This window comes from Microbacterium sp. P5_B6 (assembly GCF_056400345.1).
On sequence record NZ_JBFULL010000017.1, the window covers coordinates 1 to 41,323 of the forward strand.

37 protein-coding genes and 1 pseudogene are annotated in these 41,323 nt (G+C 67.8%); 13 read left to right on the forward strand and 25 right to left on the reverse strand.

Features of this window, described 5'->3' with window-relative positions; all coding sequences use genetic code 11:
* Positions 1–32: 32 nt before the first annotated feature.
* The 5 genes from AC1DP3_RS16115 to AC1DP3_RS16135 are packed head-to-tail and all read right to left on the reverse strand — an operon-like array spanning position 33 to position 8,077.
* Positions 33–1,403 carry an MFS transporter gene (locus AC1DP3_RS16115; RefSeq protein WP_477295025.1) on the reverse strand — a complete coding sequence of 457 codons (1,371 nt, stop codon included), beginning with the start codon at positions 1,401–1,403 and terminating at the stop codon, positions 33–35.
* 54 nt (positions 1,404–1,457) lie between these two features.
* Positions 1,458–3,251 carry a beta-glucuronidase gene (gene uidA / locus AC1DP3_RS16120; protein WP_477295027.1) on the reverse strand — a complete coding sequence of 598 codons (1,794 nt, stop codon included), beginning with the start codon at positions 3,249–3,251 and terminating at the stop codon, positions 1,458–1,460.
* 26 nt (positions 3,252–3,277) lie between these two features.
* Positions 3,278–4,099 (reverse strand): SDR family NAD(P)-dependent oxidoreductase, encoded by an 822-nt coding sequence (locus AC1DP3_RS16125; protein ID WP_477295029.1) that lies wholly within the window; start codon positions 4,097–4,099, stop codon positions 3,278–3,280.
* Positions 4,096–5,340 carry a glycoside hydrolase family 1 protein gene (locus AC1DP3_RS16130; protein WP_477295031.1) on the reverse strand — a complete coding sequence of 415 codons (1,245 nt, stop codon included), beginning with the start codon at positions 5,338–5,340 and terminating at the stop codon, positions 4,096–4,098. Before AC1DP3_RS16130 ends, AC1DP3_RS16125 begins: the two co-directional genes overlap by 4 nt.
* A 55-nt stretch (positions 5,341–5,395) precedes the next feature.
* Positions 5,396–8,077, reverse strand: a complete 2,682-nt coding sequence (locus AC1DP3_RS16135) for a family 78 glycoside hydrolase catalytic domain (RefSeq protein WP_477295032.1) — start codon at positions 8,075–8,077, stop codon at positions 5,396–5,398.
* 187 nt (positions 8,078–8,264) lie between these two features.
* Between AC1DP3_RS16135 and AC1DP3_RS16140 the strand changes: the two genes are divergently transcribed.
* Entirely contained in the window at positions 8,265–8,894 is a 630-nt protein-coding gene (locus AC1DP3_RS16140) for a TetR/AcrR family transcriptional regulator (protein WP_477295034.1), read from the forward strand.
* Between the two features lie 48 nt (positions 8,895–8,942).
* Here the strand turns inward: AC1DP3_RS16140 and AC1DP3_RS16145 are convergent, their stop codons facing one another.
* Entirely contained in the window at positions 8,943–9,587 is a 645-nt protein-coding gene (locus AC1DP3_RS16145; protein WP_477295036.1) for a response regulator transcription factor, read from the reverse strand.
* Positions 9,588–9,745: 158 nt separating this feature from the next.
* On the opposite strand from AC1DP3_RS16145, the gene AC1DP3_RS16150 reads away from it, so the two are divergent.
* Positions 9,746–10,072 carry a DUF7882 family protein gene (locus AC1DP3_RS16150; protein WP_477295038.1) on the forward strand — a complete coding sequence of 109 codons (327 nt, stop codon included), beginning with the start codon at positions 9,746–9,748 and terminating at the stop codon, positions 10,070–10,072.
* Between the two features lie 7 nt (positions 10,073–10,079).
* On the opposite strand, the gene uidA (AC1DP3_RS16155) is transcribed toward AC1DP3_RS16150, so the two are convergent.
* From uidA (AC1DP3_RS16155) to AC1DP3_RS16170, 4 genes are all read right to left on the reverse strand, one after another.
* Complete coding sequence (uidA, locus tag AC1DP3_RS16155; RefSeq protein ID WP_477295039.1) at positions 10,080–11,852, reverse strand: beta-glucuronidase; 1,773 nt, start codon at positions 11,850–11,852, stop codon at positions 10,080–10,082.
* Between the two features lie 118 nt (positions 11,853–11,970).
* A complete protein-coding gene (locus AC1DP3_RS16160; protein WP_477295041.1) occupies positions 11,971–12,249 on the reverse strand; it encodes a hypothetical protein in 279 nt (92 codons plus the stop codon).
* Between the two features lie 130 nt (positions 12,250–12,379).
* Positions 12,380–12,949, reverse strand: a complete 570-nt coding sequence (locus AC1DP3_RS16165) for an alpha-ketoglutarate-dependent dioxygenase AlkB (protein ID WP_477295042.1) — start codon at positions 12,947–12,949, stop codon at positions 12,380–12,382.
* Between the two features lie 26 nt (positions 12,950–12,975).
* Positions 12,976–13,446, reverse strand: coding sequence for a DUF4383 domain-containing protein (locus AC1DP3_RS16170; protein WP_477295044.1), 471 nt, complete (start codon positions 13,444–13,446; stop codon positions 12,976–12,978).
* 173 nt (positions 13,447–13,619) lie between these two features.
* Here AC1DP3_RS16170 and AC1DP3_RS16175 point away from each other — a divergent pair, with 173 nt between their 5' ends.
* On the forward strand, positions 13,620–14,372 hold the full coding sequence (locus AC1DP3_RS16175) for a GNAT family N-acetyltransferase (protein ID WP_477295046.1): 753 nt from the start codon (positions 13,620–13,622) through the stop codon (positions 14,370–14,372).
* A gap of 72 nt (positions 14,373–14,444) precedes the next feature.
* Here the strand turns inward: AC1DP3_RS16175 and AC1DP3_RS16180 are convergent, their stop codons facing one another.
* Positions 14,445–15,080 (reverse strand): TetR/AcrR family transcriptional regulator, encoded by a 636-nt coding sequence (locus AC1DP3_RS16180; RefSeq protein WP_477295048.1) that lies wholly within the window; start codon positions 15,078–15,080, stop codon positions 14,445–14,447.
* Positions 15,081–15,283: 203 nt separating this feature from the next.
* On the opposite strand from AC1DP3_RS16180, the gene AC1DP3_RS16185 reads away from it, so the two are divergent.
* From AC1DP3_RS16185 to AC1DP3_RS16210, 6 genes are all read left to right on the forward strand, one after another.
* Positions 15,284–16,933 (forward strand): ABC transporter substrate-binding protein, encoded by a 1,650-nt coding sequence (locus AC1DP3_RS16185; RefSeq protein ID WP_477295050.1) that lies wholly within the window; start codon positions 15,284–15,286, stop codon positions 16,931–16,933.
* A gap of 75 nt (positions 16,934–17,008) precedes the next feature.
* Positions 17,009–17,833, forward strand: coding sequence for an ABC transporter ATP-binding protein (locus AC1DP3_RS16190; protein WP_477295052.1), 825 nt, complete (start codon positions 17,009–17,011; stop codon positions 17,831–17,833).
* The gene (locus tag AC1DP3_RS16195; protein WP_477295054.1) at positions 17,830–18,639 is read left to right on the forward strand and encodes an ABC transporter ATP-binding protein; all 810 of its coding nucleotides are present in this window, start codon (positions 17,830–17,832) and stop codon (positions 18,637–18,639) included. The genes AC1DP3_RS16190 and AC1DP3_RS16195 overlap by 4 nt, the downstream gene beginning before the upstream one ends.
* Positions 18,636–19,715, forward strand: a complete 1,080-nt coding sequence (locus tag AC1DP3_RS16200) for an ABC transporter permease (RefSeq protein WP_477295055.1) — start codon at positions 18,636–18,638, stop codon at positions 19,713–19,715. Before AC1DP3_RS16195 ends, AC1DP3_RS16200 begins: the two co-directional genes overlap by 4 nt.
* Positions 19,716–19,717: 2 nt before the next feature.
* Complete coding sequence (locus AC1DP3_RS16205) at positions 19,718–20,773, forward strand: ABC transporter permease (RefSeq protein ID WP_477295057.1); 1,056 nt, start codon at positions 19,718–19,720, stop codon at positions 20,771–20,773.
* Entirely contained in the window at positions 20,770–23,109 is a 2,340-nt protein-coding gene (locus tag AC1DP3_RS16210; RefSeq protein WP_477295058.1) for an exo-beta-d-1,3/1,6-glucosidase, read from the forward strand. The genes AC1DP3_RS16205 and AC1DP3_RS16210 overlap by 4 nt, the downstream gene beginning before the upstream one ends.
* Before the next feature lie 124 nt (positions 23,110–23,233).
* On the opposite strand, the gene AC1DP3_RS16215 is transcribed toward AC1DP3_RS16210, so the two are convergent.
* The 10 genes from AC1DP3_RS16215 to AC1DP3_RS16260 form a co-directional block, all read right to left on the reverse strand.
* Positions 23,234–24,307, reverse strand: a complete 1,074-nt coding sequence (locus tag AC1DP3_RS16215) for an alpha/beta hydrolase (protein ID WP_477295060.1) — start codon at positions 24,305–24,307, stop codon at positions 23,234–23,236.
* Positions 24,304–25,380, reverse strand: a complete 1,077-nt coding sequence (locus tag AC1DP3_RS16220; protein ID WP_477295062.1) for a hypothetical protein — start codon at positions 25,378–25,380, stop codon at positions 24,304–24,306. Before AC1DP3_RS16220 ends, AC1DP3_RS16215 begins: the two co-directional genes overlap by 4 nt.
* Positions 25,377–26,477, reverse strand: a complete 1,101-nt coding sequence (locus AC1DP3_RS16225; RefSeq protein ID WP_477295064.1) for a hypothetical protein — start codon at positions 26,475–26,477, stop codon at positions 25,377–25,379. The genes AC1DP3_RS16220 and AC1DP3_RS16225 overlap by 4 nt, the downstream gene beginning before the upstream one ends.
* The gene (locus tag AC1DP3_RS16230) at positions 26,462–27,241 is read right to left on the reverse strand and encodes a hypothetical protein (protein ID WP_477295065.1); all 780 of its coding nucleotides are present in this window, start codon (positions 27,239–27,241) and stop codon (positions 26,462–26,464) included. Before AC1DP3_RS16230 ends, AC1DP3_RS16225 begins: the two co-directional genes overlap by 16 nt.
* Positions 27,241–28,872, reverse strand: a complete 1,632-nt coding sequence (locus AC1DP3_RS16235; RefSeq protein WP_477295067.1) for a phenylacetate--CoA ligase family protein — start codon at positions 28,870–28,872, stop codon at positions 27,241–27,243. The genes AC1DP3_RS16230 and AC1DP3_RS16235 overlap by 1 nt, the downstream gene beginning before the upstream one ends.
* A gap of 308 nt (positions 28,873–29,180) precedes the next feature.
* On the reverse strand, positions 29,181–29,936 hold the full coding sequence (locus AC1DP3_RS16240) for an SDR family oxidoreductase (RefSeq protein ID WP_477295069.1): 756 nt from the start codon (positions 29,934–29,936) through the stop codon (positions 29,181–29,183).
* A 93-nt stretch (positions 29,937–30,029) separates the two neighbouring features.
* A complete protein-coding gene (locus AC1DP3_RS16245; protein ID WP_477295071.1) occupies positions 30,030–30,458 on the reverse strand; it encodes a sigma-70 family RNA polymerase sigma factor family protein in 429 nt (142 codons plus the stop codon).
* Positions 30,455–31,348: an RNA polymerase sigma-70 factor gene (locus tag AC1DP3_RS16250; protein WP_477295073.1), complete on the reverse strand. Its 894-nt coding sequence runs from the start codon at positions 31,346–31,348 to the stop codon at positions 30,455–30,457. Before AC1DP3_RS16250 ends, AC1DP3_RS16245 begins: the two co-directional genes overlap by 4 nt.
* A gap of 109 nt (positions 31,349–31,457) precedes the next feature.
* Positions 31,458–31,919 carry a MarR family winged helix-turn-helix transcriptional regulator gene (locus AC1DP3_RS16255; RefSeq protein WP_477295075.1) on the reverse strand — a complete coding sequence of 154 codons (462 nt, stop codon included), beginning with the start codon at positions 31,917–31,919 and terminating at the stop codon, positions 31,458–31,460.
* Between the two features lie 61 nt (positions 31,920–31,980).
* Positions 31,981–32,910, reverse strand: a complete 930-nt coding sequence (locus tag AC1DP3_RS16260; RefSeq protein ID WP_477295076.1) for a sigma factor — start codon at positions 32,908–32,910, stop codon at positions 31,981–31,983.
* A 209-nt stretch (positions 32,911–33,119) separates the two neighbouring features.
* Here AC1DP3_RS16260 and AC1DP3_RS16265 point away from each other — a divergent pair.
* The 4 genes and pseudogenes from AC1DP3_RS16265 (at position 33,120) to AC1DP3_RS16280 (ending at position 36,772) form a co-directional block, all read left to right on the forward strand.
* A pseudogene (locus tag AC1DP3_RS16265) lies at positions 33,120–34,108 on the forward strand (alpha/beta hydrolase).
* Between the two features lie 40 nt (positions 34,109–34,148).
* Positions 34,149–34,892: an alpha/beta fold hydrolase gene (locus AC1DP3_RS16270; RefSeq protein ID WP_477295078.1), complete on the forward strand. Its 744-nt coding sequence runs from the start codon at positions 34,149–34,151 to the stop codon at positions 34,890–34,892.
* 74 nt (positions 34,893–34,966) lie between these two features.
* A complete protein-coding gene (locus tag AC1DP3_RS16275) occupies positions 34,967–35,893 on the forward strand; it encodes an alpha/beta fold hydrolase (RefSeq protein ID WP_477295080.1) in 927 nt (308 codons plus the stop codon).
* Between the two features lie 123 nt (positions 35,894–36,016).
* The gene (locus tag AC1DP3_RS16280; protein WP_477295082.1) at positions 36,017–36,772 is read left to right on the forward strand and encodes an SDR family oxidoreductase; all 756 of its coding nucleotides are present in this window, start codon (positions 36,017–36,019) and stop codon (positions 36,770–36,772) included.
* Here the strand turns inward: AC1DP3_RS16280 and AC1DP3_RS16285 are convergent.
* From AC1DP3_RS16285 to AC1DP3_RS16300, 4 genes are all read right to left on the reverse strand, one after another.
* Complete coding sequence (locus AC1DP3_RS16285; RefSeq protein ID WP_477295084.1) at positions 36,769–37,269, reverse strand: PaaI family thioesterase; 501 nt, start codon at positions 37,267–37,269, stop codon at positions 36,769–36,771. The genes AC1DP3_RS16280 and AC1DP3_RS16285 overlap by 4 nt on opposite strands.
* Before the next feature lie 140 nt (positions 37,270–37,409).
* Positions 37,410–39,161, reverse strand: a complete 1,752-nt coding sequence (locus AC1DP3_RS16290) for an adenylyl cyclase (protein ID WP_477295086.1) — start codon at positions 39,159–39,161, stop codon at positions 37,410–37,412.
* 132 nt (positions 39,162–39,293) lie between these two features.
* Positions 39,294–40,274 carry a fumarylacetoacetate hydrolase family protein gene (locus AC1DP3_RS16295; RefSeq protein WP_477295088.1) on the reverse strand — a complete coding sequence of 327 codons (981 nt, stop codon included), beginning with the start codon at positions 40,272–40,274 and terminating at the stop codon, positions 39,294–39,296.
* Positions 40,275–40,337: 63 nt separating this feature from the next.
* The gene (locus tag AC1DP3_RS16300; RefSeq protein WP_477295090.1) at positions 40,338–41,279 is read right to left on the reverse strand and encodes a C-terminal binding protein; all 942 of its coding nucleotides are present in this window, start codon (positions 41,277–41,279) and stop codon (positions 40,338–40,340) included.
* Between the last annotated feature and the right edge of the window lie 44 nt (positions 41,280–41,323).

Below are 41,323 nucleotides of genomic sequence, written 5' to 3' on the forward strand. Positions count from 1 at the left end.
GGTGGCGGACGATCCCGCCACCCGACCCGGAGTCAGCGAACCGACTTGACCTTGACCATGATCAGCGCCGCACCCACGAGGGCCAGGGCGCCGCCGATGAGGTACAGCAGCGTGTAGTTCTTGACCCCGTCTGCCGCGCCGATCGTGATGACGGCCGCGGCCAGGATGGGAGCGAACGCGCTCGGAATCTTCTGCGCGAACTGGACGACCGCCATGTAGCGCCCGGCTTCGGAACGGTCAGGCAGGATGGCCATCACGATCGCCTGGTCGACGGCGCCGAAGGCGGCGAGCGCGAGGTTCATGAGCACCGCACCGACGACGAGGTTGGGAATCGAGTAGGCGGTCGCCTCGACCACGGCGCCGACGGCGAACAGTGCGGCGCCGATCCCGACGAAGAGCTTGCGGCGGCCGAGCTTGTCGGAGAGCCATCCTCCGCCGATCGCGCCGACGACCGCCGCGACGATGCCGAGGAGTCCGATGATCGCGACGAGGCCGGCGATCTCGGAGATCGGGAGCCCGAGTCGCTGCGAGTAGAAGAACGTACCGAACGCGGTGTTGAAGTAGAGCCCGACGAAGAAGATGAACCGGCCCAGCCAGTTCCAGCCGAACTCGGGGTACTTCCGGGGGTTGAACACGAAGGCGCCGAAGACCTTCTTGAGCGAGATCTTGTCGCTCGGCAGGTCCATGTGGCGGGAATCGGCATCCTTCCCGAAGAACACGAAGAACAGCGCCAGGATCGTGCCGACGATGCCGGGCAGCACGAAGACCAGGAACTGGCTGACATTGACGACGGCGTAGACCACGCCGATGCCCATGATGGCGGCGACCTGCGCGGCGACACCGGTCAGGGCCGACACCTTGCCGCGCTGCGCGTCCGGCAGCTGGTCGGCCTGGATGAACAGCACCGTTGCGGCGGCGTTCGCCCAGCCGAGCATGCCGATCGTCCAGCCGAGGATCATGACGGGAACGTTCGGGGAGACGCCGATGATGGCGAGCCCGATCATGCCGACCACGATCCCGCCGATGATGAAGGGCTTGCGTCGTCCGAGGCGACTGCGGGTGCGGTCGCTCCAGATGCCGATCAGCGGCGACGAGAGGATGAAGACCGTCTGGGCGATGCCGGTCGCGTATCCGAGGATCTCCTCGTGGCCCGGCGCGAGCTGCTGGATGCGCAGCGCGAGCGAGTACGTCAGCGGAACGATGAAGGCCATCGCGGCGCCGAAGTTCAGCAGGACGAGCCACAGGATGAAKCGCTTGGTCACGGGCTCGGTGGGACCGTCGACGGTCGCGACCGTCGTGGTCAGGGGACCGGCCGCGGGGCCGGCCGTCATAGGCCTGCCGGTCGCGGCAGCGAGGGTGATGCGTTCCGCCTCATCCGCGGTCAGGTCGTCATCGGTGTTCATTGTGGACTCCTTCGTCAATTGTGATGGTCGGATACTCGTCGTGCGGGGGTGTTGTCAGTCGGTGGTGCCGGGCTTGCGTCCCTCGAGCCCGCGCCACCGCTCCCGGAGGGCGTGGGCTGCGGCCTTGGGCTTGCGATCCCGGGTGAAGACGCCCTTCTTGTTGCCTTCGACGCGGTGGATGCCGTTCGAGGTGGCGAAGTCGGCGAAGTTCCAGACCTGCTCGCCGACGAACTGGGGGAAGCGGTCGAAGACCCGGTGGTTCATCGCGAGGTAGTCGCGCTGATACTCCTCGGTCCAGGCGGCATCCCAGATGGAGTGCACGCCCGGCTGGGTGTCGGCGCCGTACTCGGTCATCATGATCGGCTTGCCGGTGCGTTCGATCCATCCCTGGATGTCGCCCTGGAGGTACAGCTCGGCAAGGGCGAGGTCAGCCGTGGCGATGTACCAGCCGTAGTAGCGGTTCATGCTCACCACGTCGAACAGGTCGATCAGCTTGTCGTTCTGGAAGGTGGCGAACATCACGAGCGAGTAGGTGACGGGCCGCGTCGGGTCGAGCTCCCGGGTGAGCCGGACGAGCGGCTCGAAGTACTCGAAGGCTCCGTCTTCGTTGGAGGCGGGCTCGTTCGCGATACACCACATGACGACACAGGGGTGGTTCTTGTCGCGGGCGATCAGCTCGCGCAGATGCTGGGAGTGCGCGGCCTGGGTGTTGGCATTGGCGTACTGGTCGGAGAAGGTCGGAAAGGGCGGGGTGCCCGACATCCCGCCGACGACCCCCATGTTCAGCCCCACGGCCGCCGTCTCGTCGATCACCACGATGCCGTGACGATCCGCGAACTCGAGGACCTCCTCGGCGTAGGGATAGTGCGAGGTGCGGAAGGAGTTGGCGCCGATCCAGTCCATGAGCTGGAAGTCGTGGACCATGAACGCGTCGTCATGGCCCTTTCCGCGCACAGGGGCGTCTTCGTGCTTGCCGAAGCCGGTGAAGTAGAACGGCTCTCCGTTGATGAGGAACTCGTGGCCGCGCACCTCGACGGTGCGAACGCCGACCGGGATCGAATAGCTGTCGACGACCTCGTCGCCCGCGACGAGGTCGACCGTCATGTCGTAGAGGTAAGCGGCACCCGGACGCCACAGGACGACGTCGGCCACGCTCACGCTGCCCGACGCACCCGTGGCCTCGGTGACGAGGGTGCCGGACGCATCGGTCAGCCGCACCCGCACCTCACTCGCACCCGAGCTGGCCACCTCGTACTGGATGCGCCCCGTTGATCCCTCGAAGTCGGTGACCACCGTCACGTCGGTCACGTGCAGCTTCGGGGTGCTGTAGAGCCACACCGAGCGGGCGAGGCCGGCGTAGTTGTAGAAGTCGTGGAAATAGGTCTGCCGACGGCGCCCGTCCATGCCGACCTCGATCTTGCCGGGAGGGACCGTCTCGTTCGTGAGGTCGCCGCTCACGGCCACCGTCAGGCGGAAGGACTCTCCCGCCGCGACGAGGTCGGTGAGGTCCACATCGAAGGGGGTGTAGCCGCCGACGTGCTCGCCGACGAGGCGATCGTCGACGTACACGCGCGCCGCGTGGGTCGCCGCGTCGAACCTCAGCAGKACGCGGTCGGCCCCCCACCCCCGCGGCACGCGCACCTCGCGTTGGTAGTACACCCAGCCGACATGATCACGCACCTCGGGGTCGGCGAAGAGGTCGTTGTAACTGGCGGGCACGGCCGCCTCGAGCGGCGTCTCGAGACGCGCCAGCCACGGCTGTTCGGGCAGCCGGGTGTCGATCGCGAATCGCCACACGCCATCGAGGTTGACGAGTTCGCGGGTAGGGGTGGATCTGGGCTTCAGCATCGGTGTCTCCGGGCGTCTTCAGTGGGCTAGATGGTCTGTCCGGCGTCGGCGAGGAGCACGCTGCCGGTCATGATCATCGACATGTCGCTGGCGCAGAACAGCACGACCCGGGCGATGTCGTCCGGGGTGCCGAGGCGGCCGATCAGGCTCTGGTTCATGACCGGGAGCGCGGCAGGATCGACTCCGGCGGCATCCATCGCGGCCGCCGCGGCGGCCATGTTGCCTTCGGTGGGCACGAACGTCGGGGCGACGCCGAGGACCCGGATGCCGAGCGGGGCGAATTCGAGCGCCATCTGCTTCGTCATGCCGCGGACCGCATGCTTCGAGCCGACGTAGGCCGAGAGCCCCGGCGCGGTCCCCGCGAACCCGGCGGTGGAGACGATGTTGACGATGACCCCGGAGCCGGATTCCGCCATCCGGCGCGCAGCCTCGCGGGACCCGTTGAAGACTCCCCGGGTGTTGACGGCGAAGACCTGCTCCCACGCGTCGTCTGCGGTGTCGAGCACCGGGATGCTGGGGAAGACGCCGGCGTTGTTCACCCAGATGTCGAGGCCGCCCAGGTCTTCGACGACCGCGTCGGTGGCAGCCCGGACGGATGCGGCATCCGTGACGTCCATGCGCACACCGACCACTCGGCCTCCGACACGATCCGCGATTTCGGATGCCGCCCGGAGGACGAGCGCCTCATCGATGTCGGCGACGGCGACCGAGGCGCCGGCTTCCGCCAGCCGGGAGGCGATCGCCTTCCCCAGCCCGCGGCCACCCCCGGTGACGAGTGCGCGACGCCCTGCGAGTGAGAGGAGGTCGCGGACGGGTGCGGCGGAGAGATCCGCGAAGGGGTAGCTCACGCCGGCACCCCCGCGGGGAGGGCGTTGTGCTGCGCGACCTGGCCGAGCCACGCGAGGCTCGGCTTGGGGGTGCGCTGGAACGTTTCGCGGTCAATGGCGATGAGGCCGAAGGTCGGCTCCCAGTGGCCCCACTCGAAGTTGTCCAGCAGCGACCAGTGGAGATAGCCGCGCACGTCGATGCCGTCGGCGATCGTGCCGAGCAGGCCCTGCAGGGCTTCGTCCGTGTAGCGGATGCGCTGCGTGTCGTCGGCGGTGGCGATGCCGTTCTCGGTGATGAGGATCGGAACGCCCTGGGTCACCTCGGTCGCGTGCCGCACCGCCATCGCGAGCGAGTCGGGCCGGAAGGTGGTGCCGACCAGCGTGTTGTCGGGAAGCTGCGGGTGCGGGACGAGCCCGTTCGCGTCGACCTGCTGGCTCGAGTACGCCTGGACGCCGGCCCAGTCGTCGCCGCGGCTGCCTTCCCAGAAGATGTCCTCCTTGCCGTAGCGGATCTCGAGGAGCTTCTCCTCGCCGCCGGGAGCTGCGGTCAGGGCACCGGCGGCGATCGTCCAGCCGACCTTCGCGTCGGTGTGCTTTCGCACGATGTCTCGCGCGGCGTGGTGGATCTCGACGAAGGCACGGCTGATTGCGGGATCGGCGTAGGCCAGGAAGTTGTTGCGGGCCGCCTGCGCCCGCTCTTCGTCGCTGACGTACTCGCCCTCGACGGTGGGGCTCTGCCACTGCCCGCCGGACTGCTCCATCCGCGCCATCGCGGTCATGATCGCCGCCTGCATGTTCGGCTCGTTCATCGTGGCGACCCACTCGACGCCGTCGAGGATCGTGCAGGCCTGCTCGACGTACCGCGAGAAGAGCTCCTTCGCGTCGGCTCCCGACCATCCGCCTGCCTCGGCGAACCACTGCGGCGTCGTGAAGTGCTGCAGGGTGACGACGGGCGTGACTCCGCGATCGAGGCACGCGTCGATGACCCGGCGGTAGTGCGCGAGCTCGGCGCGGGAGAACCGCCCGCGGATGGGCTCGATGCGCGCCCACTCCAGGCTGAATCGATAGGCGGTGAGGCCGGCATCCGCCAGCAGCTGGATGTCCTCGGCATAGCGGTGGTAGCTGTCGCAGGCGTCGCCGGAGAGTTCCATCCCGGGCATGAGCTGCTCGCGGGCCCACCAGTCGCTGTTGACGTTGTTGCCCTCGATCTGGTGCCCGGCGGTCGCCGCGCCCCACAGGAAGTGCTCGGGGAAAGTGGTCATCTTCGGTCCTTTCGGTGGAATTGGTCTGTCGGGGTGGCTGCGGAACGGCCGGTGGTCAGATGGCTGGCGCGAACGCAGGCGCCGACGTCGGCAGCGGTCGCCGCCCGTGGAAGGTGCCGGGGCCGGCGGTGAGCGCCGTTCCGTCGGGAAAGACGATGCGGGCGGATGTCGCTGCCGGCAGCTCCGCGGAGATGAGAAGCTCGCCGTCCTGCACGCGCCACTCCACGCGGATGGTCCCCTGCGGGCTCTCGTGGAAGCCGCGGGCCCAGTTGAGGGACGCACCCGGGACCGGTTGGATCACCACGGATTCCCACGCCACCGAACCCGGCTGCTGCCGGAGACCCAGCGTGTGGGTGTGCAGGAAGCGGATGACCGCCCCCTTGCTGTAGTGGTTGAGCGACTCGTGGGCGAGACCGAACTCGTCGATGCCCTCCCAGTCCTCCCAGATCGTCGTCGCGCCGCGATCGATCATGTTGAGCCATGAGGGCGCGGTGCGCTGGAAGAGGAGCTCGTAGGCGACGTCGGCGTGGCCGGTGTCGGCGAGCACGGGCAGAAGGTCGCCGGTGGAGAGGAAGCCCGTCCGCAGGTGGGTGTCGGCGGACCGGATCAATTCGACGAGGCGCCTGGCGGCGGCATCCCGCAGCTGTTCCGGCACCAGGCCGAACGACAGCGCGCGGACGTACGCGGCCTGCGTGTCGGCGACCGTGGTTCCGTCGGCGTGCAGGTAGGCGGCCTGCCACGCGGCCCGGATCTGCTCCGCGATGCCCGCATACCTGCTGGCGTCATCGTCGTGGCCCAGGACCGAGGCGATCCGCGAGAGCGTCTCGGTCGAGCGGTAGAGGAAGGCGGTGCCCACCTCGCCCTTGTCGGCCATGAACCACGCCATCGGATTGTGTTTGATGGGATCGATCGGCGAGCCGTCTGCGGCTCGCTCCTTCGGCTCGGTCCACTCCCCCCAGTGGAAGGTGCCGTCCCAGAGGTACTGCTCGAAGGGCTCCGGCCGCGGGCTGCGCGCGGCACGCCCGTGATGGCGCTCGCTGCGCGCCTTCTCGAGGGCCCACTCGACCCACCGGACCATTGCCTGCCAGTTCTCGGCGAGGATCTGCGTGTCGCCGTAGGACTCGTAGAGCTCCCACGGCACGGCCACGATCGCGTCGCCCCAGCCCGCGGACCCGGTCATCATCGCGAACTGGTCGTCCAGGTGGTGCTTGATGCGCCGGCCGTCGGGAGAGAAGTTGGCGATGCGCCCGTCGTCGAGCTGATCGTCGCGGACGGACCGCAGCCACTTCCGGCTGAAGCCAAGCACGTCGTAGAGCCGGGTCGCCGTCGGCGCGAAGATCTGGTAATCGCCGGTCCAGGCCAGACGCTCCCGCGTGGGGCAGTCGGTGGGGACGTCGACGGCGTTGCCGCGGAAGCTCCACTCGGCGATCGCGTGCAGCCGGTTCAGGTCGTCGTCGCTGCACGCGAAGGCCCCCGTGCGGGGCAGGTCGGTGTGGACGATCTGCATCGTGACGCCGGAGGGGTCGAGCGGGGCATCCTGGCGGGTGACCCGCGCGTACTGGAAGCCGTGGATCGTGTGGCGCGGCTCGAAGACCTCACCGAGAGGACCCGCGACGACCTCGTCGTGCTGCACGAAGACGACCGGCGGTTGGCCCGCACGCTCGGCGTCCAGATGAGACGTGGTGAGGTCCCCGTCGGCGCCGACGTGCTCGCCGTAGTCGATCGTGGTGCGCGTCCCCTCCGGGCCGAGGTCGGCGAGCCGAAGCCACCCCGAGGCGTTCTGCCCGAAATCGAGCACCCAGACACCCTCGTCGACTTCGCGGATCGACTGCGCGGCCCGGGTCTCGATGACCCGGACGGGCGGCGAGGGCGACCAGTCGGCGTCCGGAGCGTCGACCGCGCCGACGAGCACGGGCATCCTGTCGGTGGCAGCGGGACGGAAGTCGACCGTCTGGCCGTCCATCAGGTCGGCGCGCACGGTCGTGGATCGTCCGCTCGTCCAGTTCTCGCCGCTGCGGATGATCCGGCGAGTGCCGTCGGCGTTCTCGACGTGCAGCTCCGCGCGGACGCCGAGGGTCGCGCCCCAGGCTGCAGGCATGCGGAACGCGCCCACCTGCCCGCGGTACCAGCCGTCGGACAGCTCGAACTCCAGCCGGTTCATCCCCGGATGGAGCAGCTCGGTGACGTCACACGCCTGCGTGTAGAGCGTGCGGTCGTAGGAGGTCGACCCGGGCGTCAGTTCGACGGTTCCGACGCGCTCGCCGTTGACGGCTGCCGTGTAGACGCCGAGCGCGGTGGCGTAGAGCCGCGCCGAACGGGCACCCTCGGGCAGCTCGAATTCTGTGGCGAGGAGGTGTGCGGGTCGTCGGCCGTGCCCGGCGTCGGCCGGCTCGACGGGCGAGACCCAGGATGCCGTCCAGTCCTCGGCGAGCAGACCGGCCTCGAAAGAGGCCCAGTCCGACCAGTCGGACCTCGCCTCGCCGGCGAGGGTGCGGACACGCCACTGCACCCGCTGCCCGCTGTGCAGTTCTGCCCACGGCCACGCGACGAAGCGGTGGCTCGTCGAGAGTCGGGGCAGCGGAGCCGCCGGGAGCCCGTCGATGCGCGCCTCGATCTCGTGCCGGACCTCGCCCTGCGCCTCCGGTGAGAACTTCCACGACAGCCGCGGTGCTGCGCCGGTGACGGTGAACTGGTCGCCGCCGTGGTCGACGGTCAAAGCGAAGGGACTCTTCAGCACCGTGACTCCTTCATCGTGGGGGGCGGCATCCGGGGCGAGCCCAGAATCCTGGCCTGCGACCGCAGGATCAAAAGTGACCACCATGGTTACGTTTGTCCTACTGTAACCACAGTGGTTACACTTGGCAAGCCGAGATGCACGTTGCTGTACCGTCAGCTAGACCGCACGAGGAGAGACAGGACCGACCGTGACCGCAGCCACCGCGAACCTCCCGCAGAGCCCGGCCGCCTCGCGCCGGACGCGGGGACCGTCCGCGTCGACACCGGCTCGGCGAGCTGAGATCATCCGCGCCGCGTCGGCGAGCATCGCCGAGCACGGCTACGAGCGTGCGTCGCTCCGCGACATCGCGGCGCGCGCGAATGTCACGCACGCGGCCCTGCTCCGCCACTTCGCGAGCAAGGACGCCTTGCTCCTTGCCGCTCTCGCTCAGCGCGATGAAGACGACGAGGAGCTCGCGCGCCGGATCATCAGCTCGAAAGTGCCCTCGGAGCAGGTGCTCAGCACCGTGCTGCGGGAAGAGTTCACCCACCCCGAGCAGCAGCGCAACTGGCTCGCGATCGCGGTGGCCGCCACCAACCCGGAGCATCCGGCCCACGACTTCTTCATCGGACGCCGCAAGCGCCTACGCGCGTATCTCTCGAGCGGACGGCTGGGGACGGCTCACGACAGTGAGGAGCTCACCGCGGACGAGAAGGTCACCATGGTCATGGCGATGGTTGACGGCCTGCGAATCCAGGCGCTGCTCGACCCGTCCCTCGAGACGCTCCCACTGCTCGAGACCTTCATGCGGCTCATCGCCACGCCCGGCGAGTCCTGACTGAGGTCCTCTGCAGCGGGACTTCGGCGAGACGAGCGCGGCAGGAACTCAGGGCCCTCCCTGCCAGTGCTCGATGCGATGCGTGTCGGGGGCGAAGCCATGGCTGATGCCGTAGAGCACCGCCTCGACGCGGTTCGACGCGTCGATCTTGCCGTAGACCGAACGGATATAGGACTTGACGGTGTTCGGGCTGAGGTGCGTCAGCCCGGCGATGTCGGCGTTACTCTTGCCCTGCGTGATCAGGGCGAGGATCTCTGACTCCCGGTCGGTGATCCCCTCCTGCCGCCCGGGCCAATCCAGCCCCAGAGCGCTGGCCGCGCGGCCCCGAGACGGGCTGATCACGATCTCGCCGGCGTTCACCGCTTCGATCGCCGCGACGAGCTCCGCAGCGGGGAGGGTCTTCGACAGGTAGCCGTGCACGCCGAGCCGGCGAGCGGCGTCGATGAGCTCCGGCTGCAGGTTCCAGGTGTACACGACGACGTGGCGGGCGCGCGGGCTCCGCAGCAGCTCCGCGATCTGGTCCTGGTCGGATTCCGGCTGCGCGAACGTGTCATAGAGGACGACGTCGACGACGTCCTTCACATCGGTGTTCGCGTCGATCTCGGCGACCACCACGCGATCCCGGTATTCATCGAACAGGTGCGCCACACCCTTGAGCACGACGTCATAGTCGTCGACCAACGCCACGGTCACCGGACGGCCTGACGCTGATGTCATCACGCTTCAGCTTTTCACCCTCAGGGGTGTGCCGCCACACCCTGAGGGGTGGTTCATTGGTCAAATCGCATCGCACAACGGTGTGCGGTGCGCCAGATCCCGACAGCGCGGTACCGACACAGCAGGAGGCCCCGGTGGGCAAGTTCATCTACGGTACAGGCGTCGCCAACTCGTTCGAGGTCGACGACCGGACACTGGCCCACCTGCGTGTGGTCATCATGAACAAGCTCCGACGCTCGGAGTCGTTCATGTTCAACCTCGCCATGGGTGACGCGAGCGGACAGCGCAGCTTCTGGCTGAGCCCCGCCGTGCCGATCCAGTTCCACTTCTTCGGCGGTCGGGCTCCCCGACTCAACCGCGACTGGGTCGAGGAGCTGATGTCGGCCGCGAACGGGCCCAACGGACTCGACATCGTCCCCGAGCCCGCCGAGCGGGCGATCCAGATGGCGTCAGCCTCCTAGCCGGCCGTCACCCCTCGGCACCCTTCCACCGCGCACGGAGCGTGTGGGCGGCAGCCTTGGGGCGACGATCACGGGTGAAGACGCCCTTCTTGTTGCCGTCCACCCGGATGATCCCGGCCGAGGTCTGAAAGTCGGCGAAGTTCCAGACGTGCTCCCCCACGACCGCATCGATGCTGTCGAAGACGGCGTGATAGGCATCCAGGAAGTCGCTCTGGTATTCCTCGCTCCAGGGCTGGGCCAGCACGGAGTGCAAGCCCGAGACCGTGTCGGCGCCGTACTCGGTCATGATGATCGGCTTGTCGTAGGTGCGAGCCCAGTCGCGCAGCTCCTCTTCGAGGGAACGGGCGGCTGACTTCAGATCGCCGGTATTCGTGTACCAGCCGTAGTAGCGATTCAGGCTCAGAACGTCGAAGAGGTCGGCGATGCGGTCCTTCGCGACCGTCGCCCGCATCTCGTTCGCGTAGGTCAGCGGGCGGCTGGGATCCAGTTCGCGCGCGAGCCGCACGAGCGGCTCGACGTACGGCCGGCTGCCCTCTTCGGTCGAGTCAGGCTCGTTCAGGAGACACCACATGACGACGGACGGATGATTCCTGTCACGGGCGATGAGCTCCCGGATGGACTGGGCGTGGGCTTCTCGCGTGCGGTCGTTGAACATCTCGGGAGTGAAGGACAGCTGTCCCCCGCCGCCGAAGACTCCTCCGCCCAGCCCGAGGTTCATGCCGACCGCGGGAGTCTCGTCGATGACGACGATGCCGTGGCGGTCCGCGTACTCGAGGACCTCCTCGGCATACGGATAGTGCGCGGTGCGGAACGAGTTGGCGCCGATCCACTTCATGAGCGCGAAGTCGTGGACCATGAGGGCGTTGTCGTGGCCCTTGCCGCGAATCGCCGAGTCCTCGTGCTTTCCGAATCCCCGGAACGAGAACGGCTCGCCGTTGATGAGGAACTTCGCACCTTCGACCCGCACCGAGCGGATCCCGACGGGCAGCTCGTAGCGATCCAGCAGCGCACCGTCATCGTCCACGAGGTCGACGCGGAGAGTGTGGAGGTAGCCCTGGCCGGGGCGCCACAGCTGCGCCTCGGGCACCTCAAGCCGTGCCGCAGCGCCCTGAGCGGATGCGACGGTCGTCCCGGCCGCATCCAGGAGCGTCAATCGCACGGCACCTCCGGTCGCCACGACCCGGATATCCGCGATGCCGGTCCTGCCGTCGACATCGGTGACGACAGTGATGTCCTGTACATGCGTCTTCGGCGTCGAGGCGAGCCAGACCGATCGGGCGAGCCCGGCGTAGTTGTAGAAGTCATGTCGATAGGTCTGTCGACGGATGCCGTCGGCCCCGGTCACCACGGTGCCCGGCGGAACGGTCTCGTTCGTGAGCTCGTTGTTCACGCCGATGGTGATGAGCACCTCGGCGCCGGCCTCGGCGATGTCTGAGATGTCGGCCTCGAACGGCAGGTATCCGCCGACGTGGTGGGCCACCTGCGTTCCGTTCACATACGCGACGCCCTCGTGCGTGGCCGCGTCGACGCGGAGGACGATCCGCTCGCCGGCCCATCCCCGCGGCACTCGAGCGGTGCGCTGATACCAGACCCATCCCACGTGGTCGTGCACCTGCTGGTCGGCAAGAACATCGTTGTAGCTGGACGGCACCGGGATCTCCGCCGACGTAGGCAGCGGCCCCGACCATGGCTCGTGGAGTTCCTCACGGTCGAGGCAGAAGTTCCAAAGCCCGTCGAGGCTCATGAGTTCACGGGTTTCGCTGGGGCGGGGTTTCAGCATGTGCGTCCGTCCAATCGCTTCGGTCTGGCCGACATTGGCAACCGATTGCCACCCAGCATAGCGGACGACGCTTGGCCGTGCGCCTGGACGGGATCGTCCACCGGCGCTGCCGCCGAGCTCAGCTGAGCGATTCGTTCAGCGCACTGTAGGCCTCGCGCAGCGATCCGAATGTCGAGAGGGGACGACGCGTGTGGATCCACATCACCTCGACACGATCGTCGACGCACTTGACATAGGCGATGACGCACCGAGCGTCATCGGCGGGGACGCGCGTGTCGCGTGCACACCAGGCGCCATTGCCCAACCACGTGAGTTCCGCCCTGTGTTCGCGTGAGCGCTGGGCGGGTTTGGTCATCTTGGGGGTAGGGCCTGCCGGACGGGGAATGAGAGAAGTCATGGTGCCGAACTCTGCTGTGCTGGGTCTCAGGGGTGCATGGCGGCGAGGCGATCTCAGGGTGCACGCTCGCCCGCGGAAACGGTGAGGGGCTTGACAGCGAAAAGACAGCATCCCGAAGAGTGAAGAAGGCTCAACCGCGGCCCGAGGCCAGCTGGCGGAAAGTCACCGACCACCGGTCGGCGGGGACGCCGGGTATCGAATGCTGCCACGCCCACCGAGCGGCGCCCGTGAGCGCGTAGGCCGACCGCGGCGCAAGCGGCTGCTCGAAGACGCGCCGATCGCCCTGAGCCGCGGTGCGCTGAAACCGCATCACGCACGCGGAACCGAGGGAGATGCCGACGACAACCGGACCGAAGGCGAGCAGTTCCTTGTGCCAGCTGATCGTCGCCCCGGACGGGTAGAAGGAGACGAGCGCCTCGACGAAGCTGTCCGGCTCGACGTTGCTGAACCCGGCTGCCAGCGATCGGAGTCCGAACAGGTAGTCCGGTATGGGCTCGACCTCGACCGTGCTGCGAGTGTCGAAGTCGTAGCCGATACCGAAATGACGGGTGAGCCGGCGCGACGGCATCCCGTGCATGACGAGCGGCGTCACCTCGATTGCCGCGAACCTCTCGAGGAGTCGGGTCTCATCGGCGACCGTGATCAGGTCTTCGCAATACGAAAGACCCGGCGGCCGCTCGATGAGACCCCGCATCGCCATGGGCGGGCGACGTTCTCCTCGCGAGCCTACGAAGCTCGGTCGCTGGCGGTTGTGCGCGCGACTCGGTCGCGGTCCACGAGCAGACCCAGCGCGATCATGCCGATTCCCAGCACGAGGTGCAGCCAGTTGTCGGCGCTGTTCACGGGCACGAAGTTCGCGTCCGGAGCGTTCACCGCGAAGAGCCCGAAGATGAAGAGGAGCAGGTAGACCACGCCTCCCCAGATCAGGTACTGGCGCGATGCTCGAGCACGGGCCGCGACGGCCACGCCCGCGAGTCCGAACAGGAGGTGGACGATGTTGTGCAGGATCGAGACCTGGAACACGCCGAACAGCATGGCCTGGGAGTCCGCTCCTGCGGCATCCATCTCCTCCATCGGATGCGTGATCCCGGGGATGAAGCCGGCGATCCCGACGATCAGGAAGACGATGCCGACGATGAGAGCCGTCTTCTGGATGGCGGTCTCGGCGTATCGGGACGTGCGGGTGGTGTCAGTCACGGTGAATCCTTTCGACGTCGTGGACCGCGACGGTAACGACTGGCGAGTGGATCGTCGGAGGGGCTTGACAGCCGGCGCAGTGGTCTTGGTGAGACATGCGACGCGGTTCCGGACGGAATCGGTTCGTGCGAATATCGAATGCCGATGACGCCACCTCGAGGGAGTGCACTGACATGTGGATCGAGTGCTTCGAGAACGACGGACGCTTCGAGGGCGACGACAGGGAGCCGCTCGTAGAGAAGCTGCTCACACACGTGCGAGCGGCACACGACGTGCCGTATCCCGACGAAGAGCTTCGGCTGTGGGCGCAGAACTTCGCGGATGCCTCGGTGCGCGAGGACGGCCCGCTCGAGCGGCTTCCGTCGATCGGATCGGTCGAAGTGCACCCGGTCACGGAGGAGCGCATCGAGGACTGGCTGCGGTTCTTCGACCGTGACGCCTTCCCCGACAACCCCGATTGGGGATCCTGCTACTGCCTGCATCCTCATACCGGCGACGCTCCCGAGCGGCCATGGCGGGATGTGCGCGCAGAGATGGTCGAGCGGCTTCGAGCAGGAGCGACCCTCGGCTACCTCGCCTACGTCGACGGCCGCCCGGCGGGCTGGGTCAACGCGTCACTCCGATCGACGTACGGCAAGTACAGCGACGTCGATCCCGACGGTCCCGCGCCTGACACGGTCGTGGGGGTGTCCTGCTTCATCATCGCCCCGCCTTACCGGCGGCACGGCGTGTCATCGGCGCTCCTCGATCGCGTCGTCGACGACGCCGCGGCGCGAGGGGTGCAATTCGTCGAGGGATACCCGCGCCGAGAGGATTCCCGCGAGGACGCCCCGTCGTTCCTCGGACCTCGGCCGATGTTCGATGCCCGCGGCTTCACACCCGCTGAGGAGCACGACCGCTACACGGTCGTCCGGCGTTCCGTCTGATCGGAGACATTCCTCAGGAGCCGTCCGCGTAACCAGCCACCGGGGCGCAGGCGCACCTCAAGGAATGTCCACTCACTCCGCAAGCTGTGACGGCCGCGGGTCCAGTACCGACGAGACGATCGCCTCGATTCCGAACTCGGTCGCACCCGCCAGATCGACAGCCTTCGGTTCGAGAAGCCACTGCACCTGGAGGCCGTCCATCAGGGCGAGGATGCTGGCCGAGGCGTCGGCGATGGTCGCCGGGGCGCTCACACCCCGCTCTTCGCACACCACCTGGAACGCGTGGGCGATCTCGGCGCGGAGCTGTCGGTAGCGCGCCTCGAAGAACGCCCGAGCAGGATGGTTGTCGGTGACGGACTCGGCCGAGAGCACGACGAACGTCTGCACGATGCCGGCGCGCTGCGCGTTGAGGATCGCTGTCCGCACCAGGTGCCGGAACAGCGGCATCCCGTCGGGGATGTGCTGCTCCTCGAGATCGGCGACATCCGTCTCGTCGCGGTAGCGGAGCACCTCCAGGAGGAGCTGATCCTTCGACCCGAAGTGGTGGAGGATGCCGGCGTGAGTCATCCCGACCTGGTCGGCGATGTCGACGAGGGTGCCGTTCGCGTAGCCCTTGCTCCCGAAGATCTCCACCGCCGCATCGAGGATCTCGCGCCGCCGGGCGAGGGTTTCTGGCCGCGAACGCGGCTGCCGACGCAGAGTCGCCATCGGTGGCATCCCTCCTGATTAATGCTGACGATCGGGCCTTGCCGACAGCGAGTGAGAGTCTACGCACGGCCGGGCCGCATCCTGTTCACCGGGTCGGTTGCGTAGTTACTAACTTGATTGTAAGTTAATCCAGCAATCACCACTCGACGCCGTCGTCGACCACGCGGAACACGATGTCGTGCATCCACCATCAAGGAGAAGCAATGAGGCTCAGAACAACCCTCGCCGCCGCCGGCATCGCCGCGGCGCTGGTGCTCACCGGCTGTGCCGGCGGGGGCGCCGACGACTCGTCCGGAAGCGCGGCGCTCACGATCGCGAAGCCTGACGGCGCGATCACGACCGAGTCGAACAACCCCTATCTGGGCGACTCGTCTGCAGCGAAATACGCGTACCGCATGGTCATCTTCGAATCGCTCGCCCTCGTCAACCCGACCGGCGACCTGGGCACCACGCCCTGGCTGGCCGAGTCCGTGGAGTGGAACGACGACTACACGCAGCTCACCGCCGTCGCCCGGAGCGGCGTGAAGTGGAGCGACGGCGAAGACTTCACCGCCGACGACATCGCGTTCTCGTTCAACCAGGTCCTGGACGGCAAGCTCAACGACACGAACGCGCTCGACCTCAAGAGCGTCATGGTCGACGGCGACACCGTCACGATCGACTTCAACAGCTCCAAGTTCACCCAGCAGGCTCGGGTGCTGCACTTCCAGATCGTGCCCGAGCACATCTGGAAGGACATCGAAGACCCGAACACCGACCCGCTGACCGGCGAGGGCCAGGTCGTGGGCACGGGCCCGTACGTGCTGGACTCGTGGACGACCGAATCGGTCACCCTCACGGCGAACCCGGACTACTGGGGTGGCGAGCTGTCGGTGCCCGAACTGAACTACGTGTCGTACGGCGACAACGCCGCCCTCACCACCGCTCTCGTCTCAGGCGAGGCGGACTGGGCGCAGGCGTTCATCCCGCAGATCGAAGACAGCTACCTGGCGGCCGACGAGGACAACCACTTCCTCGCCTCCCCCACGGCCGGCGCGGGGACGCTGTTCATGAACCTGCAGACGAAGCCCTTCAACGACCCGGCTCTGCGGCAGGCGCTGGCCTGGACGATCGACCGCCAGGCCTACGTCGACATCGCCCGCGAAGGCGCGAGCGAGGCGATCTGGAACGTCACAGGTCTCGGCGCGCTGCTCCAGGACGAGATCATTCCCGAGTATGCCGATCAGAGCTACTCCGTCGACGTCGAGAAGGCTCGCCAGATCCTCACCGACGCCGGTTACACCTGGAAGGACGACAAGCTCGTCGACCCCGACGGCGAGGCCGTTTCGTTCTCGATCTCGGTCCCCGCAGGCTGGAGCGACTGGAACACCGAGCAGGCGCTGATCGCCGAGGAGCTCAAGGAGGGCCTCGGCATCGAGGTCAAGGTCGACCAGCCCGACTGGGGCGGCTGGGATGCCGCACGTCAGGAGGGCACCTTCCAGGCGATCATCCACTGGCTCGAGGACACCGGCAACGCCTATGGCCTGTACACCTCCACCATGGACCCGAAGTGGATCGTCGACGACAAGGCGCAGTTCGACTTCGGACGCTTCGACGACCCGGCGGTCACGGCGGCACTGAACACCTACGCGAACGCATCGTCGGACGCCGACCGTGCGTCGGCCATCGCCGTGATCGAGAAGGCGTTCGTCGACAACGTGCCCGCCATCCCGCTCGGAGCTCACCCGCTCCTCGGCGAGTTCAACACCCGCAACTACGTCGGGTGGCCGTCGGAATCAGACCAGTACGCCTCGGCCGATCCGACGCAGCCGGCGATCGTGCAGATCCTCACCAAGCTGCAGCCCGCCGAATAATGCACCGCTGACGGGGCGGATGCCGCGCATCCGCCCCGTCAGCATGCCACCCTCCACGAAAGCGAACCAGCAACGATGCACGATCCGCTGCTCTCCGTCCACGACTTCTCGATCGTCTACGACGTCGATCCCCCGGTGCGAGCGGTCAAGAACGTCACCCTGGAAATCCAGCGCGGCGAGATCCTCGGGCTCGCCGGCGAGAGCGGGTGCGGCAAGACCACGCTCGCGTACGGCCTGCAGCGACTGCTCAAGCCGCCGGCCGTCATCACGAGCGGCTCCGTCGTCTTCCACGATGCGAGCGGCGAAAACGTCGACATCAGCGGCCTCGACGCCGAGGAGATGCGCCGCTTCCGCTGGGACAAGATCTCGATGGTCTTCCAGGGGGCGATGAACTCGCTCAACCCGGTCGCCACGGTCGGGTCGCAGCTGGACGACGTCTTCGAGGTGCATCGCCCCGAGCTCAGTCGTTCACAGCGACGCGAAGCGGTCGACGAGCTGCTGGAGACCGTCAAGGTCGGTGCGCAGCGCTACCGCTCATACCCCCACGAGCTGTCCGGCGGCATGCGTCAGCGTGTGATGATCGCGATGGCGCTCGCACTGCGTCCGCAGCTCATGGTGATGGACGAGCCCACGACCGCCCTCGACGTGCTCGTTCAGCGCGAGATCCTGCGTCAGATCTCCCATCTGCGCCACGAGTTCGGCTTCTCGGTGATCTTCATCACCCACGACCTGCCGCTCCTGCTCGAGATCAGCGACCGCATCGCCATCATGCGCGAGGGCGAGATCGTCGAACTCGACACGGCGGAGCGCATCTGGACCGATCCGCAGGACCACTACACCCGGACGCTGCTCGCGTCGTTCCCACGACTCACCGGAGAGAGAGGGGTGGTCCTGCGATGACCGTCCTCGAATTCGACGCCGTCACCAAGGTCTACTCGGTCCGCGGCGCCGGCCAGAYCAAAGCCCTCGACGACGTGAGCTTCACGCTCCACTCGGGCCAGACGATCGGCCTCGTGGGCCAGTCCGGCAGCGGCAAGTCGACCATCGCGAAGATCCTCACCCAGCTGGAGTGGCCCACGAGCGGCGAGGTCCGTCTCGGCGGGGAGCCGATCCCCCGTCGGGGAAAGGGTCTGCGCGCCTACCGGCAGCAGCTGCGCATGGTCTTCCAGGACCCCTTCGCATCGCTCAATCCCTATCACTCCATCCGCTACGCCATCCAGCGGCCGCTTCAGCTCGACAAGGTGGTGCCGAAGGACCAGCTGGATGACGAGGTCTACCGTCTCCTCGACAGGGTGCGTCTGGACGCCGACAGCGTCATCGACCGCCGACCGCACGAGCTGTCGGGCGGCCAGCGTCAGCGCGTCGCGATCGCCCGCGCGCTCGCGTCCCGCCCCGCCATCCTCGTCGCCGACGAGCCTGTCTCGATGCTGGACGTGTCGATCCGGCTGGGGGTGCTCAACCTGCTGGCGGAGCTGCAGCGCGAAGAGGGGCTCGGTGTGCTCTACATCACCCACGACCTGGCGACTGCGCGTCACTTCAGCGACGAGATCCTTGTGCTCAATCAGGGTCGTGTCGTGGAGCGCGGCCCCGCAGACGACGTGATCCTGCGTCCGCAGAACCCGTACACGCAGGAGCTGCGCGCAGCATCCCCCGATCCCGATTCCTTCTTCGCCCACGCAGGCGGCATCCTCGGAGGTGGAAAGTGAGCGCGGTCGCGCCCCAGATCCCCGCGCCCGACTTCGACGCGATCGAGGCCGGAACGACGGCGACCAGAGCCGTCAAAGGCCACTCGCGGATCCCATGGCGCTTCATCGGCGGACGGGCGCTCTTCTACCTGTTCACGCTGTGGGCGGCGATCACGATCAACTTCTTCCTCCCGCGCATGATGAAGGGCGACGCCGTCAGCGCGTACCTCGCCCGCAACCGCAATGTCACCCCGGAGGCGGCCGAGGCGCTGCGCGCTCTGCTCGGCCTCGACACCGATACGTCGCTCTGGCAGCAGTACCTCGACTACTKGGCCATGCTCCTGCGGGGCAACCTGGGCATCTCGCTGCTCCACGGCATGCGGCCCGTGACGGAGGTCGTCGGCCAGTCGCTGATCTGGACGGTGGCGCTCGTGGGCTTCGCCACGCTCGTCGCGTTCGCGATCGGCACCATCGGCGGCGCCATCGTCGGCTGGCGTCGCGGCAGCCGGCTCGACGCGCTCATCCCTATCACGACGTTCCTCAGCACCATCCCCTATTTCTGGCTCGGACTGCTCGCCATCTCGGTCTTCTCGGTTCTCCTCGGCTGGTTCCCGATCGGCAAGGCGTATGGGGTCGGGGTGAAGCCCGAATGGTCAGCGGAGTTCATCGGCGACGTCCTCCATCACGGTTTCCTCCCTGCCGCGACCATCGTGCTGGCATCGATCGGCGGCTGGATGCTGGGCATGCGCAACATGATGCTCACGGTGCTCGATGAGGACTACGTGACGGTCGCGCATGCCAAGGGCATGCCGAACCAGCGTGTGCTCTGGCGGTACGCGGCGCGCAACGCCGTCCTGCCCCAGATCCAGAGCTTCGCGCTGGCCCTCGGATTCATCGTCGGCGGCACGATCGTGATGGAGGTGGTGTTCAGCTACCCCGGCGTCGGCAAGCTGCTGCTCGATGCCACGAACGCGAAGGACTACGCCCTCATGCAGGGGGTCTTCCTCGTACTCACGATCTCAGTGCTCGTCGCGAACCTCATGGCGGATGTCGCCTACGGATTCCTCGACCCGCGCACGCGCCAGACGGAGGCCTGAGCATGGACACCATGGTCAACGACAACACGACCAAGGGCGCCGCGAACGCCCCCGCGACCGCGAACGTGCGGACCGCCTCCCCCGGCAGCGCATCCCCGCGCAAGAAGCCGACGTACTGGTCCCGGCTCGGCTCCGCCTTCGCGATGTTCAGCAACGGCAAATCGATCGCGGGACTGTCGATCCTCGGGTTCTTCGTGCTCGTCGCGATCTTCGCCGACGTCCTCGCCCCGTACTCGCCGACCAAGGTGGACAACACGGCGCGGTTCCAGCCGCCCTCGGGCGCGCACTGGCTCGGCACGACCCACATCGGCGAGGACGTGCTGAGCCAGGTCATCTACGGCACGCGCGGGGTGATCGTGGTCGGCTTCCTCGCCGCCATCATCGCCACCGTCATCGCGATCGTCGTCGGCGTGACGTCGGGCTATGTCCGCGGGTGGCGCAGCGAGGGCCTGTCGGCGCTCACCAACGTCTTCCTGGTGATCCCCGGCATCCCGCTCATCATCATCGTCTCCACCATGTTCGAAGACCCGCCGCTGTGGGTCATCGCGACGGTGCTGGGTCTCATCGGCTGGGCGTGGGGCGCCCGGGTGCTGCGCGCCCAGACCATGTCGCTGCGCAGCCGCGACTTCGTGCTGGCCGCCCGCGCCAACGGAGAGCCGCTGCGCCGCATCATCACCGTCGAGATGCTCCCCAACCTCATGGCGCTCATCGCCGCGAGCTTCGTTGGCACGGTGACCGCGGCGATCATCGCCCTCACGACGCTGTCCTACATCGGGATCATCCCGGTGACGACCTACAACTGGGGCACGATCCTCAACTGGGCCAGCGCGCAGGGCGCCTTCCGTCAGGGCCAGTGGTGGTGGTTCCTCCCTCCGGGCCTGTGCATCGCCGCCATCGGCGTCGCGCTTTCGCTCATCAACTTCGGCATCGACGAGTACGTCAACCCGCGCCTGCGTTCGGCGGGTGAGCGTGCTCGCGCGATGAAGAAGAAGGGCATGAACGTCAACGACACCGTCACCGTCGTGCGCCCCGACACGACGACCCAGGAGAACTCGTGACCACGACGCTGCCCTTCCGCGATCCGGCGCTTCCCGTCGACCAGAGGATCTCCGATCTGCTCGGCCGGATGACCCTCGAGGAGAAGGTCGGCCAGATGATGCAGCTCGACGCGCGCGACGACCTCGAGAACGAGGTGCTGCACATGCACTCCGGGTCGATCCTGCACGCCTCGCCCGAGCGCGTGCTCCGTGCGCGCGAGCTGACCGGCCGCACGCGTCTCGGCATCCCGCTCCTGGTCGGCGAGGACTGCATCCACGGCCACTCGTTCTGGGAGGGATCGACGATCTTCCCGACTCAGCTCGGCATGGCCTCCTCCTGGGATGCTGAGCTCGTCGAGCGGGTCGCGCGGGCCACCGCCGTCGAGGTGTCCGCCACCGGCATCCACTGGACGTTCTCCCCCGTGCTCTGCATCGCGCGCGACCTCCGCTGGGGACGGGTGAACGAGACGTTCGGCGAGGACCCGTTCCTCATCGGCGAGCTCGCCTCGGCGATGGTGCGCGGCTATCAGGGCGGCGGCCTCGACGACCCGACTGCGATCCTCGCCACCGCGAAGCACTTCGCGGGCTACTCCGAGACACAGGGCGGGCGCGACGCCAGCGAGGCCGATATCTCGCACCGCAAGCTCCGGTCGTGGTTCCTGCCCCCGTTCGAGCGGGTGGCGAAGGAGGGATGCCGCACCTTCATGCTCGGCTACCAGAGCACCGACGGCGTGCCGATCACCGTGAACGACTGGCTGCTCAACGATGTGCTCCGCGGAGAGTGGGGCTACACCGGCACCCTCATCACGGACTGGGACAACGTCGGCCGGATGGTGTGGGAGCAGCGCATCCAGCCCGACTACGCCCACGCCGCAGCGGCGGCCGTCAATGCCGGCAACGACATGGTGATGACGACTCCGGGATTCTTCCAGGGCGCGATCGACGCGATCGACCAGGGACTGCTCACCGAGGACGCCCTCGATGCGGCGGTCTCCCGCATCCTGCTGCTGAAGTTCGAGCTCGGGCTCTTCGAGAACCCTCGGCTTCCGGATGCCGGAGCCATCGCCGACGTCATCGCGAACCCCGCGCACACGGCGCTCAATCTCGACGTCGCCCGTCGCTCGCTGGTGCTCCTGCGCAACGAGGGCGTCCTTCCGCTCGCCGGCGGACTCGTCGCGGACGAGTCCGGGCGAGCGCTGCCCAGCCCCGACGGTCCGAGGCGCGTCGCCGTCATCGGCCCACTGGCTGATGACGCCCAGACGCAGCTCGGGGACTGGGCGGGATCGTCCGGACAGGTCGACTGGATCCCGAACGGCCACCCGCGGGAGATGATCATGACCGTCCTCGACGGTCTGCGCGCACATGCGCCCGCGAACTGGGAGATCGAGTACGCGCGCGGCGCCTCGATCCTGACCCTGGAGGAGGACCCCGAGGGCGCGCTCCTCCCGGACGGGCAGCCCCGACCGCAGGTGGTCATTCCCGCTGCTCCGGATGCCGAGCTCATCGCCGCGGCCGTCGCCGCCGCCCAGCGCGCCGACTACGCGGTCGTCGTGGTCGGCGACCGGATCGAGCTCGTCGGCGAAGGCCGATCGACCGCGACGCTGGAGCTCATGGGCGGGCAGCTCGCGCTGCTCGAGGCGCTCGCGGCGACCGGCACCCCGCTCGTCGTCGTGCTGCTCGCGTCCAAGCCGCATGTGCTTCCGGCGCCCGTGACGGACGCCGCGGCGCTCGTCTGGGCGGCCAATCCCGGCATGCAGGGAGGCCGAGCTGTCGCCGAGCTCCTGCTCGGGCTGATCGAGCCGAGCGGCCGCCTGCCGATCTCGTTCGCGCGACACGTCGGACAGCTGCCGATCTACTACAACCAGATCCGCGGTCAGCACGGCAGCCGCTACGCCGACCTCACCCAGAGCCCGCAGTTCGCCTTCGGCGAGGGCCTGTCGTACTCGACCGTGGACTACTCGGAGCTGCAGATCATCGGTGCCGATCTTTCGATGACCGGCACCGTCCGTGCCCGGGTGACCCTGCGCAACACCGGCGACCGTCCCGCGCACGAGATCGTGCAGGTGTACGTGCGCGACAGCGTGACGTCGGTGAGCTGGGCCGACAAGGAGCTCAAGGCCTACCGGCACGTCGATCTCGAACCAGGACAGGTCGTCGCGGTCGAGATCGCCCTGCCGGTCGCGGACTGCACCATCGTGGATGCGGCGGGCCGCCGAACCGTTGAACCCGGCGACTTCGAGCTGCTCGTCGGCCGGTCTTCGCGCGACGAGCATCTGCTCGCGGCGGTGTTCACCGTGTCGTCAGAGTCCGCGGTCCACGATCGGGAGCTGGGCGAGATGGCGGTCGAGCGCGCCTGACGGCCGGAGGGGGAGGCGGCCGGACCGCCCAGACACCACGAACCGCACGGGGCCGGTCGAGGACCGGCTGAGCATCCGGCGAGTGCCCTGGGGCACAGCGTCCTCGAAACCCGCACCCGGCGCTTCAGGGTCGCAGCCGCTCCCGGAGGAATCGCGCCAGCGACTCCGACGCCGGCCCCGACGCACGGGAGAGCCGCGGGTAGGTGACCCAGCCGTGCGGGGCGGACGGGAAGCGCTCGACGGAGGTCGGAACGCCGTCGTCGCGCAGTCGCTCCGCGTAGGCGATGCCCTGGTCGCGGAGCACGTCGTGATCGGCGATCTGCACAAGAGCCGGCGGCAGCCCGATGAGGGTGGCCGCGGCCAGCGGTGCGGCGAGCGGATCGGCCGACCGTTCGGCTATGCCGGCCTCGCCGCCGAGGTAGTGCCGGAGGAATGCGACCATGTCGGCGCGGAACAGGACCGGCTTGTGGGCGTTCTCGATCATCGCGCCGTCGTCGAGGGTTGTCGAGGTCACAGGGTAGACCAGGCCCTGGGCCAGGAGCGGCGGAGTGCCGGGCTCGGTGACCGCGCCATCCCTCAGGGCCAGGGCGACGTCGGCCGAGAGGTTGCCGCCGGCGCTGTCGCCGAAGACGGCGAGACGTCGATCCGTGCCGAGGTCGTCGGGATGCGCAGCGACCCATCGCACGGCGGCGAGCGCGTCCTCCACCGCGGCGGGGTACGGATTCTCCGGCGCGAGACGGTAGTCGACGGCGACGACGGCGATTCCGGCGAGAGCCGCCACGCGGCTCGGCAGCCAGTCGCAGGCGTCCAGTCCGCCGAAGAGGGTCCACCCGCCACCGTGGAAGTAGACCGCGACCGGAAGCGGAGCCGATGCGCTGCGGGGCCGATACAGTCGCAGCCGCAACGCGCCGCCTGGCCCGTCGATGCTGAGGTCCCGGGTGTCGACCGCTCTGTGCCGCACACCGAAGACCCAGCCCTGCACGAAGCGCGGCAGATAGGTCATCGTCTGGTTGTGTGCGATGTCCTTCGCGGTCATCGTGCTGATGTGCATCGACCGCGAGTGCCCCATCACCCAGCCGAGCAGTCGTGTGCGCAGCGCGATGCGGGTGGTGCGGTCAGGGATGGCGGGACGGACGCGCCCGGCCTCGAGGTCGCCCCTGGGTCGATCGTCCGCGTCCGACAGGTGCGCGTCGCTCATCGCGCATCCGTCAGGCGCGGGGACACCGGCACTTCGCCGAGCGCCCGGCCGACGGTGAACACGGCCAGCGCCACCTCGGAGCGGCGCAGCCCGAGACGCCGCCGAAGCCGCCCGTGCGCATGCGGGGAGTCGATGATCTCCGAGTGCGGCGAGACCACACCCCCGAGGGTATGCACGTGCAGCCAGAGCCGCTGCAGCTGGCGGCCGGCTTCGAGCACGGTCGGCTCGGGCGCGCCGATCCGGCTGTCCATCGCCTCGGTCGCACTCGGCAGGTCACCGCCGAGCTTGCGCGCGTCCACGACGAGAACGATGTGGCGCGGACCGGAGCCCGCCCTGACGGGCGGCAGTCGCACCGACCGCTCGATCCCCTCCAGCGCGCGCCCGACCGCCCCGCCGACGGCGATCGCGGGGTCCCGCAACCGAGAATGGCGCGTGAACGGAGTGACAAAGGCCGCGAGCGGCTTCGGAATCATCAGCATGCGCTCGGTCATGCCGTCGCGACGGTAGTTCGGATGCTCGGGGCTGAGCCGCAACCAGTGCACCAGTTCCTCGGCGACTCTTGGCCGCGAGGCGATGTACGCAACGCCGAGGCGCACGAGGCGCGTCATGGCTCCGTCATCGAGTTCGCGCACGTCCAGCCACGGCGGCAGCGCGGGCGGGGTCCAGTCCAGGGCGCCGAGAGTGCCCCGGAAGACGCGGCGCGCGAGCACGTCCTGCACTGTGTAAGGCGAGGCGCTCGGTACGTCCAGCACCCGGATGCGCAGCACCGGGTTCTCGGGGTCTGCCGGCCCTTCCAGCGGCAGCTCGTCGAGCCGGCTCAACGCATCGAGAGGTTGCACGTCGATCGATCGGCCGTCCGCGGCGGCGGCGACCGCAAGACTCTCGCACCACGCCCCGAGCGCGAGCACCAGGTCGCGGAACGACGGATCACCCGCCGGCAGGGTACGCGCGGGCACGACGGCCACCTCGACCGTGTCGGGGCCGACGATCCTCGGCGCCCACGGCTGCGTATTGTGCGCGGAGGGCGAGCGGCTCGCGATCTGCAGCAGGGCGGCGATGTCAGCGGCGCTCATGCGATCCTCCGGGAGTAGAAGGTGTAGCCGTGCAGCGGCCTGCCGCCGAAGCGCTGGAATTGCCGTGCCGAGCCGATGTTCTCGCGGCCGACGTACGTGCTGCGCAGCCGCCGGTAGCCGCCCTCCGCAAGATTCGACTGCAACTGCCGACTGAGGAGGGTCAGTATGCCGCGGCCCTGCCGCGCCGGGTCGGTGCCTTGGATGATCAGGATCGCCTCGCGCCTATAGCGCGCGCGTGTCATCAGCAGCTGCAGTTGGCGGTGCAGCCGCATCCGTCCGCCGATGCGCTGCATGTAAAGGGTGATGTCCGGCACGACCAGAACGAACGCGACCGCCTCCCCCGAAACGACGTCGCGTGCCAGCAGCAGCAGGCGCTCGTCGAGCAGGTAGGCGAGCCCGTCGGTGGCGGCGGCCATCTCGTCGGGCGTGATCTCCGTGTAGTACGGCAACGAGGCGAAGGAGCGATTCAGCAGCGCGAGCAACTCGGGGATCACCTCCGCGACGCGCCGCCGCGAGCCGTATTCGAGGCGCAGACCTGCGGCCTCCCACTCCTCGGCGGTGACGCCCGGCGTGCTCCCCGTAGGCACAACCCACGTGTCCGACTCCCACAGTCGCTCGAAGCCGGCCGCCTCGTAGATGACCGGATAGCTCGCGGGATTCCAGGCGGAATCGACGAAGCCGCGTTCCGCGAAGCCGCTGGTGATCACTCCCCCAGCCTGGTTCGGCAACAGCGAGACCGGGCCCACCAGCTGCTGCGTCCCCGCCGCCCGCTCCTCGATCGCCGCGAACAGGGTCGTCGCGGCCTCGGGGTCGGCGAACTCCGTCGCGCCGAACAGCAGCGAGGGCGCCCCCAGTCGCGCATCGAGCCGGGGGTCCGTGTGCACCGTGGAGCGGGCCACCACCCGGCCCTGGGCATCCCGCACCAGGATGAGCTCGATCCTCTTCGGATGCGGAGAGCGACCGGTCCACCAGGCACGCAGAGTCGACTCCAGGAGCGGCACGGCGAGGGCCTCTGGATGCAGGCGCAACGGCAGGTCGACGAAGTCGCGGAAGGCGCGGCGATCGGCGACCGTCTCGACGATCACGGATGCTCCCATGCCGTGTTCGCATCCGCGCTGTCCTCTGCGACCAGAAGGCGGATGAACCCGGCCGTCGCCCAGCTGGTGCCCTCGACGATCCACTGCATCAGAAAGCGGTGCTCGGGCATTCGCGCGAAGACGAGCAGGGCGTCGCGGTCATCGAAGAAGGCGATCGTTCCCAGTGCCCATGGACCCGAGCCGTACACGCCGTGCCAGACGTAGCCCTTCATCCGCCGCATCTTCGCGAGCATCGGATACCAGGTGCGGGCGAGGACAAGCAGGCTCCTCGGGCCGCGGTAGCGCGTGGCGCCGATGAAGAGCGAGCCCCCCTCGACGGGGCTGCGCGGTGGCCCTGCGGGCCCGCGTGGCCGGCGACCCTGCCGGCCGGGTCCCAGGGGGCGGCCGCCGGCGACCTCGGGCGGGATCACTCCCCGCTCGCGCTCGCGGGTGACGGGGGTGAAGGTCGGGATGTGCGTCATGGTGGGGCCCTCGGCCCGCCAGACGCCGTTCGAGTAGCCGCTCGGCTCGGCGCGGTAACCGCGCGTGCGTGCATCCGTCACCGTGGCAGCGAAGGCGAGCATCGCCTCGCGGTTCGTGAAGCCGATCAGCATCCCCCGGTGGCCGGCGACGCGGTAGCCGTGATCCCACAACCGGGCCGGATCGCGACGAGCGGTGCGGAGCTGAGAGCGCACCCAGCCCGCATCTCCTGTTTCGCTGTCAATGACGAGCATCGCCTGAGCGCGGGCCTGGGGCGGCGCCTTCGAGAAGTCTGTGGAGCGCATCAGGCGCGCTTCGCATCCGTCTGGTCGAGATCTTCCTTCTGATCGAACGTGTAGGCGTTCTTGATCTTGATGTTTCCGCCGACGAATGGCCCGGTGCCGTGTTCGTGCACTTCGATCCGCACATCGCGGGTGGTGGGATCCTCCGCCAGCGACTGCGCGATGTCGCGGGAGACCCGAGCGAGGTGCGAGAGCACGCCCTCCGCCGCCCGCCGGCGCAGATCGGCTCGGTCCGCCTCGTCGAGCGCACTGCCCTCGCGCAGCTGCAGGTGGATGATCGGGCGCTGCTCGAACCCGCCGATCTCGAGCAGCCCCAGCTTGAACGACTCGATCGCGCTCGCGTACGGGTTGTCGAGGTAGAGGCCGTTCTCGACGTCGATCGGATAGATGTTCGCGCCCATGTACGAGATCGTCGAGTCCTTGCGCCCGAAGAGCAGCACGAAGGGCAGGCGCATCCGCTGGATCGTGAAGGCGCGTTCGTAGCCGAAAGCGAGCCGCGGATGCCGGCCCACGAGCGCCTCCATACTCGGGAAGTCGACGATCATCGCCTCGTCGCCGATGTTGTACCGGGTCTTCGGGCTCATGATGTCGGTCGAGTTGAGGGTGACCAGCAGCTCGCCCTGATCGGTCGTCTCGAGGAAGGTCTCGAGCGGGTTGTACTGGAAGATCATCGGAATGCGGTTCTCGGCCGCACCCAGAACGTCCTCTCGCAGGGCCGGGGTGTTCGCCAGAGCCCGGCGGAGCCAGACGGTGAGGTCACTCTCGCCGGCCATGCCGATGGTGAGATCAGAGGCGCCGTACCCGGAGTAGACGCGGTTGAAGCGATCCTCGAGGTAGTCGCGCAGTCCCTCCGTCAGCGCTTCGCCGCCGACGAAGCCGTTGAGCGTGTACCGCTCCCAGTCGAAGCCGGGCTCGGCGTCGAGCCGGTCGCGAAGGTGCTTGAGGAACGGCGGATACGCACTGATCACGTAGACGTATCCGGGTCCGAAGAACAGCAGGGTGTCGACGATCTTCTCGATGTCGGGACCGGTGTTCTTGACCATCGCGATCTTGGACATTGCGATCCCCGTGTTCGTCCCTGTCGCCCAGGCGCCCATCGAGAACGCGTTGATCGCGAAGAGTTTGCGGGCGCCGAAGATCTGCGTCACGTAGCCGGCCACGTTCTTATGCACGGTGTTCAGCTCGCGCCTGGACCGCAGCCAGTTGTACGGTGTGCCGGAGGATCCGCTCGACTCGTCGACGACCGTTCCGATGGTGTCGATGCGGCCGTGCCAGCAGCGCTGCGCCTCAGGATAGGCGTTCACGTACTCGGTCTTCGAGGTGGGCCGGTAGTCGTCCAGGCGCCACCGGAACCGGAAGCCATTCGCCTGCTGATACGCGCGGTACGCCGGCACGTCGAGGTACGCCTGCTGGCAGACCATCCAGGCGTTCAAGCGCGCGAAATTCTCCATCCACGGCTGATAATGGCGCGCCGTCCAGCGCCACACCGCCGGATGCACGCGGTACAGCCGGTAGGCGACGGTGACGACCGCGGTCGCGATGCGCAACAGGGCATATCGGAGGGCGCTGCTGCGCGGCTCGCGGGCCGAGATGACCCCGGCGTGAGCTGGTTCCGACTGCATCGCATCGGTCACCGCATCGTCCCCCCGCCGATCACACTATCCCGCCGTGCAAGATCAGATCAGTCCAATCCGGCACCAGCGATCACTCGTCGTTGGGGGCCGCTGATATGGACCGGAGTCCCGCCGAAACGTGCGAGGCCGATCGTCGCTGCACCGGGCACTGCCGTTTGCGGCGGGCCCCTCCTCGGTGCGGTGGGCCGGTTCGAGAGTGTCGGGGCGCGTCCCATCCAGCGCGTGGGAACCACAGCCCGCCCGGGAGGGGCGAGGGCTGTGGTTCCCACTGATCGCTGAGGACATGCCGCCCTTGATCGAAATGACGGCTAGCTGCGGGGCGGGTTCGCGGGGAGCCACTCCTCCAGGCGGGTCTCGAAGATCTGAGCTCCGTCGACCGGCAGCAACGTCCGCTCCTCGATCTGAGCCCCGTAGTAGCCGGCCTCGTCGTCGCGGAGGACGGTCCGCGGATCGCGGCGGAAGGTGAGCCCGCGGCGGATGAACTCGTCGAGGCCGAAGGCTTCGGGCCCCGCGACCTCTACGTCCCCCACGGGGCTACCCGCAGCCGTGCGGGCCACCGCGGTCGCGACATCCTCCGCAGCCATCGGCTGGATGAGGGCGCCGGGGAGTCTGACGGTCTCGCCCTCGGTCGAGACGTCAGCGATGCTGCCGAGGAACTCGAAGAACTGGGTGGCGTGAACGAGCGAGTAGGGGACGCCCGATTCGCGGATGAGCTTCTCCTGCGCGACCTTGGCGTGGAAGTACGGGATGTCCTGCGGCCGGTCCGTCCCCACGATGGTGAGGGCGACGTGATGTCCGACGCCGGCAGTCCGCTCGGCCTCGATGAGGTTGGTGGTCGATGTCGTGAAGAAGTCCAGGACCGCCTTCTCCTCGAACGACGGCGAGTTCGACACGTCGACGACGACATCGGCGCCGGCCAGTGCCTCTGCCACGCCTTCTCCGGTGACGGTGTTCACCCCCGTGTTCGGCGACGCGGCCACCGCCTGATGACCGTGCTCGGTGAGCTTCGCGACCACTTTCGACCCGATGAGACCTGTGCCTCCGATGACGATGATCTTTGCCATGTCCTTGCCTTCCGGTTCTCGAGCGCGCGGATCGCACCCACACAGATGACAAGKACCGAACGGCGGTTGTGACGGATGCCGGAACGCGGCGCTTCAGGTCCTGTTCCAGTGGGCGAGCTTGTCCGGGTTGACGATCGCCCAGATGTGGGTGACGAGGTGCGCCCGCAGGGCGACGGCGATGATCCCGACTACCCGGCCCTCCGAGCGGACGAGGAGGCCTGCTGCGCCGTTGACGTCGTGCAGGGCCAGTGTGCGGCCGGGAAAGGAGTCGAGCAGAGACAGCAGGGCGTGCGCGACGACCACCGGGCCGGCGGCCGGTGCCGACGATGCGCCCAGGAGGGCCGACGCTCCGGCATCGGTGGTGAGCGTCGCCGTCTTGCTGAGCAGAGCGGCGATGCCCTGTGCATCCGCGGAGTCCGCAGCATCCCTCAGAGCGCGGACGGCATCATCCGTACGGCGGGTGCGGTCTGTTCGTCTACGGGCCGCCCAGCGGCGAGGAAGGAGGCGTCGCCACGATGTCATGCTCCGGCAATCGCGACATGCTGCAGCTTCCCGGGGCTCATGATCCACAGGAGCCGCGTGATTCCGTGGGGCGATGACGTGAGCGTCAGCAGAGTGGTGACGGATCCGTTGTCGGACAGGGTCACGGCCTGCTGGCCGTTCACCTCGACCCAGTCGATGGACTTGCCCGTCCAGAAGTGACTCGAGAAGGCGGCGACGAACTTCGCGACGCGAGTCGAGCCGACCACAGGGATGCGGGCGGCGAGCCGGACGCCGTTCCCGTCCGTGTAGCTGGTGACGTCCGAGGCGAAGAGCGCTTCGAGCTGGGTCGTGTCGCCCTTCTGGGCGGCGGTGACGAATGCCTCGAGGAGCCGACGCTGCTCGCTTCGGGATGCGGCGATCCGGCGTTCCGAAGCCAGGTGCTTCCGCGCCCGGCTGAGGAGCTGCCGGGCCGCCGCCGGCGTGGTCTGGAGGATGTCGGCGATGCGCTCGTACGGATAGTCCAGGGCTTCGCGCAGCACATAGGCGGCACGCTCGGTCGGGGTGAACTTCTCGAGGAGGATGAGGATCGCGTACTGCAGCGCCTCACCGCGCTCGGCGCCCAGCGCGGGGTCGTCCTCGGTGTTGACCGGTTCAGGGAGCCAGGGGCCGACGTAGGTCTCCCGGCGCACACGGGCCGACTGCAGGATGTTGATCGACAGCCTGGTCGTGATGGTCGAGAGGAATGCGGCCGGCTCGTGAACGCTTTCGCGATCGGTGGTCTGCCACCGGATCCACACTTCTTGGAGGACGTCCTCCGCATCCGCGACCGTGCCGAGCATGCGATACGCGATGCCGAAGAGCCGACGGCGGCACTGCTGGAAGGCATCCGTGGCCGCGTCGAGATCGGTTTCCTCTGGGTTGACGGTCATGCCGATCGCGCCTGCCTTCCTGGGTCACCGGGAGGGGCGCAACGCATCCTGGTGCACACCTCTCTCTATTGACAGCGCAGGCGGCCGATCTGTGACACATCCGGAGAATTCAGTCGGATGCCGAGCCCTTCGCGGCATTCGCGACGATCGACTGCAGCACGGAGAGCGCGGCGTCCGCCGCCTCCGGGGTGAAGCCGAAGGTATCCGTGATGACCTGGTAGATCCGCGGGGCGTGGACACGCAGCCCATCCCCCTCCGCGGTGAGGGCCACGATGACCGACCGCTCATCCTGCGGATTGCGTGTGCGGGTCACCAGGCCCTGGGTCTCCATTCGCTTGACGAGGGGCGTGATCGTTCCATAGTCGGACCGGAGCCGCGTGACGAGCTCACCGACGGGCAGATCGCCGTGTTCCCACAGCATCGCGAGGACCAGGTACTGCGGATACGACAATCCGAGCGGCTCGAGCAGCGGCCGGTAGACCGAGGTGACGGCACGGAAGGCGGCATGCAGGTTGAAGCACACCATGTCGTCGAGCGCCACGACGGGCGGTGCGGAGGGCTTCTGGGTCACGGCTCGAAGCTAGCACGCGTCCCAGTCAATAGGGCGCGAGGTAATCGCGACGCAACCGGACCTATTGGTGCACGTCCGCCAGCTGCCTCTCTGCACGTTCGGGCGCGATCGCCTGCAGCTTCCCCGGATTCATGATCCACATGATCTGCCCGATCGCGCCCGCCTCGACCGTGACCGTGAGCATGGCGAACACCCGCCCGCCCCGCAGCAGGAGGGCGGCCTCCTGCCCGTTGGCCTGCACCGGCTCCAGCGTCACATCGCTCCAGAACCACTGCGACACCCCGAACAGGAACCGGACGAGCGTCTCGCGACCCCGGATCGGGCGACGAGCGGTGCGGTGGACGACGCCACCGCCATCCGTGTAGCTCACAGCATCCGCCCCCAGCATGCCTTCCAGTGCCGCGGTGTCACCGCTGCGTGCCGCGTCGAGGAATGCCCGGAAAAGTCGCCGCTGGGCATCCCGGCTGACGCTGCGCCGGACGTCGCCGGCGAGATGCCTGCGGGCTCGGCTGACGAGCTGCCGGGCGGCCGGCTCGGTCGTCTCGATGACGTCGGCGATGCGGGAGTACGGATACACGAACGCCTCGCGCAGGACGTAAGCCGCTCGCTCCATCGGCGTGAGGCGTTCCATCAGCAGCAGGGTCGCCAACTCGAGCGCTTCGGCACGCTCGGCGCCGAGCGTGGGGTCGCTGCTCGTGTCGACGGGGCTGGGCAGCCAGGGTCCGATGTAGGTCTCCCGCCGCGCGTGCGCGCTGTTCAGCACGTTGATCGCCAGCCGGGTCGTCGTCGTCGCGAGGAAGGCGGCCGGTTCTCGGACGGCGGCGCGATCGCACAGCTGCCACCGCACCCATGTCTCCTGCAGGACGTCTTCCGCATCGGAGGCATCGCCCAGGATCCGGTACGCGATGCCGAACAGCATCCGCCTCGATCGCGTGTAGGCCTCGACGTCGGGATCGTCATCGGCATGTGCGGGGCGAGGGTCCGTGGTCACTTCGACTCCGTTCGTGGGCTCTTGAGAAGGAGATTACCTCGTGTACTAGCAAATAGGAAGCGCTTCTTCGGAACCCCGGGCGGTTGTCGCCGCGTTGACGGATCGTCATGTCACACCGGCGGCCCGTCCCCGGTCTTCCTTGCAGGCTCTCCGCCAACCGGACGAGCCACCGCACCGCCCACCCGTCACGACAGACAGAAGGAACCGACATGCTCGATCACACTCTGCAGCCCGAGGCCCAGGCGTTCGCCGACCTGACCTCCACGCCACCGTTCCTCGCCGACCTCGGTGTGGAAGGTGCCCGCCGGCTCCTCGACGATGTGCAGGCGGCACCGGTCGATAAGCCCGAGGTCGAGGAGGAGTGGCTGACCGTGCCGGCGGATGTCGGGGACGTCCGCGTCCGCATCGTGCGCCCCGTCGGCTCCACAGGACTGCTTCCTGCTGTGCTCTTCGTCCATGGCGGAGGCTGGGTCCTCGGCAACGCCGGCACCCACGACCGCCTCGTTCGCGAGATCGCGGCGGGAGCGGAGGCCGCGGTCGTGTTCGTCGAATACGACCGGTCACCCGAGGCGCAGCATCCTGTCGCCATCGAGCAGGCGTATGCCGTCGCGCAGTGGATCACGCGGGAGGGTGGCGGGAAGGGGCTGGATGCTGGGCGCCTCGCCATCGCCGGAGACTCCGTCGGCGGCAACATGGCGGCGGTCGTCGCGATCCTCGCGAAGCGGCGGGGGGATGTCGCGTTCATCCACCAGTCGCTCTACTACCCCGTCACCGATTCCGCCATGGACACCGGGAGCTACCGGGAGTTCGCCGAGGGATTCCACCTGCGCGCCGACGCGATGGCCTGGTTCTGGGACTGCTACCTGCCCGACCCGAGGCCCGAAAGGACATCACCGCGTCGCCGCTGCAGGGCTCGCTCGAGGAGCTCACCGGCCTGCCCGAGACCTTCCTCATCGTGGACGAGAACGACGTGCTCCGCGACGAGGGCGAAGCCTACGGACGGAAGCTGATCGAAGCGGGTGTGCGCACCACGCTCGTCCGCTACGACGCCACCATCCACGACTTCATGATGCTCAACCCGCTCCGCCCCTCGGCCGCGACCACTGGCGCCGTCGAGCAGGCCATCCACATCCTGCGCAAGGCCTTCGCACGCGAGCAGGCCGTCCTCGCACCGCGCAGCGTCTTGGCCGACGCCTGAACGCCCACTTCACCACCACACACACCGGAAGGAACAGATCATGACCGAGCAGAAGCCCACCATCGTCCTCGTCCACGGCGCCTTCGCCGAATCCGCCTCCTGGAACGGCGTCATCGCGCGCCTGCAGGAGCGCGGAGTCCACGCCATCGCGGCCGCCAACCCGCTGCGCAGCCTCTCCGGCGACGCGGCCTACATCCGCGACGTCGTCGCCTCCGTGGGCGGCCCGGTCGTCCTCGTCGGCCACTCGTACGCGGGAATGGTCATCACACAGGCCGCCGCAGGCAGCACCGACGTCGTCGGCCTCGTGTACGTGAACGCCTTCGTCCCCGAGACGGGGCAGAGCGCGTTCGACCTCTCCACGAGCGAGCCCGGCAGCACGCTCGGCGACGCCCTCGCCGCGTATCCGGTCGCGAGCGGCGGCAACGAGTTCGTGATCCGCCCGGAGCTGTTCCACGGCCAGTTCGCCGCGGATGTGCCCGAGGATGTCACCGACATCATGGCGGCGACGCAGCGCCCGGTGACCCAGGCGGCGCTGTCCGAAGCGCTCACCTCCGACCGTCCCGCGTGGAAGGACATCCCGTCCTGGCACGTCTTCAGCGATCAGGACCGCAACATCCCGGTCGCCGTCCACCGCGGCGGCGCGGCGCGGGCCTCGTCCCGCGGCACGACCGAGATCGCCGGAGGCTCCCACGCCATCTCGGTCTCTCAGCCCGACGCCGTCGCGGCCACGATCGCCGAAGCCGGCAAGGCCTACGTCCCATCGCTGGCGACGGCCGCCGCCTGAGCAGACAAGCCTGGTGATGCCCCGGGGCGGGTGCGGTCCCCGGGGCATCACCTCCTTCCGAATGGAGCACCCTCATGACACTTTCGACGTTCCCCATCGAATACGTCCGGGCGGGAGAACTGGATGTCGGGTACGCCGACGAAGGCGACCCGACCGCCGAACCGGTCGTGCTCCTGCACGGCTTCCCGTACGACGTCCACAGCTACGTCGAGGTGGTTCCCCTCCTCGTCGACGCCGGATATCGGGTCCTCATCCCGCATCTGCGCGGTCACGGCCCCACTCGGTTCCTCAACGACGCTGTCCGGTCGGGTCAGCAGGCCGCGTTGGGAGCCGATCTGCTGGCATTCCTCGACGCGCTTCACCTCGAGCAGCCCATCCTCGCGGGCTACGACTGGGGAGGACGGGCCGCATGCGTGGTGTCAGCGCTGTGGCCGGAGAGGGTGGGGGGACTCGTGTCGGTGAATGGCTATCTCATTCAAGACATCCTGGGATCCGGCATCCCGCTCCGCCCTGATCTGGAGGCCGGCTTCTGGTACTTCTGGTACTTCGCCACGGAGCGCGGCCGCGCCGGACTCGAGCGCAACCGCAGGGCGATCGCTGAGGTCATCTGGCGGCGCAACTCGCCCGAGTGGGCGTTCACGGAGGAGGAGATCGCGCGGGTCGCGGCCGCGTTCGACAATCCGGATTACGTCGACGTCGTCATCCACTCCTACCGCCATCGCCTTGGCCTCATCGCCGGCTCATCCCGCTACGAAGACATCGAGCGGCGTCTCGCCGAACAGCCGTCGATCAGCGTGCCGACCATCACCCTCGACGGAACGGCCGACGGGAACTTCCCCGCGACGGACGGGTCACAGCACGATCATCTGTTCACCGGGCCGCGGGAGCACCGACAGGTTCCGCACGCAGGCCACCACCTCCCGGCCGAGGCACCGCGAGCATTCGCCGAGGCGATCCTCGACGTCGCCGAACCCCCGGGTGACGGCGCGGGAACCCCCTGACTTCTGTGCGACCAGCCCACTGCAATCGACCATGACCGTCACAAGGCGGCATCCTCCCTTGTCTTCTCTATACAGCGAACCCACCACCGGCCGACCAGATCGGCCCTGCACAAGGAGAAGGACATGAGAATCACCGTGATCGGCGGAACCGGCCTGATCGGCGCCAAGGTGGTCGCTCAGCTGCGCGCGAAAGGGCACGATGTCGTGGTGGCCGCGCGGGCGACGGGGGTCAATTCGTATACCGGCGAGGGTTTGGAGGACGCCCTCAACGGCGCTGAGGTCGTGATCGACGTCTCCAACTCGTCGTACACCGACGAGGCGGCCGCCGTGGAGTTCTTCTACGGGTCCACCATGAACCTGCTCACCTATGGCGACGCTGCTGGAGTCGGGCATCACGTCGCGCTGTCGGTGGTCGGCACTGACCGGCTCGCCAGGGCCCAGGGAGGCTACTTCATCGCCAAAGACCAGCAGGAGCGACTTCTCGCGGCCTCGCGACGGCCGTTCTCGATCGTTCACGCGACGAAATTCTTCGAGTTCATCCGCAGCATCACCGATGCCGCGATGAGAAGCGGTGTCGCGCACGTCGCGGACGTGCTCATCCAGCCGATGGCGGCGGACGATGTCGCAACCGCCGTGGCTGACACCGCTCTCGGCGATCCGACGCATGGTGTCAGAGAGTTCGCGGGACCCGAGGTCTTCGAGCTCGCCGAGGTCTCCCGGCAGGACCTGCGCTTCCGGCGCGACGACCGCGAAGTCGAGCCGGATCCACTCGGCACCTACTTCGGCGCTCGTCTCGCACGCCGCGACCTGCTGCCCGAAGCGACGGCAACGATCGCCCCGACGCCCTTCCACGTCTGGCGAGTGCAGTCGCCAGGCTAGTGCTCACCCGACAGCACGAGCAGCGAACTGGTTGCCGTGGCGACGACCCCGCCGCTGGCATCCGTGATCTCACCCTCCGTGAAGATCACCCGCCGTCCGGGCTTGACCACTCGTCCGGTCGCGTGCAGAACCCCCGACGCGTGGGTGATCGGGCGCAGGTAGCGCACATTGAGGTCGACCGACGTGTAACCGACCCCGGCGGGCAGGGTCGTGTGCCCCGCGCACCCGAGCGCGGAGTCCAGAAGGGTGCAGGCCAGGCCGCCGTGCACAGCGCCGATCGGATTGTAGTGGAACTCGGCGGGCTCGCATTCGAAGACGGCAAAGCCCTCCCCCACCTCGACGAGCGTGAAGCCCATGAGGTTGGCGATCGGCGGCGGTGGGATCCGTCCGTAGATCATGGCCTGCAGCGCCTCGAGCCCGGTGCCGGCGCTGCGCGCCTGGGTGAGGGCCTCGGCCGGGTCAGACCAGTCGAACGTGCGGGAGCGGGAGTCGGTCATGGTCGATCTTCTCGCAGGAAGCCGTGCCTGGCTCGTTTTCGACGCAGGCGGCGAGGCGATGCATCGATCGGGCTTACGCCCCTTGATGGGGTACACGACCCTTGAGGCGTCGGATGAGCTGCACGGTACCGGCGCGCCAGCTAGCACCAGTCCACTCGAGTGACCGCGGTCATGCCCGGCACCAGAGAGTTCGGTGACGTGGCGTCGACGGACGGCCCAGTCGTGTTGATCACATGGTCGATGGCGCCGGCGACGATGATCGCCGACGATAGCGCCGTGAACCTCACGTGATCCGCGACGGGTGCTTTGACCGCCGCGGACACGCGAATGTGCGTGGGAATGGGATGCGAGAGCCCGGCGAAGAAGAGGCCGTAGATCGCCAGTCCGGTCCCCTGGTGACTCTTGACTCCCGGGGCCACCACGTAAGAGGGGTGCCCGTTGCTTTCGCCGTCCATCCACTCCTCCTGGGCGGGAACGTCATACGGGAACTCGCTCTGGTAGTAGATGGTGGTGCCGAGTTCGCCGTTCCAGACCACCTGGTTCTTCTGGAAATGCTCGACCATGAGTCCGGTCGCGGTGACGTTCCTGCCGTTGACCACTAGTCCGTATTCGGCCAGGTTGCTCGTCCACCCCGCTCCCGCACCGTGGTCGGCGCGCCAGATCCAGCAGTCGTCGAGGATGACGTTGTCGCTGTTGATTTCCAGTGCGACACGGACCTGTCCGGTGGTGCGGCCGCCGACCCGGACGAAGACATCGCTGAGCAAGGTGGGTTCGGCAAGTTCGAGAGGGCGTGGATTCGTGCTTTCGCCGACGCGGATCAGGATGTCGGTGCCGGTGCYGGCATCCACGGTCACCGCAGAAATGATGACGCCGTTCACGTCTCCCACGGTGAGGGCGCTGACTCCCGGAGCGGGCGCGAGGGTCGCGAATCCCAATCCGAGGATGACGGTGTCGTCGCGATCGACGAGGATCGGCGCCTCGAGAGGATAGATGCCGGGCGTGAGGATCACATTCTTGCCCGCCCCGAGYGCCGCATTGATGTCGGCGGCCGTGTGCTCGGGGTTTGCAATGAAGAAGGCGTCAAGCGGGAGGGCGATGCCATCCTGCGGCCCGGTTGGCCAGTGCGTGCCGGACGACTTGTACTTCACGTGCGGCACGAACACCTTGTAGGCGTCGTCATCGTCGATCATCAGGAACGGTGCCTCACGCGATGTGGGAGTGTGCGGAAGGCTTGTCACCCCGTTGCCGACGAAGTCGGACGGTGGGGCTCCATCCACGCCGGAGAAGACGGTATTCACACCAATGCCGTCCCACGCACCGATCGAACTGTCGCGCGTGTACCACTGCGCTTGAGCGGGACCGACCGTCGCATCGCCACTGATCACGGTGCCGTCGATCCGACTGTTGATCATCGTCGACCCGAAGGCATTGCTGGGAACCTTCCCGGTGAGATCGAGGCTCCCCTTGACGTGGACACGTCTGAGTGGCGTGGCCTGCGAAACCGCCCAGGTCATCGTGTGAGGATCCGCGACCCCGTGCGGCGACTCGCTGGTCGCGTCCACCCCGACCGGCCGCTGGATGGGATTGATCGCGATATTGCTCAGGGATCGGAAGAAGTTGGTGAGGGTGTCGCCGGGATCCACGTGCAGGGCCCCATTGATCAGGACGTCGTCGGGTGACTGGCCGAGGCCGGCTATCGCCGTGTAGTAGCCGACGGTGGCATTGACGATCCCCTCAGCGTGCATGGGATCGTCTTGCCCGGATGCCTCGCCGTAGGTGCCGGGTCTGAAGAATACCGCGTGCCGGCCGTCACCGAACTCACTGTCATCCGCGACGCTCAGCAGGTACGCATTGATCTCGTCGACCGGGGTGTCCGGGGCGAAGATCTTCACGTTCGGCCCGAAATCYGGGTCCGCATACCGGGCCGCAGTCGTCTCCTGCTGTTGTTCGTCGATCTTGTCACTCCCGTTGAAAGAGATCCTGCGTAGTGGTGCGCTCGTCTGCATGCACTTGCTGCTGTTCGTCTAGCCGAACGGAGCGACGCATCGATTGGTCTGAGTGCCCAGTCCAGTGATGGTTGCTTCGATGACGTCCCCGGGACGCAGCCAGCGGTTCCCGTGGTGGCCGGCGTTTCCGGCAGGGGATCCCGTCAGGATCATGTCCCCGACCGATAGGTGGGCCCGGTGGGATGCGTAGCTCACGCACGCCTCCACGCCATGGATGATGTCACTGACCGACTCGTCCTGCATGGTTTCGCCATTGACTTGAAGGGTGAGGTGCAGGCGGCGGTAGTCCTGCACGAATCTCGCCGGAAGGATGATCGGTCCAGTAGGGAAGTAAGTGGGACGGTTCTTAGAGGTCACGAAGTCGGTGAGGGGGAAGTCAGGTCGCGACATGACGTCACGCACGGTGATGTCATTGCTCATCACATACCCGGCGACGTGACTCATCGCATCCTCGCGCGGGACTCGGTATATCGAATGCTGGAGGATGACCCCGAGTTCGATCTCCCAGTCGTGCTGCTCGCCGGGAGACCACAGGACGATGTCATCGCGTGCGCCGGAGACTGCGGATGGCAGACCAACGAACATGAAAGGGTCAGAGCGCGTCTGCCGCTCGACCGTCTGAAGCGCGAGATCCCGGAGCTCTTCATCCGACCGCGGATCACCCGAGTTCCGGAAGGTGCTCACCACGATCTGCTGAACGTGTCGTCGATAGTTCGCTCCCGCACAGAGGATCTGCCCGACGGGCTGGACAGGCGGCAGAATCTCGACGTCGGCGACAGAGCGCCCCTGCGGCTGGGTCAAGATGAACTCCGCCAACGCATCCAGGGATGCGTCCCAGTCGCCGAGGAGGTCACGCAGGGTCGCATTGCGCCCGACCACCGGCCTGGCGTCATACACCGTGCCGTCGCGGAGCACTCCCGGGAATGCTCCGCCGGAATCGGCGAAGGTACCGACTCCGAACGCCTCGGTCGCAACAGCGGAGGAATCATGATGGGTCATAGCGTTGTCCTTTGCTTCTCGAGCCAGCCATCCAAGCGTTCTTGTCCGCAGGGGCTTGCGCGATCATTGGTTCACGACGCTGACCGGTGTCCTGCCTGTCAGGACGTCGACCACGCTTTGTGCCGCCTGCTCAGCCAGTGAGGCGATCGACTCCCGCGACGAGAAGGCCGTGTGCGGGGTGGCGAGCAGGCGGGGCTGTGCGAGCAGGGGGTGTCCAGCTGGAAGGACTTCGGGCTCGAACACGTCGATTCCTGCTCCGGCGATCCACCCGAGCGTCAGTGCACGCTCCAGAGCGCTCGGGTCGACGACGCCGCCGCGCGCGGTGTTGATCAAGTAGGCGTTGGGTTGCATCGCCTGCAGGAAGTGTTCGTCGACCATATGGGCGGTAGCTGGGGTGAGAGGAACGTGCAGCGACACGTAGTCCGATTGGCCCAGCAAATCGAAAAGCGAAAGGTCGCCCGTCGGAGCCGAACGAGGGTGGTGCATCAGCACCCGCATGCGGAGAGCCTCACAGCGTTCCGCCAGCGCGGAGCCGATGCGGCCGCCGCCGACAATTCCCACTGTGCGCCCGCGGATTCGTCGAGTGCCGAGGTCGGCCCGGAGCCGCCAGTCGTTGTCTCTGACGGCGCGGTCGTATGTGGGAAGGCCCCGCTCGAGGGCGAAGATCATCGCGAGCACGTGCTCGGCTACCTCATCGACACAGTATGCCGGGACGTTCGTGACCGGTATCCCACGGTGGGTGGCGGTGTCGACGGCGATGTTGTCGACGCCGACGCCGTAGCGGGCAACGACCTTCAGGGTGTCCGCCGCGGCATCGATGACCGCGGGAGTGACGTGAGCGAAGCACGTCATGATCGCCGATACCCCCTGCGCGAGTCGTGCGAGGTTGTCCTCGTCAGCGTTCGGCGCTTCGATGACCTCGGCGCCGATCTGCGAGAGCACTCGCCGTTCCACTGCGGTGTCCTGCCAGGTGTAGTCGGTGATCAGAACCTTGGGTGCGGTCACCGGCCTGCGCCTCCCCCGAGGGCGGCGCGGCCTGCGAACACGGC

Bases quoted from the DNA above. Each gene is read 5' to 3' on its own strand.
- AC1DP3_RS16130 (WP_477295031.1), bottom strand. From the start codon at position 5,340: ATGACCACTTTCCCCGAGCACTTCCTGTGGGGCGCGGCGACCGCCGGG.
- uidA (WP_477295039.1), bottom strand. From the start codon at position 11,852: ATGCTGAAACCCCGCCCCAGCGAAACCCGTGAACTCATGAGCCTCGAC.
- AC1DP3_RS16160 (WP_477295041.1), bottom strand. From the start codon at position 12,249: ATGACTTCTCTCATTCCCCGTCCGGCAGGCCCTACCCCCAAGATGACC.
- AC1DP3_RS16165 (WP_477295042.1), bottom strand. From the start codon at position 12,949: ATGGCGATGCGGGGTCTCATCGAGCGGCCGCCGGGTCTTTCGTATTGC.
- AC1DP3_RS16175 (WP_477295046.1), top strand. From the start codon at position 13,620: ATGTGGATCGAGTGCTTCGAGAACGACGGACGCTTCGAGGGCGACGAC.
- AC1DP3_RS16180 (WP_477295048.1), bottom strand. From the start codon at position 15,080: ATGGCGACTCTGCGTCGGCAGCCGCGTTCGCGGCCAGAAACCCTCGCC.
- AC1DP3_RS16185 (WP_477295050.1), top strand. From the start codon at position 15,284: ATGAGGCTCAGAACAACCCTCGCCGCCGCCGGCATCGCCGCGGCGCTG.
- AC1DP3_RS16190 (WP_477295052.1), top strand. From the start codon at position 17,009: ATGCACGATCCGCTGCTCTCCGTCCACGACTTCTCGATCGTCTACGAC.
- AC1DP3_RS16205 (WP_477295057.1), top strand. From the start codon at position 19,718: ATGGACACCATGGTCAACGACAACACGACCAAGGGCGCCGCGAACGCC.
- AC1DP3_RS16215 (WP_477295060.1), bottom strand. From the start codon at position 24,307: ATGAGCGACGCGCACCTGTCGGACGCGGACGATCGACCCAGGGGCGAC.
- AC1DP3_RS16220 (WP_477295062.1), bottom strand. From the start codon at position 25,380: ATGAGCGCCGCTGACATCGCCGCCCTGCTGCAGATCGCGAGCCGCTCG.
- AC1DP3_RS16225 (WP_477295064.1), bottom strand. From the start codon at position 26,477: ATGGGAGCATCCGTGATCGTCGAGACGGTCGCCGATCGCCGCGCCTTC.
- AC1DP3_RS16230 (WP_477295065.1), bottom strand. From the start codon at position 27,241: ATGCGCTCCACAGACTTCTCGAAGGCGCCGCCCCAGGCCCGCGCTCAG.
- AC1DP3_RS16240 (WP_477295069.1), bottom strand. From the start codon at position 29,936: ATGGCAAAGATCATCGTCATCGGAGGCACAGGTCTCATCGGGTCGAAA.
- AC1DP3_RS16245 (WP_477295071.1), bottom strand. From the start codon at position 30,458: ATGACATCGTGGCGACGCCTCCTTCCTCGCCGCTGGGCGGCCCGTAGA.
- AC1DP3_RS16250 (WP_477295073.1), bottom strand. From the start codon at position 31,348: ATGACCGTCAACCCAGAGGAAACCGATCTCGACGCGGCCACGGATGCC.
- AC1DP3_RS16270 (WP_477295078.1), top strand. From the start codon at position 34,149: ATGACCGAGCAGAAGCCCACCATCGTCCTCGTCCACGGCGCCTTCGCC.
- AC1DP3_RS16275 (WP_477295080.1), top strand. From the start codon at position 34,967: ATGACACTTTCGACGTTCCCCATCGAATACGTCCGGGCGGGAGAACTG.
- AC1DP3_RS16280 (WP_477295082.1), top strand. From the start codon at position 36,017: ATGAGAATCACCGTGATCGGCGGAACCGGCCTGATCGGCGCCAAGGTG.
- AC1DP3_RS16285 (WP_477295084.1), bottom strand. From the start codon at position 37,269: ATGACCGACTCCCGCTCCCGCACGTTCGACTGGTCTGACCCGGCCGAG.
- AC1DP3_RS16295 (WP_477295088.1), bottom strand. From the start codon at position 40,274: ATGACCCATCATGATTCCTCCGCTGTTGCGACCGAGGCGTTCGGAGTC.